The following is a 56,256-nucleotide window of genomic DNA, read 5'->3' as shown; positions in this document are numbered from 1 at the left end:
ACGATGAAATCAAGCATTAGTAAAACCAGTGGAACTTACCCTGACACGGATTTCCACTGGTTTTTACGATTTTTATCAGACTAACTTCCACTTTTATTGGCGATGGAAGTTAGTTTGGGAATTTAGCTAAAATAGAATAACACTTCATTTTATAAGATTAAAAACTTACACATTGAAAACGTTTTACAATTTCTTGATTTTAATAGTCAAAAGATATATAATTTAGCTAAAGTTAATATATTAGCGTTTACTAATAAGAACTTAAAGAGTATAACCCAAAGGAGAAATCTAAATGAGCAACAAACCTTACTCTATCGGACTTGATATCGGAACAAACAGTGTCGGATGGGCCGTCATTACGGATGACTATAAGGTGCCATCGAAAAAGATGAAAGTTCTGGGCAATACTAATAAACATTTTATCAAAAAAAATCTGATTGGAGCTTTATTATTTGATGAAGGGACTACTGCTGAAGATAGACGTCTGAAACGAACCGCGCGCCGTCGCTATACCCGTCGAAAAAATCGTCTTCGCTATCTTCAAGAAATCTTTTCTCAGGAAATAAGCAAGGTGGATAGTAGTTTCTTTCATCGATTAGATGACTCCTTTTTAGTTCCTGAGGATAAGAGAGGAAGTAAATACCCTATTTTTGCTACCTTGGAGGAAGAAAAAGAATATCACAAGAAATTTCCAACTATCTATCATTTGAGAAAATACCTTGCGGACTCAAAAGAAAAAGCTGACTTGCGCTTGATCTATCTGGCATTAGCTCATATGATTAAATATCGCGGGCATTTTTTATACGAAGATACATTCGATATTAGAAACAATGATATCCAAAAAATATTTAACGAGTTTATAAGCATTTACGACAACACTTTTGAAGGAAGTTCACTTAGCGGACAAAACGCACAAGTAGAAGCAATTTTTACAGATAAAATCAGTAAATCTGCAAAGAGAGAACGCGTTCTAAAATTCTTTTCTGATGAAAAGTCCACTGGTTTGTTTTCCGAATTTCTCAAGTTAATTGTAGGAAATCAGGCTGATTTTAAAAAACATTTTGACTTAGAAGAAAAAGCCCCACTACAATTCTCTAAAGATACCTATGATGAGGATTTGGAAAACTTACTCGGACAAATTGGAGATGACTTTGCAGACCTTTTCCTAGTTGCTAAAAAACTCTATGATGCCATTCTTTTATCAGGAATCTTAACTATTACAGATCCTTCAACCAAGGCTCCATTATCAGCATCTATGATTGACCGCTATGAAAATCACCAAAAAGACTTGACTGCTTTAAAACAATTCATCAAAACAAATCTTCCAGAAAAATATGATGAAGTTTTTTCTGACCAATCTAAAGATGGATATGCTGGATATATCGATGGTAAGACCACTCAAGAAGCATTTTACAAATACATCAAAAATCTTCTCTCTAAACTCGAAGGAGCAGACTATTTCCTTGATAAAATTGAACGTGAAGATTTCTTGAGAAAACAACGCACCTTTGATAATGGTTCTATTCCTCATCAAATTCATCTTCAAGAAATGAATGCCATTATCCGTCGACAAGGAGAACATTATCCATTTCTGCAGGAAAATAAAGAAAAGATAGAGAAAATCTTGACCTTCCGTATCCCTTACTACGTTGGCCCATTGGCTCGTAGCAATCGTGATTTTGCTTGGCTTACTCGAAATTCTGGCCAAGCAATTCGCCCCTGGAATTTTGAAGAAGTTGTTGATAAAGCAAGATCTGCAGAAGACTTCATCAATAAGATGACTAACTATGATTTGTATCTTCCAGAAGAAAAAGTTTTGCCTAAGCATAGTCTGTTATATGAAACATTTGCTGTCTATAATGAATTAACAAAAGTAAAATTTATTGCAGAAGGATTGAGAGACTATCAATTCCTTGATAGTGGACAGAAGAAGCAAATTGTCACTCAATTATTCAAAGAGAAAAGGAAAGTAACAGAAAAAGACATCATACAGTTTCTACACAATGTTGACGGCTACGATGGAATCGAACTAAAAGGAATTGAAAAACAATTTAACGCCAGTCTATCTACTTACCATGATTTGCTCAAAATTATCAAGGATAAGGAGTTTATGGATGATGCTAAAAATGAAGAGATTCTTGAAAATATCGTCCACACGCTAACTATCTTTGAAGATCGTGAGATGATCAGGCAACGTCTTGCTCAGTATAATTCTCTCTTTGATGACAAAGTAATCACGGCACTAACTCGTCGACATTATACTGGTTGGGGAAAACTCTCTTCTAAGCTGATTAAGGGAATCCGTGATAAACAAACTGGCAAAACGATTCTTGATTATCTGATTGATGACGGTAAGAACAATCGCAACTTTATGCAGTTAATCAATGATGATGGGCTTTCTTTTAAAGAAATTATCCAAGAATCACAAGTGGTTGGTAAAACAGACGATGTGAAGCAAGTTGTCCAAGAACTTCCAGGAAGCCCTGCCATTAAAAAGGGAATTTTACAAAGTATCAAGCTTGTCGATGAGCTTGTCAAAGTTATGGGCCACGCTCCCGAGTCCATTGTGATTGAGATGGCACGAGAAAATCAGACAACTGCCAGAGGGAAAAAGAATTCTCAACAAAGATATAAACGCATTGAGGATGCACTAAAAAATCTAGCACATGGGCTTGATTCAAATATATTAAAAGAACATCCAACAGATAATATTCAACTTCAAAATGACCGTCTCTTCCTTTACTATCTCCAAAATGGGAAGGATATGTACACTGGGGAACCTCTTGATATCAACCAACTAAGCAGCTGTGACATTGACCACATCATCCCTCAGGCCTTTATAAAGGACGATTCGCTCGATAACCGTGTCCTGACTAGTTCAAAAGATAATCGTGGTAAATCCGATAATGTTCCAAGTTTAGAGATTGTTCAAAAAAGAAAAGCTTTTTGGCAACAGTTATTGGATTCCAAATTGATTTCAGAACGTAAATTTAATAATTTGACTAAGGCTGAACGAGGTGGATTAGATGAGCGAGATAAAGTTGGCTTTATCAGACGCCAACTAGTTGAAACACGGCAAATAACAAAACACGTTGCTCAGATTTTGGATGCTCGCTTCAATACAGAAGTGACTGAGAAGTATAAGAAGGATCGTACCGTCAAAATCATCACTTTAAAATCCAATCTAGTTTCCAACTTCCGTAAAGAATTTAGACTATACAAGATACGGGAAATCAATGACTACCACCATGCACATGATGCCTATTTAAATGCAGTAGTTGCTAAGGCTATCCTTAAGAAATATCCTAAACTAGAGCCTGAATTCGTCTATGGTGACTACCAAAAGTATGACCTTAAGATATACATCTCCAGAACCAAAGATCCTAAAGAAGTTGAAAAAGCAACTGAAAAGTATTTCTTCTACTCAAACTTGTTGAACTTCTTTAAAGAAGAGGTGCATTACGCAGACGGAAGCATCGTAAAAAGAGAGAATATCGAATACTCCAAGGATACTGGAGAAATCGCTTGGAATAAGGAAAAAGATTTCGCTACAATCAAAAAAGTTCTTTCACTTCCGCAGGTAAATATTGTGAAGAAGACAGAGGTGCAAACACATGGTCTAGATAGAGGTAAACCTAAAGGATTGTTCAATTCTAATCCATCTCCTAAACCTTCAGAAGATAGTAAAGAAAATCTTGTTCCAATTAAGCAAGGGCTTGACCCACGAAAATACGGTGGTTACGCTGGTATTTCTAACTCATACGCTGTCCTAGTTAGAGCTATTATTGAAAAAGGAGCGAAAAAACAACAAAAGACAGTGCTTGAGTTTCAAGGTATCTCTATTTTAGATAAAATAAATTTTGAAAAGAACAAGGAAAACTATCTTCTTGAAAAAGGATACATAAAAATTCTATCAACTATTACTTTACCTAAATATAGTTTGTTTGAGTTTCCTGATGGCACGAGAAGAAGACTAGCAAGTATTCTATCAACAAACAATAAACGAGGAGAAATTCATAAAGGTAATGAATTGGTCCTCCCCGAAAAGTATACGACTCTTTTATATCATGCTAAGAATATTAATAAAACACTTGAACCAGAACACTTAGAGTATGTTGAGAAACATCGAAATGATTTTGCTAAACTTTTAGAATCTGTACTTGATTTTAACGATAAGTATGTAGGTGCATTAAAAAATGGAGAAAGAATCAGACAAGCATTTATTGATTGGGAAACAGTTGATATCGAAAAGTTATGTTTCAGTTTCATTGGTCCAAGAAATAGTAAAAATGCTGGTTTATTCGAGTTAACTTCACAAGGAAGTGCTTCTGATTTCGAGTTTTTGGGAGTAAAAATTCCACGCTACAGAGACTATACACCTTCATCACTCCTCAACGCCACCCTTATCCACCAATCCATCACTGGCCTCTACGAGACTCGGATTGACTTAAGCAAACTAGGAGAAGACTGATGGGATGGAGAACCGTTGTTGTCAATACGCACTCTAAACTCTCCTACAAGAACAACCACTTAATTTTTAAAGATGCCTCTCGAACAGAATTGATTCACCTGTCCGAGGTGGACATCCTGCTTTTGGAGACAACAGATATCGTTCTCTCCACTATGCTGATAAAGCGCTTGGTAGATGAAAATATTCTGGTTATCTTTTGTGATGATAAACGCTTGCCAACAGCCTACTTAATGCCTTACTATGGTCGACACGATTCCAGTTTGCAACTCTCTCGTCAAATCACATGGTGCGAGGAGGCTAAAGCACAAGTTTGGACTACCATTATTGCACAAAAAATTCTCAATCAAGCCTTTTATCTAGGAAGTTGTGGTTTTCTGGAAAAGAGCCAGTCCGTCATCGATCTCTATCATGGGTTGAATTTGTTTGATCCTAGTAACCGGGAGGGACACGCAGCTCGTATTTATTTCAACACCTTGTTTGGAAATGATTTTAGTCGTGAGCAAGATAGTGATATCAATGCTGCCTTGGACTACGGCTACACCTTGATTTTGAGTATGTTTGCGCGTGAGATTGTTTTGTCTGGCTGCATGACTCAGTTTGGCTTGAAACATGCCAACCAGTTCAATCAATTCAACCTAGCTAGTGATATTATGGAGCCTTTCCGTCCAATTATTGACAGAATTGTCTATGAAAATCGAAACAGTTCTTTTGTCAAAATCAAACGAGAACTTTTTACTATTTTCTCAGATACCTTTCACTACAATGGTAAAGATATGTACCTGTCCAATATCATCAGTGACTATACTAAGAAAGTTATCCAAGCTCTCAACCAACCCGAGAAAGGAGTTCCTGAGTTTAGGATATGAGTTATCGATATATGCGTATGATTTTAATGTTTGATATGCCAGTTGATACCGCAGAGGAACGCAAGGCCTATCGGAAATTTCGTAAGTTCCTCATAGATGAGGGATTTATCATGCACCAATTCTCCATCTATAGCAAGCTCTTGCTCAACAACTCTGCTAATAACGCCATGATTGAGCGACTCAAGACTCATAACCCTAAAAAGGGGAACATTACTCTCTTAACCGTTACAGAAAAACAGTTTTCTCGTATGATTTACTTAAATGGTGAGCGAAATACTAGTGTAGCAAACTCCGACGCACGCTTGGTCTTTCTGGGAGAGGAGCCTAGAGATGAAGATTAATTTCCCACTACTGGATGAACCATTAGCTATTGAAAATGCAACTTTTTTAGTGCTGGAAGACCAGTTTACCTTTTCAACTATCGTCAAGCAGTTCTACCAATATACTGATGATGGAGAGTTGAAGTTGTTTGATAGAAATCTAAAAGCTCTGAAAGAGTCCGAGTTACTAGTGATAACGGACGTCTTAGGATACAATCTCAACTCACCTGTCATGCTTAAATTGATACATGCTGATTTAGAAAATCAACTCAATGACAAGCCCGAAGTCAAGTCCATGATTGAAAAGTTGGTTGCTACGATTACAGAATTGCTGGCATTTGAGTGTTTGGAAAACGAGTTAGACCTAGAGTATGATGAAATCACCATTCTAGAGTTAATCGATGCACTTGGTGTCAAAGTCGAAACCCTGAGTGATACGCCTTTTGAAAAGATGCTAGAAATTGTCCAGATTTTTAAATATCTTTCGAAAAAGAAACTCCTTGTCTTCATCAATGCATCCGCCTATCTATCAAAGGATGAGTTAGTAAATCTGATAGAGTATATCCAACTAAATCAACTAAGGGTTTTATTTATCGAACCTCGAAAAGTCTATGATTTTCCGCAGTATGTGCTGGATCAAGACTATTTCTTGAACCCTGAAAATATGGTATAATAAGAGTAACAATTGGAACCTAACGAGCTGAAGTCTGGCTGGGACGAATGGCGCGATTACGAAATTTCGTGAGAAAAATTTTTCTGCGAGGTTTTAGAGCTGTGTTGTTTCGAATGGTTCCAAAACGCCGTAGTTGATAAATCAAACACTTTGCCCGTTTTAGAGCTGTGTTGTTTCGAATGGTTCCAAAACTCAAATCAGTGATGACAGTTTAGCATTATTGTTTTAGAGCTGTGTTGTTTCGAATGGTTCCAAAACCACGTTGACCCGTATCCTTATCTTGCTAAAGTTTTAGAGCTGTGTTGTTTCGAATGGTTCCAAAACTCGAAGTTTTTATCTGCCAAGGCTTCCATTGTTTTAGAGCTGTGTTGTTTCGAATGGTTCCAAAACGGTCGGCTAGTATGGTAGACAATGTATTTGGTTTTAGAGCTGTGTTGTTTCGAATGGTTCCAAAACCGCCATACGGTTGTGAGTGGTGATACCCTGTGTTTTAGAGCTGTGTTGTTTCGAATGGTTCCAAAACTATCTTTCATGATAAAGATATTGATACGAGGTTTTAGAGCTGTGTTGTTTCGAATGGTTCCAAAACTTGGTTTGTAGAACAGTATGCAGCTAACAAGTTTTAGAGCTGTGTTGTTTCGAATGGTTCCAAAACTGTAGTTGATTTTGCAGCCTTTCGCTATGAGTTTTAGAGCTGTGTTGTTTCGAATGGTTCCAAAACATGTGATTGTCGCAGATTGGAAATACATTAGTTTTAGAGCTGTGTTGTTTCGAATGGTTCCAAAACCTAAAATCAAACCGTTTGATGATTTCTTTAGTTTTAGAGCTGTGTTGTTTCGAATGGTTCCAAAACGTTAAGCATTTCTCGGACAGCTGTCGTAATGTTTTAGAGCTGTGTTGTTTCGAATGGTTCCAAAACTTATTTAAATGTTCGTCTTGAACAATTGCGTTTTAGAGCTGTGTTGTTTCGAATGGTTCCAAAACCTGCGATTGGAAAACAATGGCTCTGGTATCGTTTTAGAGCTGTGTTGTTTCGAATGGTTCCAAAACCTGAAGATGAGTTTGATAGAATAGCCATGAGTTTTAGAGCTGTGTTGTTTCGAATGGTTCCAAAACAAGTTAGAAAAGAACCAGAATTACCCTTTAGTTTTAGAGCTGTGTTGTTTCGAATGGTTCCAAAACTGAGTATGCTGATGATCTAACTGCTTGGCTGTTTTAGAGCTGTGTTGTTTCGAATGGTTCCAAAACGCTAATTATATTCCGGATAAGTTATAAGCTGTTTTAGAGCTGTGTTGTTTCGAATGGTTCCAAAACAGATTTCATAGTGGGAACCCATGCGTGTATGTTTTAGAGCTGTGTTGTTTCGAATGGTTCCAAAACTCTTTTCGATTGCTTGCCCGCATAGTTGAAAGTTTTAGAGCTGTGTTGTTTCGAATGGTTCCAAAACCTTTGAGGTGGTGGACTTTTGGCGAGAGCCGTTTTAGAGCTGTGTTGTTTCGAATGGTTCCAAAACCTTGCCGTTGCCGGGCTTATCCGTGGATGAGTTTTAGAGCTGTGTTGTTTCGAATGGTTCCAAAACATACAACGATACAAATATTAAGCGTCGTTTGTTTTAGAGCTGTGTTGTTTCGAATGGTTCCAAAACAACAGACACTACACTATATCGTAGCTATGCGTTTTAGAGCTGTGTTGTTTCGAATGGTTCCAAAACCTCTATATGAAATACATAAGTAACCTTAAAGTTTTAGAGCTGTGTTGTTTCGAATGGTTCCAAAACTTTCTGATTTGATGGTTTCTGCTTTTGGAAGTTTTAGAGCTGTGTTGTTTCGAATGGTTCCAAAACAAGAGAATAAAGGAGTTGGAAGATGAAAATGTTTTAGAGCTGTGTTGTTTCGAATGGTTCCAAAACACATTAAAAGCTACTCATTTTTTAAGTAGCTTTTTTCTTATTCACGTTTACATATTAGTTGTCACATTCCCATTCCCTTGTAGAAAAGCAAAACTGCGAGTCCTACGAATAACACCACCGCTACCAGTCTCTGACTAGCACTATACATCCGTCTTTCTCCTCGAACTGGAAAGATAACTGCTAGAAATGCTCCACCGACTGCACCTCCGATATGGCCTGCTAGACTGATTCCTGGAATCAGAACACTTCCAATAATGTTAACCACAAAAAGTGTCAGATAGGATTGACCCAACTGCTGGATATAAGGATTACGCGTTGCATAGCGAAGAACAATAATCGCAGCAAATAATCCATAGAGAGAAGTTGAGGCTCCTGCTGCTAAGGATTGGGGACTAAATACAAAAACGAAGAGATTGCCCATCATTCCTGATAAAAGATAGAGAAAGAAAAACTTCTTGGATCCGAAAATCTCCTCTACTTGCCTACCAAGATAATAGAGCGAAAGCATATTGACAATAAAATGCTCCCATCCAATATGAACAAAAATAGCCGAAATGAGACGCCAAACCTGCTCAGGAAAGAGGCGAATGGCAGGCCCATACATGGCTCCAAATCGAAATAGGGTGTCTGCCCTGTCAAAGTTTCCGCCTGTAGTCACCAGCATTAGTAGAAACACCAAGGCCGTCACTAATAGGAAAAGACTCGTCATAGGGTAACGTCTATCAAAGATTTCCTTCATCAATTAATACCTCCTCAACAGGAATATCATGGTTTTCAGGAATAAAGTCCTGAACTTGACAAGAATAAACCGTACTTAAAGTATGACCGGAAAACTGTTCCAGATAGCGATCATAATAACCTCCACCGTATCCAATCCGATAGCCATCCGTCGTAAAAGCCAAGCCAGGAACATGAATCAAATCAATCTGAGAGGCATCCACAACTTCCAGATCTCCCTTTGGCTCCAGTAATCCAAAGGAAGTTTTTATCAACTGCTGTGGATGATAGACCACAAAGTCCATACGCCCCTTGGGATAGGTTTTGGGTATCAGAACCTTCTTGCCGTCCTTCAGCGCCTGCTCAATCAATCCCTGCGTTTGAAACTCATGAGGAAAAGAGAGATAGGTTGCGATGACCTTGGCTTCTTGGTAAAAGGAGTGTTGTAAAAGTCGTTCTGTTAAAGCTTGGTCGATAGGCTGTTTTTGTTCTCGAGGTAATACCTTCATTTCTTGCAAGACTTGCTTACGTAATTCAGATTTCATAGACACCCCCCTCTACTCTGCTGCCTTCTTTTTCAGGAAACTAGAGACCGCATCAACCCCAATAGCTAAGGCTTCTTCCTTAGGACTCATCTGAGGGTGATGAAGGGCATAGGGACTATCAATCCCAAGCCAAAACATAACCCCATCAACCTTTGAAAGGAGATAACCAAAGTCCTCACCTGTCATTGCAGGCTCGATATCAATCAACTCAATTCCGTCTTTTTCTTCAAAGAAGTCCATCAGTTCACGCGCCAAGGCTGGATTATTCTCAACAGGTAAGTAACCACCTTGTTTGAGTTCCACTTCGACTTCCATATCGAAGGCAGCTGCAACGCCTTCTGCAACTGTTTTGACCCTTTTTTGCACCAAGAGACTCATGCCCTGTGTCAAGGCCCGAATAGTCCCATGCAAAAAGGCTGTGTCTGTGATGACATTGTTAGTTGTTCCAGCCTGAAAAACGCCAAAGGTCACCACCGCTCCCTCGATTGGGTTAACATTGCGGCTGACAACTGACTGCACCTGGGTTACAAAGTAACTAGCAGCCACCAAGGCATCATTAGCTTCATGCGGAAAGGCTGCGTGTCCCCCTTTTCCTTTGAAACGAATCTTCACCTCACAGGTTCCTGCAAAGAGAGTGTGTGTATTGGTCGCAATCTGGCCAACCTTCAAATCCGGCCGAACATGGAGACCATAAAATTGATCTGGTAACCAGTTTCCAAAAGCCCCGTCCTCATACATGAGCATACCACCAGCTTCATTTTCTTCAGCAGGCTGAAAAAGAAAGAGCAGATTGTTCTTTGGTTGCTCTTCAAGGGCTCGCTCAAGACAGCCTAAGGCAATGGTCATGTGGAAATCATGGCCGCAGGCGTGCATACGACCTTGGTGTTGGGAAGAAAAAGGTAGTCCTGTTTGTTCGACAATAGGCAGGCCATCAATATCTGTTCTCCAGCCAATGGTCCGCTCTGGCTGACTACCCTGTAAGTAGACCAAAATACCTGTCCGCCAAGTTCGAACTTGGACAAAAGCCTTGCCCGCAGTCAATTTCTCAATCACATCCAGCAAATAAGCCTGAGTCTTGAACTCCTCCAAGCCAATTTCAGGAATTTGGTGTAAATCTCGTCTTGTTTGAATTAAATCTAACATCTATCTGTCCTCCTATATAGCAGAAAGAGGCTGGAAAAGGGTTCCGCCTCTATTTTTCTTTTACAATTACAAGGTACGAAGAGCATCCTCTAACGCTGTTTTTTGTTGGGTTTGGGCATCAATCTCCTTGATAATACGAGCTGGAACACCTGCTACCACCACGTTTTCTGGGACATCTTGGGTAACAATAGCTCCTGCTGCAACAACTGAACCACTACCGATTTGGACTCCTTCGATGACCACTGCATTAGCGCCGATGAGAACATTGTCTCCGACACGGACTGGTTCTGCGCTAGCTGGCTCAATCACACCTGCCAAAACTGCACCTGCACCAACGTGACTATTTTTCCCAACTATAGCACGGCCACCAAGGATAGCGCCCATGTCAATCATAGTTCCTGCACCAATTTCAGCACCAATATTGATAACAGCTCCCATCATGATAACAGCATTATCACCAATTTCAACTTGGTCACGAATAATAGCGCCTGGCTCGATACGAGCGTTGATAGTACGTTTATCTAGCAAAGGAACGGCAGAATTACGAGCAACTTGCTCAACAACATAGTCTTGATTTTCTACCAAACCATCTAGAAGCGGAGCCACATCCTTCCAGTCTCCGAATAGGACATTCCCTAGTTTGACAACAGAGCTTGGTACAGCAGTTGCGAGTTGTCCCTCAAAGGTTACCTTAACACTGGTTTTCTTTTCAGCATTGGCGATAAATTGGATAATTTCTTGAGCGTTCATTTTCGTAGCAGTCATAGGCGCCTCCTAGTTCATTATAATGATACCTATTCTACCAAAAAAGGCCTCAAATTTGAAGCCTTTTTGTTTGTTTTTAGGTATGATTTTTAGGGATGTGAGATAAAACGTGCTGTCGGTAAAAGCAAGCCCCTACCGATACAACCTAAAAACACTCTTCACAACTATCTCCCCGTGTTTTATTGACTACTCTAGTATAGCACACTTTTAGAATTAAGAAAAGACTTTTTATTTACTTTCTTTCGCTTCTTCTACCGATAGGAAAATCATAGGCAAAATAATCATGACCATAGCTAAAAGAAGGGACCAATCCACTACCAAGCCTAAAAATAAAACACTCAAAAGGGCAGAAGAGAGAGGTTCACTAGCACTGATAACGGAAACCACCAAAGGAGAAACCAAGGACACAGCCTTCATGGAAATAAAAAAAGCAAAAGCCGTCCCAAAGAAAGCGATAATGAGACAAATCAAAATACTCAAAATATCAGGAGTAAAGGAAAGTTGATAAACCGGAGAAAGGACATTGCTAAACAAACCTGCCAAAATCATCCCCCACCCAACCGTGGGAACAAAACCATAACGCTTAGCAAAAGGTTGGGGCAAGATAACATTAAACATAACCCCCATGGCACTCAGCAGACCTGTTATAAGAGCTAATGGAGTCATAGATAAGCGAGAGAGATCTCCCTTTGTCGCCATCAAACAAACACCTAGCATGGCAACCAAAACATAGAAAATAGCGCTTTTTGAGGCTCGTTTTTGATAAACCAAACGATTGTAAAAGAGGATAAAGACAGGACTGATGAATTGTAAAATAGTTGCTGTCGCTGCATTTGAGTATTCTACGCAGAGATAGAAAAAATACTGAACTGAAAAAATTCCCAAAATAGCATAGGCTAAAAAGGGTAGGAAATTTTTCTTATCTCGCCAAATATCTAGCACTTGCGATTTTAATTGTATTGCAGACCAAATGAGCACAAGACTTCCTGCCAGTGTCAAACGCATAGAGGTAATCCATCCCGAAGATACCTGATAATGAGTAAAGAAATACTCTCCTAAAATTCCACAGATTCCCCAGATTAAGCCGGATAGGAGCGAATAAATAGTTCCTTTAACAATCTTTTTCTGATACTGATTCATACCTTTATTGTAACACGAAAGGAAAAAAGAAAAAAGTGGCAATCCATTGATTCACCACTTCATATAGAAAAATCTAAAGAACTTATCGTCTCGTCGTTGAAGAAGAAGGTCTAGTAGCGCTTGAATTGCTACTATTATTAGAACTACTACTTGAGCTTGGTGTAGATGAGAAACTACCAATAATACTTGACCAAGCGTTTTGGTAATCTGCTTCACTTCCTCCAATAGCAAAGTGATAGCTTGTCGTAGGGGCTCCCGTCTTGTTAGCCCAATAACTCGTTACAGTAGAACCTGAAAGATCAACTGTTTTTCCATTAGCAGATACTTTTCCCGGCTTCTGTCCTGTAGATCTGAGGACCTGAGACTGAGTCACACTAGAATCAAGATTAAAGCGTTCATTGCCCCAAACACCAGGTTCAGCCTGTTGGATAGCATTGACCAAGTAAGCCATATATTTGGCATTTCGATAATGCCCAGCCCCCTTAGCCATCGGGCGATTATCATCATGACCTAGCCAACCACCTAGAGTCAATCTTGGTGTCGAAAGCATGAGCCACATATTTTCATCTTCATTGGTTGTACCAGTCTTACCAATCCAGTCTGCACGAGCTAAGCTTGAATTGATAGAAGCCAAGTCCGTTTGAAAACTTGAAGTGATTCGAGATGAAATCACCTCACGAAGCAAACTCTGCATAATCGTTGCTGTTGCCTTCGAGTACACTTGAACTGGTTTGTCTTGGAATTCATAGATTACTCTACCGTCAGATGATTCAATCTTAGAAATTACATGTTTCTGATGATAGACACCGTTATTGGCAATTGTTTGATAACCATTGGTATGCTGGGCAACTGTGACTTCAATACCACCACCCATAGGCAGACTTTCAATACCGTATTCCGGAATTTCGTAACCCATTTTCTCCATATAACCCTTGACATCCACGCCCTTCTCACGAAGCATGCGATAGGTCCAATAAGCTGGAATATTCCACGAATAGTTCAGGGCTTCCCCCAAGGTCATCATGCCTGTACCTGGACTGTTTACATACATGATAGGATTTCCATTAGAGAATTTTGTCGGATAATTGGACAAGATACTAGCGCTACCCATCAAGCCTTGGTCAATGGCAATACCGTAGGCCAGTAAAGGTTTGGTTGTAGAGGCAGGAGAACGCTTAGTGTCAAAGGCGTGATTGTTTTGGTTTATCTGATAATTACGACCACCAACGAAACCTAGAACAGCCCCTGTTTTATTGTCCATCAAAACATTCCCTACTTCAGGCTGACCAGTCGCATCATCTACCAAACGACCGTAGTTAGCAACTGCATTTTGCATGGCTGTATGGATTTTTTTATTGATTGTTGTAGTGATTTTGTAGCCGCCATTACTTAGTTCTTGCTCAGCTCGCTCATGATAGGCCTTTTGAATCGACTCGTTTTTCAACTCTTGGCTAGAGACATTATCCTGTTGAACTAAATAATCATACATACGGTCTGTCGCTTCAGCCATAGCCGTAAAGTAGAGATAATCCCTCGAAACAACATTGACAGTACCTGATGGCAAGAAGTCTTGTTTGAGATTATAATCCTTGTACTGGTCGTATTCTTCCTGAGTCAGAGCACCCGTACGGTACATGTTATAGAGAACATCCTTGGCCCGCTTCAAGCCAAGCTCTAAGTCTTCATCACTCTTTAACTCTCCAGTATTTTCATAAGGGGAATAAGTAATCGGACTCTGGGGCAAACCTGCTAGGAAGGCAGCTTGAGGAATACTCAGCTTGTTGGCATCGATACCGAAAATCCCTTCAGCAGCTTGCTGGGCACCTGCAATATTCTGCCCTTTATGATTTCGACCAAAGGGAGCAACATTGAGATAAGTCGTCAAGATTTCATCCTTGCTCATACTCCGTTCCAAGGCAAGGGCATCGACAATTTCTGTAGCCTTACGAGCCAAAGTCGGAGCATCTCCGACCACTTGTTGCTTGATTAACTGTTGGGTTAAGGTAGATCCTCCACTAGATGAACCCAAACCTGCAAAGGTCCCCAAAGTCGCCCGAATCACAGCTTTTGGCACAACCCCTTTATGTTCAAGAAAATGTTCGTCCTCAGTTGCAACGATAGCCTTTTTGAGATTATCCGATATTTCTTCAGATGAAACGGAAGTTCTCAGTAGGTCACTCTCAATAGAAGCAATGACACTGCCATCTGCATAAACAATTTCTGAGATGGAAGAAATATGTTTAACCTGCTTGACCAAGTCCTCCGATTGGGGGACCTTGGCTTTATCAAACAAAGCAACCCCATAACCAAGAGCTACACCAGCACCAAAAAGCCCGCCGATAAAGCCTAGAATAAAGAGAGTATTCAAAATCCCCTTAATAGCAACTAAAATGCCACCCAGGATAGACAGGATTTTCCTACCTGTCACATCCGACTTCTTCTCTTCTGAGACTTTCTCTGATTTTTTATGATTTATTTTTGATTTTACTAGCTGGAAAAATTCCAGCATTTTTTGTTTTAATTCATTTAATTGATTTTGCATGGATTTCCTCACTCTATCTATTATACCATAAAAGGTAAACTTTCAATAAAATAGCCACTTTCTTCCCTATTCTACTAGGCTATTGCCAAAGTTTGTGATACAATAGGTAGAAACAATATTTTATAAAGGAGAAAAGACACATGCACATTTTTGATGAGCTAAAAGAGCGTGGTTTGATTTTTCAAACGACTGATGAAGAAGCTTTGCGTAAAGCCCTAGAAGAAGGTCAAGTTTCTTATTATACTGGCTACGATCCAACTGCTGACAGCCTTCACTTAGGTCACCTTGTCGCAATCTTGACAAGTCGTCGCTTGCAGTTAGCAGGTCACAAACCATATGCGCTCGTTGGCGGTGCTACAGGTCTCATCGGAGATCCGTCCTTCAAAGATGCTGAACGTAGTCTCCAAACAAAAGACACAGTAGATGGCTGGGTCAAGTCTATCCAAGGACAACTTTCTCGCTTTCTTGACTTTGAAAATGGTGAAAATAAAGCTGTCATGGTCAACAACTACGACTGGTTTGGCAGTATCAGCTTCATTGACTTCCTCCGTGATATCGGAAAATACTTCACTGTCAACTACATGATGAGCAAGGAGTCTGTGAAAAAACGGATTGAAACAGGGATTTCTTACACTGAGTTTGCCTACCAAATCATGCAAGGATACGACTTCTTTGTCCTTAACCAAGATCACAATGTTACCCTGCAAATCGGTGGATCTGACCAATGGGGAAACATGACAGCTGGTACCGAATTGCTTCGTCGTAAGGCTGACAAGACTGCCCACGTTATTACTGTCCCACTGATTACAGACGCAACTGGTAAGAAATTTGGTAAATCAGAAGGAAATGCTGTTTGGCTCAATCCTGAAAAGACTTCTCCATACGAAATGTACCAATTCTGGATGAACGTCATGGATGCTGATGCTGTTCGCTTCTTGAAAATCTTTACTTTCTTGTCATTAGACGAGATTGAAGACATCCGTAAACAATTCGAAGCAGCACCACACGAACGCTTGGCTCAAAAAGTCCTCGCTCGTGAAGTTGTGACTCTTGTTCACGGAGAAGAAGCTTACAAAGAAGCCCTTAACATCACTGAACAACTCTTCGCAGGAAATATCAAAAACCTTTCTGTCAAAGAACTCAAACAAGGACTTCGTGGCGTGCCAAACTACCAAGTACAGGCAGACGAAAATCACAACATCGTTGAACTTCTTGTATCTTCTGGCGTGGTTAACTCAAAACGCCAAGCCCGTGAAGACGTACAAAATGGAGCTATCTACGTCAACGGCGACCGCATCCAAGACCTTGACTATGTCTTGAGTGACGCAGATAAGTTGGAAAACGAACTGACTGTTATCCGTCGTGGGAAGAAAAAATACTTTGTATTGACTTACTAAACTGTTCAACATTGATCTATAAATAAAGGAGTTAACCTCGAGAAAGGTAACTCCTTTTTGTTGTTGATAAGCACATCTATCTAGGCTTAATAGACAGACTACGTAGGACTATGCGCAAGGTTGTTAGATTATGTAGGATAGAGAGGTTTGAAGGACTGAGCCAATTAAACAAGCCAAAGCCAATCAAACTACTATTTACGACAACGGTATCTTGAATATTCTTCTTGATGAGTGTTTGCAAAGATGATGATAGCCAATCCAACTCTTGGAAGAAATCCAAGCGATTATCTAACAATAAGATATCGCTCATCTGCTTAGAAATGTCTGCACTCTCATTCATCACCACACCGATATCTGATAGGGTTAGAGCCGCTGAGTCATTCAACCCATCCCCAACCATCAAAATAGTGTGACCTGCTTTCTGCAGTTCCTCTACTAACTCAAATTTTCCATCAGGTTTCAAGTCTGTATAGACCTGATCAAAGGGCAAATCTTTGACTAATTCCTCTGTTCTAACCAAGGTGTCCCCTGTTGCCAGAATCAATTTTTTCCCTTGTGCCTTAAGTTTCTCCAAGGCTGCTTTTGCTTCTTTTCTCAAAGGAGTATGAATACAGAACATTCCAATCAATTCATTCTGATAAGCCAAGAATAAGAGATTATAGTGACTCTTGTACTCTTCAATTAAAGCATTTTGTTCTGAACTGATATGAATTTGCTCATCCTGCATCAAAACATAATTCCCAATAAGAACTGGTTGCCCATCTATATGAGATTTGATCCCCTTGCTTGCGATATATTGGAGTTTCCCATGCATTTCCTCATGTTCAATTCCCTCTATCTCAGCTTGCTTGACGATAGCATTAGCAATAGGATGATAAATGTGTTCCTCAAGACAGGCACTGATTCTGAGAATATCTTCCTCACTATAGTCCCCAAAAGGTAACACCTTTTCAACTATAGGATAACTAGTTGTGATTGTTCCCGTCTTATCAAACAAGAAAGTATCAACTTCCAGATATTTCTCCAGAACATCCCCATCCTTAATCACCATTTCACGATTCAACCCTTCCTTGATAGCTGTCAAATAAGCTACAGGAGTAGAGATTTTCAAAGCGCAGGAGAAATCGACCAATAGGAAAGAAATAGCCTTAGAAAAAGAACCTGTTAATAGGTAAGTCAGACCAGCCCCCAAGAAATTATATTTGACGACCTTATCCGCCATCTTGATGAAATAGCGTTGTTTCGTTTTCTTGTTTTCTTCAGATTTCTTCATCAACTCAATCAGTTGTAAAATCCGGCTGTTCATCTGATTATCGGTTACACGAATGCGTAATTCTCCAGTTTCTAATACTGTATTTGCACAAACCAAATCAGACTCTCTTTTTTCAACTGGAAAACTCTCTCCTGTCAAGGAACTTTCGTTGACCATACCTAAACCTGAAACTACTTGTCCATCAAACAGAATTTCATTTCCTTGAGATAGGACCAAGACATCTCCTATTTGAACATCGGAACTCTTGATACTAACAACCGTATCGCCCTGTACTAGGAATACATCGCTCTCTTTTGCAAGAAGGCTTTGTTCTAAATCTGTTGCCGTTTTTTTCAAGGACCACTGATCTAAATGATTCCCCAAATCAAGCATAAACATGATATTGCTAGCTGTCTTGGATTGGTTCATAAACAAGGACAAGAAAATCGCCGAACAGTCCAAGACCTCCATCGTTAGTTCCTTACGCGCTAGTGTTTGATAGGCTTCTCTAATATAGCCAAAAGCCTGATAACAAGTCCATATATAGCGAATAGGATACGGCACAAAACTACGAAAAAGTATACGCTTAATCGCTGCACCTGAAACAATAGAATAAGCACTCTCTTCTCTACGAATGGGAAGAGTCATCAACTCAGAAACTTTCCCTTTATCAATTCTTTTTAAAAAGGCTTCTGCATTGTCTAATACAGAGAAGCCTTCTTTTATACGTAGAGTAAAGTGCTGTTGATCCATGTAAAACTGGATGGACTCAATCCCCTTTTCATCTCTCGCCAAGGAACGAAGATAGTCTTGAATATCCAAGGTGAGTGAAAAAGAAGATGATAGTCGGATATGTTGGTATCCTCTATGTAGCACTTTAAAAGACATATTATTCCCCTATAAGGCTATCTAATTGCTCTTCTTTTTTCTCTTGCTCGTACAAATATTTGGCATCTTGCAAGACATCGTCTCCATGTTGTTTCACAACAGAAACAGATGCATCTAGCCCGTCTTTCAACTTGTAAGCCTTAGCCAAAGCTTTAGAATAACCTTTTTTAGCTTCCTTACTTGCTAAGATTTTCAAGCCAAGGGTACCAAATGCGACACCACCCAAAAAGAGTGATGATTTTTTCGCAACTTTTGCGACGGTTAGTACTTCTTTTAACATACTTATTTCCTCCTTATCATTATTATATAGCAATTTAGATATAAAAGCAATGTCATTTCATAAATTGGAGAATTATACTCAATGAAAATCAAAGAGCAAACTAGGAAACTAGCCGCAGGCTGTACTTGAGTACGGCAAGGCGACGTTGACGTGGTTTGAATTTGATTTTCGAAGAGTATTAGTTTTATTTCTACTGAATCTCCCATCTACTTATTCCTAAAGTTGCTTTCATTTGCCTCTTTTGATACACTTAAACTATGAATACAAACCTCAAACCTAAACTTCAGCGTTTTGCTTCTGCAACTGCCTTTGCCTGCCCCATCTGTCAAGAAAATCTGGCTCTTCTAGAGACTAGTCTCAAGTGCTGCAATCGTCATTCTTTTGACTTGGCGAAATTTGGCTATGTCAATCTGGCACCTCAAATCAAGCAATCTGCTAACTACGACAAGGAAAACTTTCAAAACCGACAACAAATTCTAGAAGCTGGATTTTACCAAGCTATCTTAGAGGCCATCTCTGATTTACTTTCAAATTCAAAAAATGCCAAAACAATCTTGGATATCGGTTGTGGTGAAGGTTTTTACTCTCGCAAACTTCAAGAGGTTCATCCTGACAAGACCTTTTACGCCTTTGATATTTCCAAAGATTCGGTCCAAATCGCTGCCAAGAGCGAACCCAACTGGGCAGTCAATTGGTTCGTTGGTGACTTGGCTCGCCTTCCTATAAAAGATGCTAGCATGGATATCCTGCTTGATATCTTCTCACCTGCCAACTATGGAGAATTTCGTCGCGTTTTATCCAAAGACGGTATCTTGATAAAGGTTATCCCAACTGAAAATCACCTCAAGGAAATTCGTCAGAGGATACAAGACCAGCTGACAAAGAAGGACTATTCCAACCAAGATATCAAAAATCATTTCCAAGAACACTTTACCATCCTATCTAGCAAAACTGTCTCTCTGACTAAGACTATCACATCAGAGCAGCTCCAAGCCCTACTCAGCATGACACCCCTTCTCTTTCACGTTGACAAAAGCAAGATTGACTGGAGCGATTTGACAGAGATTACCATTGAGGCTGAGATTTTGGTTGGGAGAGCACTGTAATTGACATATACAAAAACCGCATTTCAAGAAGATCTGCGGTTTTAAATTTCAATTTTTAAACTATCTATCCGAAAATTTAAGAAATTTAACATTTCTAAGCTCTAATCTTTATTTTCGATTCGAGATGAAAAATTTATCAATGAACAGTAAGTGATATAAGGCCAGTACCAAACCCCATAAACTACCACGAAAAGAGATTTCTTGATGATTGAGAGGAAACAAATCGTGGTTACCTATATAGAGGCAGGTCAAAATTATAAATGAAATCCAAAATAAATCAGTCCATTTGTATTTTGAAAAATATTTTTTCCACATAAGAACACCTTCTTCCCTATAATCATATTATAATACTTTATATAAGCGGATGCAAGGAATATGAGGTGATCACCTACAACGAAACATAAGGATGAAAGACAGCAAAAACCAGCATTTTTAGTGCTGGTTTATTTTTTAAAACTAGGTTCCTTACAAAACTTACTAACACTAAGCTTTAAAAAAAGTTAGTTTATGAAGTTTAGCGATTGTTAATTTCCCAAACTGTACTCTATTTTTATTTTTTAAACCCCAATAACTAAGGGCAAGTAATGCTACAACCCAAGCAAAAGTGATCCCTAAACTGTCAAAATTCAACTTGAAATCTGGTTTATTAAAGAAATCTACATAAACTCCTAAGAAGGTTGTATCCATAAATTTCTTGACCTCTGAGCTAACTTGAGAAAACATCGGCAAGAATGAAAGACCAAGCATTGGAATCAAACCATAAACCTGAGCCTGAGTTTGTGTCTCTGAAATAGCTCCAATCACTAGATTTAAGAGGATTGTACATAATGCTACCAGAGAAGCTACTACAAGGTATACAGGATAATCTTTTGCGAAATCCACTTCAACCATAATAGGGAAGGAAATAACTGAAGCTAAGGCAAAGATTACAGGATAAAACAACACGGAAACAAGATATTCTCCACGGCGAACTCCGCTTAAAATGAGTGTTTTAAAAATTCTTTTTTCTTTTTCCTCTGCAATAGAGTTTGAAATCATTGACCCAGAAGAAAATGAGAATGCCATTGTTAAAGAACTAAACAATAGTGTTTTCCCTTGAGTGCCATCTGTATTCATAAAATTTTGGAAGAGTAGAACCATAAAGAATGGGAATACTACCTGAACCAAAGTGTTTTTGTTTGTTAATAATACTTGTGTCCTCAACCAGATAAGGGCTAAAATTCTCTTAAACATCTAATTTTTCTCCTGTCAATTTAATAAAAATATCTTCTAAAGTTGGTTCACATGAGTGAATCGTCATTATTTTTTTATAATCTTCTTGCTGTAAGTCTTCGAATCGCACTACTTTTTTAGTCGAATCACTATAGGTTACTGCAACATTCTTTTCCGTGTTGTATTTTTGGATAATTTCGATTGGGCTTCCTTGTTCAATAAGATCACCTTTATTCAAAAGAGCTAGGTTATCACATAATAAAGTCGCCTCATTCATATCATGAGTAGTTAAGAAAATGGTTGTTCCTCTTTCCTTTAACTCCTGTAGTAATTTGTGAATCTTCTTTGAGGTGGTGGGATCTAACCCACTTGTAGGTTCATCTAAAAATAGAACTTTAGGATAATTGATTAAAGCACGAGCTAAAAGCATTCGTTGACGCATTCCTGTAGAAAGCTTCTCAGCTGGAGTGTCTTTACTATCATACAGACCAACTTGTTTTAGAATTTCTTCAATTCGGGATTTTGAAACTCCGTATAGTCTTGCAAATAGCAACAAGTTATTGTACAAACTTAATTTTTCGTAATAACCACTTGTGTCACCTACTAAACCTAACTCTTCAAAATCTGACGGAAGTAATTTTTGAGAATCTTTCCCTAATAATTCTGTCTTTCCGCTGTTAGCCTGTAGCTGTCCTGTCAGAATATTGATCATTGTTGTTTTCCCTGAACCAGATGGACCTAGGAATCCAAAAATTTCTCCTTCGTTTATTGAAAAACTAATTTGATTTAAAGCAATATTATCTCCAAATCGCTTTGTAACTCTTTCTACCTTAATCATTGTATTACCTCTTTCTAATGATAAATTGTATTTTAGAAAACTTTACTCACTCTCATCGGTTATGTCAACAACTCTAATTCTAGGCTTTAAGTTGGAGTCCATTTTGATTTCTCTCATTTCATTTGGAAGTAAGAGAACTAATTTTAGTAACTTCTCATCAAGTGTTACTTTACATAGGCGTCTGCTATCGAAACTATTTTTGATAATCAGATAATCCTTCTTGACAAACTTTTCATCCATATAATAGTCAATTGTTTTTACCATATTTTCCTCCCGCCTGCGAATCTACATCCCATTTAAATGGGAACAATTTCTAGCATTGCGCTCCTCTTAACTTATTTACAATAACAGTATATACCTGATGAGAGTAAAAAAACAGGACATTTATGTCCACTGACATTTATGTCCTGTTTTTAAATTGAAATTATGGAAAATCCTTATGTTTTTCCTCTATCACTCTATCCCTAAATGATTTATCATTTAATAATTCCGATCCGCTTATTGCTTTATTATAGTAGTCCAAAGCAAGATCTTTATTCTGATTGGTATGAATATAATATTTGGCTTCAAAAAAATCTACTGTAGGTAGTAAAGCAAAATCTTGTATTTCATCTATTATTTCTCGTACAGCATTTAGCGTTTGGGGCATTAAATCATAATATTCAATATTAAAGTGATATAAAACAATTGATACAATAACCCTTTGAATCAAATGAATATTGTTGGCATCAGAGAAATTAGTTTGCTCCAAGATGTTAGAATAGATATTTTCAAATACATTATCAATTGGCTTAGTATTCAAAGTACACTTTAAGAAATACAAGTGTAAAATTAATAAATCATTAGTATCATAATTTGTTTTTAAAAGTAACTGCTCAAAATACTCCTCAATCAATCCTTCCCCAAATTCAGCGTTTTCAGAAACATACACATCATCAATAGCTTGTAGAACCTCAACTGCTACTTGCTCATCTTCAGGGAGTTGATCATAAAAACGTTCTTGAATGTCTTCAAAGATAGCTTCACGTTGGTGGATTTTTTCTTCATCTCCATGAATAGATTGACGAATTAACTTCGTTTTTAGCTTTAAATACTCTTTGGGAACAATTATCATGCCTTCATCAATTAACTGAGACATCGGAATTCCTAGCACTCCAGCTATATAGTCTAGTTTTGCTAAGCTGGGCAAGTTATTTCCTGTTTCAATTCGACCCAACTGACGAACAGTAAGTTCTTTTTCATCTCCACAAAAGGTTTCCCTACTCAAGCCTTTTTCAGTCCGTAAGGTACGAATTCGTTTTCCTATTTCTAAATTTTTCATCTCATTCCTCTATAAATAGACTTTTGCACATAAAAATAAAAGTACTTATGCTATTTGTTAATATCCATTATTTCAAATATATTATCTTCTTACTAAAAAGCTACTCATATTGCTTATCAGCCCTCTCTTCATAATGAATAAAGAGTTTGTTACATCTCTGGAAACTCTTCTTTCATCTCCTCTATCACTCGATTTTTAAAATTCATGTCATTCAAAAATTCTGCTCCACTGATAGCTTTTTCATAGTATTGCAGGGCTTTTTCTTTATTTTTTTCTCCATATAAGTAATATTTAGCCTCAAAGTAGTCTACCGTTGGTTTTAAGGTTGAATCTTGAATTTCCATCATAATTTCTCTTAGAAAACTAAAAATGACAGAGATATTTTCGTAGTATTCGTTCCTCATTTGATACAACAGTATTGCAATTAATACTCTTTGTAACAGATGCATGTAAGTATTATCTGAACAGTCAATTATGGTCACGATGTTATTTCTTACTTTTTTTAAAACGTCATCATTTCGTTTAAAACTAATAGCATTTGATAAAAAATATAAATATAAGATCAATAAATCATTTACAGAATACTCCGTTTGTAGCAAAGTTTGATTGAAATATTCCTCAATCAAGCCCTCTCCAAATTCAACATTTTCGGAAACATATACATCATCAATAGCTTGTAGAACCTCAACTGCTACTTGCTCATCCTCAGGAAGCTGGTCATAAAAAAGTTCCTGAATTTCTTCAAAGATAGCCTCACGTTGGTGGATTTTTTCTTCATCTCCATGAATAGATTGACGTATCAATTTTGTTTTTAGTTTTAGATACTCTTTGGGAACGATTAGCAATCGTTCATCAATTAACTGAGACATCGGAACCCCTAACACTTCTGCTATATAGTCTAGTTTAGCTAAGCTGGGCAAGTTATTTCCCGTTTCAATTCGCCCCAACTGACGAATAGTAAGTTCTTTTTCATCTCCACAAAATGCTTCTCTACTCAATCCTTTTTCAGTCCGTAAGGTGCGAATCCGTTTCCCTATTTCCAAATTACTCATAATGCACCTCTTTAAATCTAATTTGATATCCAAATAATCACTTGTATACGTTCCTATTTTAACATACTTTCCTACAATTTTCAGATAAAAATAATGATAACTAATAGTTTTAAGCAACCACTCTATATAAGTGACCCATTTTAATATAGTATCTGAGGTCTATTTCTACTCAAGTATTCAAAAAAAGCGAGTTTCAATTGAAATTCGCTTTTTTGCTAGATAGTGTATTAACTATTAAATTGTATATCTTAGTTCAAGTGCCAGATATCTTCGTTGTACTGAGCGATTGTACGGTCAGATGAGAAGAATCCTGCTTTAGCAATGTTGACGATGACTTTATCCAACCATGCGTCACGGTCTTCGTAGTCAGCAAGCATTTGCTCTTTGACTTTGATGTAGTCTTCTAAGTCAAGAAGAGTCATGAACCAGTCTTTGTTGATCAATTCATTGTAAAGACGTTCCAAACGCTCTTTGTTTCCAGCTGCAAGAACTGCATCGCTAACGATGAAGTCAACCAATGGTTTGATAGCTTCACGAGCGTAGAATTCGCTTGATTTGTATGCTGCTTTATCGTAAAGGTCGATAACTGTTTCTGAATCTTCACCAAAGATGTAGATGTTTTCGTCTCCAACCAACTCAGCGATTTCCACGTTAGCACCGTCCATAGTACCAAGAGTCAAAGCTCCGTTCAACATGAATTTCATGTTACCAGTACCTGAAGCTTCTTTAGAAGCAAGTGAGATTTGTTCTGAGATGTCACATGCTGGGATCAAGAAACTTGCTGCAGTAACGTTGTAGTTTTCAACCATAACCACTTGCAAGTGTGGCGCTACTGCTGGGTCATTGGCAATGATTTCTGACAAGCAAAGGATCAAGTGGATGATGTCTTGAGCGATTGTGTAGGCAGGAGCTGCTTTACCACCAAAGAATACTGTGATTGGACGAGCAGGGATGTTACCAGCCTTGATGTCAAGATATTTGTGGATCACATACAAAGCGTTCATTTGTTGACGTTTGTACTCGTGAAGACGTTTGATTTGGATATCAAAGATAGAGTTTGTATTGATTTCCACACCTTGGTGTTCTTTCAAGTGACGAGCCAATTTACGTTTGTTGTGAGCTTTGATGCTTTCCAATTTTTCTTTGACAGCAGCCTTGTCTTCGTATGAAAGAAGGTCTTCCAATTTAGAAGCTTCATGGTGCCAACCTTCTCCAAGAATCTCATCCAAGTAGTGAGACAAGCTTGGGTTAGCATGCATGAGCCAACGACGGAAAGTAATACCGTTTGTTTTGTTGTTGAATTTTTCTGGGTAGATGTCGTAGAAAGCTTTCAACTCTGAGTTCTTCAAGATTTCAGTGTGAAGAGCTGCAACCCCGTTTACGCTGTATCCGTAGTGGATATCCATGTGAGCCATGTGAATACGTCCGCTCTCATCGATGATTTGAACAGCTGGGTCTTTGTATTCTGCTTTAACACGGCGGTCCAATTCTTTGATGATTGGTACCAAGTGAGGCACCACTTCTTCCAAGAATTCAAGAGGCCATTTTTCAAGGGCTTCAGCAAGGATTGTGTGGTTTGTGTAGGCAGTCATGCTACGAACGATAGAGATTGCTTCATCAAGTTCGATACCACGTTCAGTCAAAAGACGGATCAATTCAGGAATAACCATTGATGGGTGAGTATCGTTGATTTGTACAACTGCGTAGTCAGCAAGGTCGTGCAAGTTGCTTCCTTTTTCGATTGCTTCATCGATGATCAATTGCGCACCGTTTGAAACCATGAAGTATTGTTGGAAGATACGGAGCAATTCACCTTGTTTATCGCTATCGTCTGGGTAAAGGAAAAGAGTCAAGTTGCGAGCGATGTCTGTCTTGTCAAATTCGATTCCCTCTTCGATAATAGAAGAATCAACTGAATCCAAGTCAAACAAACGCAAACGGTTTTTAGTAGCTGTCTTGTAACCAGGTACATCGATATCGTAAAGAGTAGATGTCAATGTAAAGTGTGCAAATGGTACTTGGTAGCTACGGCTTGAACGAACCAACCAGTTTTGGTCAGTCAACCAAGCGTTAGGAATAGTTTCTTGTTGGTTGTTTTTAAGAACTTGTTGGAAAAGACCGAAGTGGTAGTTCAAACCAACACCATCACCATTCAAACCAAGTGTAGCGATTGAGTCGATAAAGCAGGCTGCCAAACGTCCCAAACCACCGTTACCAAGTGATGGTTCCAATTCTACTTCTTCAATTTCGATCAACTCTTTACCTGCGTCAGCAAGTTCTTTTTTAACTTCGTCATAAAGACCAAGGTTAATCAAGTTGTTTGACAAAAGTTTACCAATCAAGAACTCAGCTGAGATGTAGTAAACTTTTTTCTTACCAGTGTTAACTGGTTTTTTGCTGCTTGCAAGCTTGCTGTAGTTAAGAAGAGCAAGGTAAAGCTCTTCATTGCTACATTCTGCAATGGTTTTATTGTAACGATTTTGTACAAATTCTTGTAGTGATAACATGTTTAGGGTGTCTCCTGATATTGTATTATTTCTTTAATTCTACCAAATTTTCGTTGATTCGGCGATAAATTGTCGTCAAGTCAAGCAAAGTTTCTTCAACAGCTGGTGTCAATTGATCTTCAGTCATACGCCAAGACCAGTTTCCACCAAGGGTAGATGGGAAGTTCATACGAGCTGCCTCATCCAATTCTAGCAAATCTTGCATAGTTGCAATTGCCATGAAGCTAACTGATGAAAAGACTGTACGAAGCATAGCATGTGGCACTGTTTCGTATTCTTTACGGTTAGTGTAGCGAGCCATGTATTCACGAGTCGCATCATCGATCTCGTTACGGTACCAACCAAGGACCGTATTGTTATCGTGTGTTCCTGTGTACATAACTGAGTTAGCAGGTGCCAAGTGTGGGCTATCAATGCTTTCGTCTTCTGGGTTGAAGGCAAATTGAAGAATCTTCATTCCTGGGAAGCCAGTACGTTCACGCAATTCGATAACTTCGTCTGTCATGAAACCAAGGTCTTCGGCGATGATGTTTAGCTCACCAAGTTCTTCCTTAACGGCTGCAAAAAGCTTGTAGCCAGGACCTTTCACCCACTCACCAGGTGCTGCTGTATCGGAACCAGCAGGGATTTCCCAATAAGACTCAAATCCACGGAAGTGGTCGATACGAACGATGTCGTAGATCTTAAAGCTTTCACGCAAGCGTTCAATCCACCATTTGTAGCCGTCTTTGTCCATTGCTTCCCAGTCATAGATTGGGTTACCCCAAAGCTGACCAGTTGCAGAAAATTCATCTGGTGGGCATCCTGCGATGCAAGTCGCCTTACCGTTGACATCTGTCTTGAAGAGATGTGGATTTGCCCACATATCGCTTGAATCTTCCGCTACATAGATTGGCATGTCCCCAACGATTTCGATGTGGTTGTCGTTAGCGTAAGCTTTCAATTTCAACCATTGTTGGAAGAAGAAGAACTGAGTCACACGGTGGTAAACCAACTTGTCTGCCAATTGCTCACGGTAGCTTTCAAGTGCTGAAGCTTTACGAGCACGAGCATCTGCATCTGGCCATTCAGTCCAAGCAAGATTGTCAAAATGCTCTTTAATAGCCATATACTCTGCAAAGAGTTCAAGCCATGATTGGTTGTCTTGAGCAAATTTCTCAAAACCTTTAACATCTCCTACTTCCAAGAAACGTTTGACCGCTTTTTCTAAAAGAGGACGACGTGCATAGTAGATTTTCGCATAGTCAACTTCAGACGCATCGCTACCAAAGTCAACTCCTTCAAGGTCACTTGCTTGCAACAAGCCTTGCTCTACCAAGATATCCAAATCGATGAAATGAGTGTTTCCTGCGAAGGCTGAGAAAGATTGGTAGGGAGAATCTCCATAACTAGTTGTTCCTAGTGGAAGGATTTGCCAGTAACGTTGTTTTGTGCGAACCAAGAAATCAACGAAGTCGTATGCACTTTTACCAAATGAACCGATTCCGTATGCTCCTGGAAGAGAAGAAATGTGCATCAACACACCACTTTGACGTTTTTTCATAATAAGCACCTCATGTGTTTATAGTTAGATATTATATTTTTACGAACGCAAACGTTTGCGTTAAGATAAGTATAGCGTATTTTTTCGATAAATGCAAGCGGTTTTAAAAAACTTTTTTGATTATTTTTTAAAATTTTTTTCTTCCTACTCGTATATATATTCTTTCAGAAAACAAACAAAATAAGAATCAGGGTTTCACTTATCTTATTAAGTGAAAATAAGGAGACAAACTCCTCTCATTTCCATTTGTAAATTAGGCAATCGTTTTCTCAACTTTTTTTAAATTTAAAATAAAATCGATTTTTGGGGTTTTCTACTATTATATAACGTTAAAGCGTTTGCTTTTTTTTACAATTTTTTTAAAAATTTTTACAAAAATTACTTGCAACCGCTTTCTGATTGTGCTATACTAGTCCCATAAAGGAAAACGTTTGCGTTTCCTCATTATAAAATTTGTTATTCTTTAGGAGGAATACACTATGTCATCTAAATTCATGAAGAGCGCTGCTGTGCTTGGAACTGCTACACTTGCTAGCTTGCTTTTGGTAGCTTGCGGAAGCAAACCTGCTGAAAAAGCTGCTGATGCTGGTTCATCTGAAGGTAAAGAAATCACTCTTTACGTTGAAGACCAATACAAAGCTTATGCTGAAACAGTTGCTAAAGCTTATAAAGAACAATCAGGAACAACAGTTAACATCAAATCTGGTGACCAAATGGGTGGTCTTGACAAACTTTCTCTTGACAACCAATCAGGTCAAGCTCCTGACGTTATGATGGCTCCATACGACCGTGTAGGTAGCCTTGGTACTGACGGACAACTTTCAGAAGTGAAATTGAGCGACGGCGCTAAAACAGATGATAAAACTAAATCTCTTGTAACAGCTGCTGACGGTAAAGTCTATGGTGCTCCAGCTGTTATCGAATCACTCGTTTTGTACTATAACAAAGACTTGGTGAAAGAAGCTCCTAAAACATTTGCTGATTTGGAAAACCTTGCTAAAGACAGCAAATACGCTTTCGCTGGTGAAGATGGCAAAACTACTGCCTTCCTAGCTGACTGGACAAACTTCTACTACGCATACGGACTCCTTGCTGGTAACGGTGGTTACGTATTCGGACAAAACGGTAAAGATCCTAAAGACATCGGTCTTGCAAACGACGGTGCTATTGCAGGTATCAACTACGCTAAATCTTGGTACGAAAAATGGCCTAAAGGTATGCAAGATACTGAAGGTGCTGGAAACTTGATCCAAACTCAATTCCAAGAAGGTAAAACAGCTGCTATTATCGATGGACCTTGGAAAGCTCAAGCATTCAAAGATGCTAAAGTAAACTACGGTGTTGCTACTATCCCAACTCTTCCAAACGGAAAAGATTACGCTGCATTCGGTGGTGGTAAAGCTTGGATCATCCCATCAAGCACTAAGAACCTTGAAGGCGCACAAAAATTTGTAGACTTCCTAGTTTCAACTGAACAACAAAAAGCATTCTACGATAAAACTAACGAAATCCCAGCTAACACTGAAGCTCGTTCATACGCTGAAGGTAAAAATGATGAGTTGACAACAGCTGTTATCAAACAGTTCAAGAACGCTCAACCAATGCCAAACATCTCTCAAATGTCTGCAGTTTGGGATCCAGCGAAAACTATGCTCTTTGATGCTGTAAGTGGTAAGAAAGATGCGAAAACAGCTGCTAACGACGCTGTTACATTGATCAAAGAAACAATCAAACAAAAATTTGGTGAATAAAAAATTTGTTCAAGGGGGGTGGAATTCAAATCCCCCTTTGAATTTATCAATAAGAAACATATATAGTTTAGGTTTTGATTAAAAACCAGTATCCTATGAAAGGAGTTATTATGGAAAAGCAACAACCTAGTAAAGCAGCCCTGCTGTCTATCATTCCTGGGTTAGGACAGATTTACAACAAACAAAAAGCCAAAGGTTTTATCTTCCTTGGTGTAACCATTGTATTTGTCCTTTATTTCCTAGCACTTGCAGCCCCTGAATTAAGCAATCTCATCACTCTTGGTGACAAACCAGGTCGTGATAATTCCCTCTTCATGCTGATTCGTGGTGCCTTCCATTTAATCTTTGTAGTCGTTTATGTACTCTTCTATTTCTCAAATATTAAAGATGCACATACAATCGCAAAACGTATTAACAATGGAATTCCAGTTCCACGTACCCTCAAAGACATGATCAAAGGGATTTATGAAAATGGCTTCCCTTACCTCTTGATTATTCCATCTTATGTCGCCATGACCTTCGCGATTATCTTCCCAGTTATCGTAACCTTGATGATCGCCTTTACCAACTACGACTTCCAGCACTTGCCACCAAACAAATTGTTGGACTGGGTTGGTTTGACCAACTTTACAAACATCTGGAGCTTGAGTACCTTCCGTTCTGCCTTTGGTGCCGTTCTTTCTTGGACTATCATCTGGGCTTTGGCTGCCTCAACTTTACAAATCGTCATCGGTATCTTCACAGCTATCATTGCTAACCAACCATTTATCAAAGGAAAACGTATCTTTGGTGTTATTTTCCTTCTTCCTTGGGCTGTCCCAGCCTTCATCACTATCTTGACATTCTCAAACATGTTTAACGATAGTGTTGGTGCCATCAACACTCAAGTATTGCCAATCTTGGCTAAATTCCTTCCTTTCCTTGATGGTGCTCTTATCCCTTGGAAAACAGACCCAACTTGGACTAAGATTGCCTTGATTATGATGCAAGGTTGGCTTGGATTCCCATACATCTACGTTTTGACTTTGGGTATCTTGCAATCTATTCCTAACGACCTTTACGAAGCAGCTTATATTGACGGTGCCAATGCTTGGCAAAAATTCCGCAACATCACTTTCCCAATGATCTTGGCTGTTGCGGCACCTACTTTGATTAGCCAATACACCTTTAACTTTAACAACTTCTCTATCATGTACCTCTTCAATGGTGGAGGTCCTGGTAGTGTCGGAGGTGGAGCTGGTTCAACTGATATCTTAATTTCATGGATCTACCGTTTGACAACAGGTACATCTCCTCAATACTCGATGGCGGCAGCTGTTACCTTGATCATCTCTATCATTGTCATCTCAATTTCTATGATCGCATTCAAGAAACTACACGCATTTGATATGGAGGACGTCTAAGATGAATAACTCAATTAAACTCAAACGTAGACTGACTCAAACCCTCACTTACCTCTACTTGATTGGCCTCTCAGTCGTGATTATCTATCCATTGTTAATTACTATTATGTCAGCCTTCAAGGCAGGTAACGTCGCAGCCTTTAAACTAGATACTAACATCGACTTCAATTTTGATAACTTTAAAGGACTCTTCACTGAAACCTTATACGGTACTTGGTATCTCAATACCTTGATTATCGCCTTGATTACCATGGTTGTTCAAACAAGTATCATCGTACTTGCTGGTTATGCTTACAGCCGTTATAATTTCTTGGCTCGTAAACAAAGTTTGGTCTTCTTCTTGATTATCCAAATGGTGCCAACCATGGCCGCTTTGACAGCCTTCTTCGTTATGGCACTTATGTTGAACGCCCTCAACCACAGCTGGTTCCTCATCTTCCTTTATGTTGGTGGAGGTATCCCGATGAATGCTTGGTTGATGAAAGGTTACTTCGATACAGTGCCAATGTCTCTAGACGAATCTGCAAAACTAGACGGTGCAGGACACTTCCGCCGCTTCTGGCAAATTGTTCTTCCACTTGTTCGCCCAATGGTTGCCGTACAAGCTCTCTGGGCCTTCATGGGACCTTTCGGAGACTACATTCTCTCTAGTTTCTTGCTTCGTGAGAAAGAATACTTTACTGTTGCCGTAGGTCTCCAAACCTTCGTTAACAATGCGAAAAACTTGAAGATTGCCTACTTCTCAGCAGGTGCTATCCTCATCGCCCTTCCAATCTGTATTCTCTTCTTCTTCCTACAAAAGAACTTTGTTTCAGGACTTACAAGTGGTGGCGACAAGGGATAATTTATCCCCGCCACCCTTTTTCTTATTGTTACAAAATATATACTAACAACAAGCAATTTGCCTCCTAGACTTGAAATAAAGCACATTTCTCTATATAATAATACTCATATAGAAAACACCTTTTAGAAAGATACAAATGCTTCCATATCCATTTTCATATTTTTCAAGTATTTGGGGATTTCGTAAGCCCCTGTCCAAACGTTTCGGACTCAACTGGTTTCAGCTTCTCTTTACCAGTATCTTCCTTATCAGCTTGTCTATGGTACCCATTGCCATCCAAAACAGCTCCCAGGAGACTTATCCGCTAGAAACCTTTATCGATAATGTCTATGAACCATTGACAGATGAGGTTGTCCAGGATCTCTCTGAACATGCTGCAATTGTTGATGGCAAATTAACTTATACAGGAACAGCTAGTCAAGCGACTTCTATTGTGATTGGTCCAAATCAAAGCAAGGAATTACCTAAGGACTTGCAACTGCATTTCGATACGAATGAGCTGGTCATCAGCAAGGAGAGTAAAGAACTGACCCGCATCTCTTACCGAGCGATTGAGACTGAGAGTTTCAAAAGCAAGGACAGCTTGACCCAAGCAATTTCCAAAGACTGGTACCAGCAGAATCGTGTCTATATCAGTCTCTTCCTAGTTCTCGGTGCCAGCTTCCTCTTTGGTTTGAATTTCTTTATCGTCTCTCTAGGGGCTAGTCTTCTCCTTTATATCACTAAGAAATCACGCCTCTTTTCATTTAGAACCTTTAAAGAGTGCTACCATTTTATCTTGAACTGTTTAGGATTGCCAACTCTGATTACGCTTATTTTGGGATTATTTGGCCAAAATATGACAACCCTCATTACTGTACAAAATATTCTTTTTGTTCTATATCTGGTCACTATCTTTTATAAAACACATTTCCGTGATCCAGATTACCATAAATAGGAGATTTTTATGCCCGTTACGATTAAAGATGTGGCCAAGGCTGCTGGTGTTTCACCTTCAACCGTAACCCGTGTTATTCAAAATAAATCAACCATTAGCGACGAAACAAAAAAACGTGTTCGCAAGGCTATGAAGGAGCTCAATTACCACCCCAACCTCAACGCTCGTAGTTTGGTAAGCAGTTATACCCAAGTTATCGGCTTGGTCCTTCCTGACGACTCAGATGCCTTCTATCAAAATCCTTTCTTCCCATCTGTCCTCCGTGGCATTGCCCAAGTCGCTTCTGAAAATCACTACGCCATTCAGATCGCGACAGGTAAAGATGCCAAAGAGCGTCTTAAAGCTATTTCTCAGATGGTCTATGGTAAGCGTGTAGATGGTTTGATTTTCCTCTATGCCCAAGAAGAGGACCCTTTGGTTAAGTTAGTAGCAGACGAGCAATTTCCTTTCCTTATCTTAGGTAAATCTCTATCTCCCTTCATTCCACTTGTCGATAATGACAATGTCCAAGCTGGTTTTGATGCGACAGAGTATTTCATCAAAAAAGGATGCAAGCGAATTGCCTTTATCGGAGGTACTAAGCGACTCTTCGTAACACAAGACCGTCTGACAGGTTACGAGCTAGCTCTAAAACAATACCAACTTCCTCTCGATACTAATCTGACTTACTTTGCTACTGAATTTCTTGAAGATAATGGTTATCGCTTTAGTAGACTTCTCTTCAAACACGATCCAAATATTGACGCTATTATTACCATTGATAGTCTCCTTGCTGCAGGGGTCTGTGATTACATCGCAAAACACCAACTGGATGTCCCTGTCCTCAGCTTCGACTCAGTCAATCCCAAGCTCAACTTGGCAGCCTATGTCGATATCAATAGTTTGGAGCTTGGTCGTGTTTCCTTTGAAACTATTCTCCAGATCATCAATGATGCTAAAAGCAATAAACAAATTTGTTATCGCCAGTTGATTGCCCACAAAATTATCGAAAAATAAAAACCAGCTCGCGCTGGTTTTTTTGGTCATTATACTCAATGAAAATCAAAGATCAAACTAGGAAGCTAGCCGCAGGTTACTCAAAGCACAGCTTTGAGGTTAGATAAAGCTAACGTGGTTTAAAGAGATTTTCGAAGATTATTAATTATCAGTTTCTACAAATCGTCCCAGAATATGAACATTCTCCGATACAGAGACAAAGGCGCTTGGATCCACCTGTTTCATAATGAATTTAAATTCATTAAACTCTGCACGTGTAATGACAGTGATTAAAACTGCCTTTCTCTCGTGATTATAGGTTCCTTCTGCATCGTGGATCATGGTTGCTCCGCGGTGCAACTTTTTATGGATTTTTTCAATTACCTTCTCTGGATAATTGGTCACAATCATGGCCTGCATCCGTTTTTGCTTGGTAAAGACAGCGTCTGTTACACGGCTAGAGACAAAGATGGTAATCATAGAGTAGAGAGCGTATTTCCAACCAAAAGTCAAACCAGCTATCAGCATGATAGTCCCATTTACCAAGAAAGAAATACTACCGACATTCTTCCCAGTTTTTTTGCGAATGGTCAGACTGACGATATCCGTCCCACCACTGGAGATATTGTTTCGAAGAGCAAAACCAATCCCCAAGCCCATGACAACACCCCCAAAAAGGGCATTGATAATGGGATCCTCCGTTAAGGTCGCCACAGGGACAAACTGGATAAAGAAGGAACTCATGGACACCGTGATAAAGGTAAAGACGGTGAACTTATGGCCAATCTGATACCAAGCTAAAACCATCAAAGGAAAATTAATAGCGTAGAAAGCCAATGAAATTGGAATATGAAAACCAAACCAGTGATTACTCAAGGCAGAGATAATCTGTGCCAGACCTGTCGCACCACTCGAATACACATGTCCTGGTTGGAAAAAGAAATTGACCGCTACTGCTGATAAAAAACCATAGACTAGAGAGGCCGAAATCTTCTCATCGTATTTTTCCCGAGAGATGCTTTGTAAGACACGTAAAATTTTTATCTGATGAGCAAAGCGGCGCAGATAATAGCGCCACCGCTTAATTCGTTTTGCTTGTTTCATCTTCTTCTACTTGTAAGCTGAGTTCCTCTAGTTGTTTGAGAGCGACTGTTGAAGGAGCTTGTGTCATTGGGTCACTTGCCTTGTTGTTCTTAGGAAAGGCAATGACTTCACGGATATTTTCTTCTCCTGCTAAGAGCATGACAAATCGGTCAAGCCCGATAGCCAAGCCACCATGTGGTGGGAAACCATAGTCCATGGCTTCAAGAAGGAAACCAAACTGGTCATTTGCTTCTTCAGCTGAGAAACCAAGAGCCTTGAACATACGTTCTTGAAGGTCTTTTTGGTTGATACGAAGGCTACCACCACCAAGCTCATAACCGTTCAAGACGATATCGTAAGCAATGGCACGAACCTTAGCCAAATCACCTTCTAATTCGTGAGCAGTTTCTTCCTGTGGAAGCGTGAATGGATGGTGGGCACTCATGTAGCGACCTTCTTCTTCAGACCATTCAAACATTGGCCAGTCAACCACCCAAAGGAAGTTGAATTTATCGCTATCAATCAAACCAAGCTCTTTGGCAATACGTCCACGAAGGGCACCGAGAGTTGCATTGGCTACCTCAAGCGTATCTGCCACAAAGAGAACCAAGTCCTTATCCTCAAGCGCAAGTGCTGCTGTCAATTCTGCTTGGATACTAGTCAAGAACTTAGCAACTGGTCCGTTTAATTCTCCATCAACAACCTTGACCCAAGCAAGACCTTTGGCACCGTACTGTTTGGCTACTTCAGTCATCTTGTCGATGTCTTTACGTGAGTAGTTGTCCGCAGCTCCTTTGACCACAATGGCTTTTACAGCAGGTGCTTCTGAAAAGACTTTAAAGTCTACACCTTTGACCACTGCTGTCAAGTCCTGAAGCAACATGTCAAAACGAGTATCTGGCTTGTCAGAACCGTAAAGAGCCATAGCGTCATCATACTTCATACGAGGGAATGGAAGCGTCACTTCGATACCTTTGGTTTCCTTCATCACGCGCGCAATCAAGCCTTCTGTGATATCTTGGATTTCTTGCTCAGTAAGGAAAGACGTTTCCAAGTCGACCTGAGTAAATTCAGGCTGGCGGTCTCCACGCAAGTCCTCGTCACGGAAACATTTGACGATTTGGTAGTAGCGGTCAAAACCAGCATTCATCAACAATTGCTTAGTAATTTGTGGACTTTGAGGAAGAGCATAAAAATGCCCTTTATTAACACGAGACGGTACCAAATAGTCACGCGCCCCTTCAGGTGTTGACTTAGAAAGGAATGGTGTCTCCACGTCGATAAACTCCAACTCATCCAAGTAATTACGGATAGAGTGGGTCACCTTAGCACGAAGTTTAAGATTTTCCAACATTTCTGGACGGCGAAGGTCAAGGTAACGGTAACGCAAACGCGTATCGTCATTGGCCTCAATCCCATCCTTAATCTCAAATGGTGTTGTTTTAGCTATATTAAGCACTGTCAGAGCTGTCACGTTTAACTCAACTACACCAGTTGGCAACTTATCATTGGCTTGTTCACGCGCAGCGACCTGGCCAGTCACCTCGATAACAAATTCACTACGAAGGCTTTCAGCTGTTGCCATAACCTCTGCAGATACTTTTTCAGGGTTGATAACCAACTGCATGATTCCTTCACGGTCACGAAGATCGATAAAGATCAAACCACCAAGGTCACGACGACGGCCTACCCATCCTTTCAAGGTTATTTCTTGTCCGATGTGTTCCTCACGAACACGACCAACATACATACTACGTTTCATTGTTTCTCTCCTCTTTTATTCTGTTACTATTTTACCATAAAAGCGCAGGCTCTTCATGAAAATCAGCAGAAAAGTTTGCCAGTCTTTAAAAATCAAGTGAAGGCTCTAAAAATTATACTCAATGAAAATCAAAGAGCAAACTAGGAAGCTAGCCGCAGGTTGCTCAAAGCACTGCTTTGAGGTTGCAGATAGAACTGACGAAGTCAGCTCAAAACACTGTTTTGAGGTTGCAGATAGAACTGACGAAGTCAGCTCAAAATACTGTTTTGAGGTTGCAGATAGAACTGACGAAGTCAATAACATCTATACAGCAAGGCGACATTGACGTGGTTTGAAGAGATTTTCGAAGAGTACTAGCGCCAATACAAAAATCCGATGAAAATTTCACCGGACTCTTTTATTTTGAATTTTTGCCTGCTTTACGCTTTTCAGCGATTTCAGCTGCCTTCCGAGGCAAGACAATTTCCGTTGTATAAGCTGTCCCAAAACGCCAGATACCTGCAATAGGGGCAAAGACTACTGCGAGATGGCTGTAGAAGAAATCACCTTTAAAGGCATAAGCTAGCGCCCCAATGATGAAAAATAGAACGACTGCTTGAATCACTGCTAATAAAATTACTCGTTTCATGTGACCTCCTGACTCTATTATAGCATGAGTATCATCAAAAAGCCGATTAAATTATTCAAAGCGTGGAGAGAAATACTGTAGATGAGACCTTTTCTGCTAATATAGGCCAATCCCAAACTAAAACCGAGGCTAAAATAGACAAAAAATTGTTGCACATCACCTGGAAAATGAATCAAGGCAAACAAAACACTAGATAGCAGAAGAAAAATCAGAGTTTGTTTACTATTGTCCTGCTTAGGAAAGAGATAGCGTGCCAGCATCCCTCTAAAGATAAGTTCTTCCGTCAAAGGAGCAAAAATAACGATCGCAAAGAATGAGAAAAGTGGTTGAGACAAGGTCAAGTCTGTCGCTATTTGTTGATTTACCGAAGGATCATTTGGTAGGAAGAATTGAACAACAAGAGATAAGAACCAAACCAAGATAGGGAGCCAAATAAATCGGTTGAAGCCACTCTTCTCAATATGGACAGGAACTTTCTGATACCACTTGTAAATGCCGTACACATAAACTCCAGCCAAGGCCACATAAAGTAAGGTAACAGCATAAGGTGAAGCGCCTAAGGCAAGCGACGTAGTCGCGAGCCCCTGAATAAAGCCATAGATAAAGAAAAAGGATAGAAAAGCTAGAGAAAACCAGCCAAGGTTTTTAAGTAGTTTCATAAAAATCTCCTATCTTGCTTTATAGCTATTTTTCAATACAAAGAGGTTTGCTATTCCTAACACAAGTACCCAGGCAAGTAACATACCAATATTAGAAAAAGATATTTCCCCACCTTTTTTATTTAAAAGATTTACAATTGGACCAATAAAAGAGTAATCCAACACTTTCTGAACCGTATCATTTTGAGAAGCAATCGTGGGTAAAAAAGAGACAATTAACATAGGAAAGATACTATAGACTTGCGCTTTAGACTGAGTATCTGATACTGCACCGATTAGAAGGTTGAGAAAAATAATACATATAGTTGCTAGAAGCAAATAGATAGCATAGGCAAATAAATAACCAGATACGTTTACTTTAAGATAGATGGGAAGCACAATCATAGCAAGCAACATTATCAAAATCGGGAGAACGAGCATACTGAAAGTATATTCTGTTGCTGTCACACCACTTAGAATGAGTGATTTGAGATTTCGTTTTTCCTTATCTTCTGCCATCATAATCGATACCATATAACCACTTCCCATGCTCAAGACCATCGTCAAACTCATAGAAAGGAAATACGTACTCAATTCTCCACTCTTGTTTAAGAACTCATTATATAGAACAGCCAGTCCAAAAGGCAACAATAGAGTCGCCAACAAAGTTGAATTGCTGATAAGAACTTGTAATCTTAACCATAGTAGGGCATTTAATTTTCTAAACATCTAACTTTTCTCCTGTCAATCTGATAAAGATTTCTTCTAAAGTTGGCTCACAAGAGTGAACCACCATCAAATCTGTCGTGTCTAAATGTGGTAATTCATCAAATGGAACTATCTGTTCTCGTCCGTCGTTATAAACCACACGTACTTTCTTATCCACATGGTACTTCTGGATAATATCTTGCGGACTTCCATACTCTATTAAATTTCCCTTATTCAAAAGAGATAAGCGATCACAAAGCAGAGTTGCTTCATTCATATCATGCGTGGTCAGAAAGATAGTTGTCCCCGCCTGCTTTAATTCTTGAAGTAGGGTATGAATCATCTTAGATGTTGTAGGATCTAAGCCACTGGTTGGCTCATCTAGAAAGAGAATCTTAGGAGCATTAAGAAGGGCACGAGCCAAGAACATTCGTTGTTTCATTCCAGTAGATAGTTTTTCTGCGATAATATCTTTAGCATCTGCCAATCCAACCTGTTGGAGCACCTGATTTACTCTATCTGCCTTGAGGCCATATAACTTAGCATAGATGAGAAGATTTTTATAAAGACTCATCTTTTCATAAAAACCACTGCCATCACTAACAATACCAATTTGTTCCAAATCATTTGAGGTTAAATCTTGAGAATTCTTGCCTAACAAAACTGTTTTACCTTGATCTGCAGCCAACTGTCCTGTTAAGACATTGATCATGGTTGTTTTACCTGAGCCAGAAGGGCCAAGAAAACCAAAGATTTCACCCTCCTTAATCTCAAAAGAAATCTGATGAAGAGCTTTTTTGCTCCCAAAACTTTTGCTTACATTTTCAACACGAATCATAGAAACTCCTTTATTTAAAATAACGTTTCACCATAGGTAACTGCATCACATTGATATAAACATGGATAGCTCCTACAAGCAAGAAGGCTAGTAACTGAATCTCTCCTGTCAGTAAGGAAAAGAGAGCAATCAGAAAGTACAAAGCTGGCAAGACATAGTTATTTAATTGGAATAAAATCCGAAAACTCTGTTCCAAATTAGCCTTGCGCTCCCCTTCATCATAAGAATCGAAATGGTCCAAGATATCCTTTGGTGTAGAGAAAAATACTAAATCAAACTGACGAACAATCGCAATGGTCTTAAAAAGATATTTTTGAGCATTTAAAACTAACACTAATCCCAAAAAGGAAAGGGATAAGGTTATATGGCTTATATCGAGTACAATTACTTCACTTCCTGAAATGAAGAGAGCCAATAAAATCGCTACGCTTGCACTATTAAAAGCAATAGTTCCAAACTCGAGATTCCGATACATCTGCACATAATAGGTTTCATTCAGATCATCCTCCATTTCCTCTTGATACAAGGAGTGAAATTTTCTGCTTTTCTTTAGGAAATTGAAAGTCAAAAGAATGCTAATGAAACCTAATACTAAACAAATAGCTGATATCCATGGTATCAAAATTTTTACATCTAACATAATTGCGTGGGATTCAGCACGTGCCTTAAACATCCCTACAAACATGCCCAAGAAACCTCCCAAGACAATAGACATTAAAAATAACAATCCACGTTTCTTTTTCATATTCAACCTCTTTCTAAACCAATCCAACTAACCACTGACCAAAGGCTTTACCTGATTCATAAATTGCTGCCAAACCCTCTGTCCCAAGTGATACTAAAATCAAACAAACAGCAAACAAGAGAATAGCTTGATTTCTTGCTTTTTTCGCCCCTTCTCCTAAAGGATCTCTCCCAAGCCAGCCTGCTAGATAAGCATAGAGAACAACTGTTATAATCCCAATCTCCGTCGAAGAGAGGAATAAGAAGAGCGTCACCAAACGAACGATATTGGTCTGGATGTTAAAATAATTTCCTATACCTGCACAGACACCTGCAAGTTCTTTGTTCTCAGTATCTACTTGAAAACCTGCTAAAAACTCTTTCATAATTATTCCCCTCTTACAACTTCTACATTTTTTGATTTCTTTTCAATCCATTCAACTACTGGGATGAGGCCAAAGTAAATCCAAAAGGATTGCTCACTTTGATACAGATTAAACCAGCCTAAGTCTGTCCCAATCAGTAGAAATACGCTGACTAATAGAGCTATGGCAACTACATAATAGATCACTTTATACTTGTTCATCACTCGTCCTCCTCCAAGCGAAATACCGATTCGACTGTTTCCTTGAAAATCTGAGATATTTTCAGGGCAATGATAATGGACGGGGTGTATTCGTCCCGTTCTAGTAAGCTAATGGTCTGCCTGGACACGCCAGCTAGTTTGGCCAGCTCGGTTTGATTGAGGCCATCGCGAGCCCGAAGCTCTTTTAGACGATTTTTTAGTTGCATGTCACACACCTACTTTCCGTCAAATTCAACGGTTTGGATATCCTCAATGCGTTGTAGTTTGAATTTTTCTTTTCCTTTTTTATTTACACGGCGTAGCTTGACCCACTCCTCATCAACATCTACAACTTCCCAATTGTCTGTCCCAAAAACTTGTCCAAAGATTGTTGGTTTTTTCCCAATCAATTCTTTTAATAATCTTGACATTTCTTTATTTCCTTTCTGTTTTTGCTCAATTCTTTTGATTTTATTCTCTAGTTTCTTGACCCTTTGGGTATGATAGAGATAAAACATAAACACAAGAGGTACAAATCCTAATGCCCACATAATCGTTCCTTGCTCCTTTTCTCTTAACTTGCTTATATTGTAACACATCTTTTTCTTTTTGACAAGCATATTTGTCAAAAAGTTTATGATTTTTGTCATTTTGCAAAAGAAAAAGGTCAGGAGTAAGATCCTGACCATGTTCTTAGCTAAGTTTGAAGAAACTCGTTCTTCCTCATTTTTTTAATCTTGAGTGGTAAGCTTAGCTTTTTTATGATAATATTTTCTATCTATGTATAAGATTGTTACACTTACCAAGCTTAAGATGAATCCAAGCAAAGTACCTTTTTGTGAGAATACAAATTCAACTTTATGTTGTCCAGAAGTGATTGGGAAGGATAAAAAACTATTCCAAGCTTTCGACGTCGGTACATCTTTACCATCTACTTTCACTTTCCAACCCTCACTGAATGGAATCGAGGTCATCATAAACTTGCTATCATCAGTAATATCAATAGAACCTACGATATGGGTATTTGAAAACTTCTCGACTTGCATCCCTTGGGCTTTACGGTTTTCCAATACTTTTTGAATTTGACTAGTTTCTGCTCGATAGACACCAACATTTGACATATCTACCTTATCCGTTTTAAATCGAAACTCTAAGACAATTTCTTGACCACTTGCATTGTCTGCAATCTGCCAAAGTTGTCGCTGGGTATTTCTCTTGGAATGAGTCAACCATTTACCATTTAATAGGACAGAGTATTCTTTATCTGAATTGAGTGAAGCCGGTACAAAGAAGTAATAGGTCAAATCAGTCTGAGGAGTAATTCGATAACGAATGATAGCTTCTTTACTCGAATCCTCGCGGTTATAAATAGCTGTTCCAGTTTCTATATTCACTTCTTCTTCCACTAGATTTTCTGTCTCGACTTCTCCAAAGGCAAGTGGTTTAAAGTACTCTAAATAATTCTCTTGATTCTTTTGGACACCTTCCATAGAGTTAAGTATGATATCTTGATTCCTCACAGCATTATTGGTACCAAAGTTGATATTTCTCGTTAAATCATTTATTGCAAATGCTAGTGGGAATGAATTAGGATTTTTATAGACAATATAGCGTTCGTCTTCATAGACTTTCTCTGTGAAGTAACGATTCATGTCATATCGACTTGCAAAGCGATTGAAGTAGATCTTTTCAGGATGAGCATCTTTTTCTTTTTGGTCAATATCCTTAATATCCATGTAGTAGCGGATACCATACAGAGCATCGGTTAGAGGAGTCCCATTTTCGTATTCAGTCGCAGCATTGATCCCCAAATCACCCATATAAGCGAATTGGTCCATCGTCGTACGCTCCAAGCTCGAACTGAAGGTACTTAAGCCTGGATAACCCACAAGTGATGGGAAAGTCCGTGAATATGCAAAAGTGGTTGCTATTCGATAGAAAGGTCGATCAGCATTTTCTTGAATGTTATCAGTTACACGTTTTACAGATACCGTTGCATCTACAAATTTATCTACATCTGCGTAACTCAAGGTCACCTGTGATAAGTAGGCATTGTATCCTAGTTCAAATATCGTCAGCGTTGATAGTAAGACAACTGCTAATCGAGTCATTCTCGGACGTAATAAAGCAAGAATGACTAGATAGACAATTAGGGTTAGGACTACCTGAGAGAAAAGATAGCCCATTTGCAATAATACAACTAAAGTACAAATGACTACTGTCGCAATCAGCAAGCGTATTTTTTTCTCTTTTAGAGTTTTGGAGGATCTATCCCAATAAAGGTAGAAACCTGCACCTGTTCCAATCACAAGAAGAAGTAAAAAGATGACATAGTTGCTGGAAATAAACTGGGTCAAATTTTCCGGTTGTTTTTTTGGAAGGTAGGTGAATTCCTTGGTATAAAGATAGATTGCTGAAAGTACTAGAAGGGCAATTGAAATCAGTTTCCCCTGTCGGGAAGTCTCAATCTTCTCTTTCAGAACCTGATAAGCTAAAATTAGCATAAAGAAAGAGAAAAGCCATGAAAAGCGGAAGAAGAAACCTGCAGGATTTTGCCCCATGTGCCAAATCTTACTAACAAATTCGTTAACAAAAGAAATTAGGAAGACGAGGGTAACGATTCCAGCTGACCATCTTCTTTCCTTCAAGATTTTAGTTGATGAAAAGAATAAGATAAAACCGATAAAGCCGAGTGCTCCGATATAAATGTTCGGTAAATTAGGACCAGCTGACCAGCCTGATGTTGTGTCAAATCCTCCGATAGATAATTTCGACAATATATCTAAAGGATTAATCTGAAAGGCAAAAGAAAATCGCATTCCATCTCCTACTTGCCCCTTGCTTTCAAGCAAGTTGAAAAATACAGGAACTAGCAAGATTGAAGCTGTTGCTACTCCGAGCACAGAGTAGATGAAGGTCTTAAACAATGGGTGAATAAAGGTCTTTAATTTTTGTTTCAAATCACCTTCAATTGAGAAACGAGGAGACACATAATAACAGGCATACAACACGACAAAAATTGAAATCATGTAGCCCATATAGAATTGGAGGAGAACTGTTAAACCTAATACAAAGGCATATGGATAAGGTGCTTCTCCATCTAACAATTTTTCAAGATAGACAATAACCAGAGGAAGCATGATCATCGCGTCATAGAAAATAACGTTCATCTGATAGGAAACGAGCATCCCCGAAAGAGCATAGGCTGTTGAAAATAAGGGCACTAACCACAAACGTGAATCTGCTCCCTTATAACGCTTAATAAGGAAGTAAGAGAAAGAAAGGCCGATTGATCCATATCTGAGCCAAATGGTCAGAAATACTGCTAAACCATAGTGTTTGAAGGGGATAAGAATATAAAAAATATTAAAAGGGCTCATCAAGTAATAGCCTAAAACTCCTATCATGTCTCCACCTAGAGACTTGGTAAAGGAATAGCTTAGGTTACTTAAATCACCTGATAAAACGGCATTCTTTAATAAACCAAAAAAGCTAATGTACTGTTGACCAAAGTCAACTGCCATCAGACTTTTGTTCCCAAATGGATAGCTACCCATGAAAAACCAAACAATTAACATGGTCATCATCGGTAACAAAGCACTCATCATATATAGTAGTGCTTTAGAATGTTTTTTTCTAAATTCTTGCCAGTACATTAACCAATTGTGCATTATTGATTTCTCCCATGTAATTTTAACCAATCTTATCTTCTTTAGCTCTAGCAATATTGGTTTTATCAATAATAAAATGAGGACGCTGCTTCACTTCATAGTATATTTTCCCAATATATTCTCCAAGTACACCTATAAAGATAAGTTGAACACTACTAAACAAAATGATTGCTGCTATTGTAGTGAAATAACCACTCGTATAATCTGAAGAAACGATGAATTTACAAAACTCATAAACAATGTAGAGTAAGGACAGAGCCATACTAATAAAACCAAACTGGATACAAATCCTAAGTGGACGATCATTAAAAGAAATGAGACCATGCACTGCATAGTTCAAAGACTTTTTAAAACCAAATTTGCTTTTTCCTGCCTTACGAACTTCATTCTTATAAGGAATGACCTTCTCTTTAAAACCAATCCATTCATATAGCCCCTTATTAAATCGATTGTACTCTGGCAGAGAAATAAATACATCGACAGCTCTTTTACTTAATAAACGTAACTCGGATTTCCCGTCGGTAAGCTTAACATCCATTGAATGATTTGAAAATGCGTAAAAACAACGAGCAAAGAAACTACCTACTGCAGATTCACCTTCTCTACTCCTTTGGCCGCTAACAATATCGTACCCCTCCTTATATGCTTCTACAAAGAGAGGGATTAGGTAGGGTGGATGTTGCAAATCTCCATCCATTACCATAACAGCATCCCCAGTTGCATATTTAAAGCCAGCAAGAATACCACTCTCACGTCCAAAATTTCTACTAAAGCTGATATACTTCACGTTTGGATTTTCGCTTGCAATGCTATCAATTAGCTCCAGAGTCTTATCGCTACTCCCGTCATCGATATAAAGAATTTCATACTCAGATAGTTGTTCTGAAGAGAGCATACTATTGAGTTGTTCCGAAATAGCTTTATGTGTTTGGGCTAGAACTAATTCTTCATTTAAAAGTGTGATAAGAATTGAAAGTTTCATCTAAATGCTCCATTATATTTACTTTTTCAAAAAGGAGAGAGCCACGCTCTCTCCTCTCTAAAAATACTTATCTATTATTTATTAGAATGTTTACGTTTCAATACAACTGTACCAGATAGGATTACGATACCCGCAATGACTAAACCTGCTCCAACTGTTTCACCAGTTTGAGGGAGAAGTTTACGTCCCTTTTCTGTATTTTTTAATCCTTTCTGAGTTGTAGGTTGATTAGTATTTTCTGTTGTTGAATTGCTTGTTCCCTTTGTAGAAGTCTCTTCTGACGGAATTATTACTTGTGATCCGTCTTGATTCGTAGGATGTTTAGTATCTGTTCCTGACTCCTTCGTTGTGGTTGTCGAAGTTGTCGTTGGCTCCTTCGTTGTAGTTGTTGAAGTTGTCGTTGACTCCTTCGTCGTAGTGGTCGAAGTTGTCGTTGGCTCCTTCGTTGTAGTGGTCGAAGTTGTCGTTGGCTCCTTCGTTGTAGTGGTCGAAGTTGTCGTTGGCTCCTTCGTTGTAGTTGTTGAAGTTGTCGTTGGTTCCTTCGTTGTAGTTGTTGAAGTTGTCGTTGGCTCCTTCGTTGTAGTTGTTGAAGTTGTCGTTGGCTCCTTCGTTGTAGTGGTCGAAGTTGTCGTTGGTTCCTTCGTTGTAGTGGTCGAAGTTGTCGTTGGCTCCTTCGTTGTAGTTGTTGAAGTTGTCGTTGGCTCCTTCGTTGTAGTTGTTGAAGTTGTCGTTGGCTCCTTCGTTGTGGTTGTTGTAGTTGACGTAGTCGTAGTTGTGGTTGTTGTAGTCTTACCACCACTACCAGTACCTGAACCACTTTCCAATCTTGTCAAAGCAGTGATTGAGCGAGGGTTAGTGAAGTTTGTTGCTGACCAGTCTAATAAATTGCTAACATTAGTTCCCGCAGGAAGTTCTGAAGCTAATTCCGTTGTATACTCAATATACATAGCCCAATTCCAGTTATCACCGAAGTTAATTGTAAAGCCTGTGATTTTACCATCAGAATTTCGTGTAAATTCAGCTTTTTTAGTAAAGTTATCAATTGGTTCCAATTTAAGAAGCGCAGCTTCATTAGGAATTTTCTGTGGTTGAGTTGCATAACGAACAGCACGAAGAGAACCTTCTACAAGAACTTGTCCGTTATCGCTAAAGTCATCTTTGATAACCATGTTATCTAGCTTATCTTGAACAGCATTTAATAGAATACGCCATTTGATTCGTTTAGGATTTTCAGAATCTTGGTAACCATATTTCATTTCATAGTCACCTATCTCACCCGTATCAGTTTGGTAATTGAGAGTATATTGTTCAGTTCCAAACGTAAATGTATATTTCCCTGGCTTTGTCAAAGTAACTGTATTAGGACGTACAGAGTACTTTAAAGCCATAACCTTGTCTTGATAGTTCTTAGAAAAGTAGTCCGTAAATGTAATGGTTACTTTTTGTGTACTTGGATCAGTAACGGCATTAGCAACTACCTGACCGTCACTATGCAGAATTGGAAATTCTAACTTAGTTACTAAACCTAATTCCTTAGGAAGGTCAAGAACAAGGGTATCCCCTTCATTAATTTTCTGAGAATCTGGGAAAGAAATTGTATTTGTAGCTTCCATGGTCTTTCCAGTAACAACCTCAGTGTCAGCTGTCAATGGTTTCCCATCCACTGTAATAGCCGTCTTGTTAGTATAATTTGTAATATCAGACGAAAATACTGTTGTAAGTATTGTCAAAGATAATACAAGCATACCAACAAATGCAAACATACGCATAGAATTCTTTGTTAGATTATGCATTACCATCTCCTTTAATTTTATCAAGCATATAATAGCATTTTTTTACAAGAAATTCAAGAAATTAATATGTATTGAAAATATCATTAACAAAATAACAATTTAGCATTATTTATAATCAAATTATTTCTAATACACTGAAATTACATATCTTTCTTTTTATTACTTATTCCCAACATTGTTAAGAATAGGATTAAGAAACCATATAGTGATCATAGCAAACTTGACTGTTCCCCTATCTCTGACAAGAGCTGTCCTTGAACTACTGGAACTTCAACTTTTTGAGATTCTTGATTTGAAACTCCCAATGAGTTCATCTGCCTATCCTGTTTAGGAGATGAAGCCATTGGGATGCTAGCAAACCTGTACTGATGGTTCTTGAATCTGTTCTTCTACCAATATTCCGATTTCAATGATATCGGTTTGGACTTGCTCAGGCTCTTCTGAGCGAATCAATTCTTTCTTGAACTCCACTCCATCCTTAAGGAACCAGCGACACGCATCTTGTCGTCTACCTTATTTACTTTTTTGCAGAAAAACTTGTGTACCTTTAGCAAGTTCAGGCTTTTTAATCGTTTGCTTTTCACAATCGAGTTCTTCTACTTGGATGTTTTCTTCTATTTTTAAATATTATTTAAATCATTTTAACTGCTAAGTTCTTCCAACTAGTAATTGCTTCAAAAAAGCCAGGACTGATATCCTGACTCATTATTCTACTATTAAAATACTAGTTTTTCAAAGATTTCTGAGAAATTTTTGCTAATAGTTTCAAGTGAAACTTCTAGTTCTTCTCGAGTTTGATTGTTCTTGACCGTTACTTGTCCGCTTTCGACTTCGCTCTCTCCTAGGGTAATGAGGGTCTTAGTTGCAAAGACATCGGCCGACTTGAACTGAGCTTTGAGTTTACGGTTGAGGTAATCACGCTCTGCTTTGAAACCTTGTTGGCGAAGAGCTTGTACTAGTTCTAGAGCTTTGACATTTGCCCCGTCTCCCAAGACTGCGATATAAACATCTAGGGCGTTTTCGATAGGGAGAGCCACACCTTGCTTTTCAAGAATGAGAAGCAGGCGCTCTACACCAAGTCCAAAACCAAATCCAGCAGTTTCAGGGCCACCAAAGTAAGAAACCAAACCATCGTAACGACCACCCGCACAGACTGTCAGGTCATTGCCCTCGATCTCAGTGATAAACTCGAAAATGGTGTGGTTGTAGTAATCCAGACCACGCACCATATTGGTGTCAATGATATAGTCTACTCCAAGATTTTCCAACATTTGACGCACAGCATCAAAATGAGCTTGACTTTCTTCATCAAGGAAGTCCAAGATAGACGGTGCATTCTCTACTGCTACCTTATCTTCTTTTTCCTTAGAGTCCAAGACACGAAGAGGATTTTCCTCCAAGCGACGCTGGCTGTCCTTAGACAAGGTCTCCTTGAGAGGTGTCAAATAGTCAATCAAGGCTTGGCGGTAGGCTGCACGACTCTCAGGATTTCCAAGAGTGTTGAGGTGCAATTTGACACCTTGGATGCCGATTTCTTTCAAGAAATGGGCTGCCATAGCGATGGTTTCCACATCGGTAGCTGGATTGCTAGAGCCAAAGCACTCAACCCCAATCTGGTGGAACTGGCGCAAACGCCCTGCCTGTGGACGCTCATAACGGAACATAGGGCCCATGTAATAGAACTTGCTTGGCTTTTGCACTTCGGGGGCGAAGAGTTTATTTTCCACATAAGAACGGACAACGGGTGCAGTTCCTTCTGGACGGAGAGTAATATGGCGGTCACCCTTGTCATAAAAGTCATACATTTCCTTAGTTACGATATCCGTTGTATCTCCGACAGAGCGACTGATGACCTCGTAATGCTCAAAAATAGGCGTGCGCACTTCTGCATAGTTATAGCGCTTGAAAATCTCACGGGCAAAGCCCTCAACGTACTGCCACTTGGCAGACTCAGCAGGTAAAATATCCTGTGTTCCTTTTGGTTTTTGTAATTTCATAGGGAATCCTCTTTAAACTTAATAGTCTTATTTTACCATAAATAAAGAGATTAAAACAGTAAGAAAAAAATTAGGATTTAGATATCATTTTTGAGATTAAGAACTGTCAAAAAAATAGCTAGCAAGGAAAGACCAACAAATAGCATCCAAGTCAACTGTATATTCCATACGGCTACAAGTGAAAAACAAGCTGTTCCCACAGGTACGGATAAGGTAAACAATAAGCCTAAAAAATTACTGGTACGAGCTAAAACCTCTGGAGCTAGATTTTTCATGAGCATGGCACTAATCTTTGGTGTAACTTTACCACACACATACAGAGTTAAAAAGAGAAATAGCAAACCAAGCACGACTTGATTGAATACGTTAGCTAAACCAACTAGACTGAGTCCTACAGTCGCCCACATCATCAATCTAGGCAAGGACTGTTTCCCAACATAATCATTGCCCGTAAGGCTACTGATGATGATTGCTAACAAAGCACAGAATTGACTGATAAATAACGCCTCTGTGTAAGAAAAATCCAAAAGTGAATGGCTCAAAAAGAATATATTATAAATTCCACCCAAAGCGCCACCCAAGGCATTGATAAGCAAAACAGCAAAGAGCATAAAACCAAAGTTTTTCTGTCCACTTTTAAGAAAAACAAGACGTAAATTTCGATAAATCGTTAGGAACTGGTCTTTGATAGGAAGATTCTCATTTTTTAGTGATTCGCCATCAGCAGATGAAATTGACAGGCTCAATTTGCTTTTTCCTAAAAAGAGAACAGAGGCTGATACGAGGAAAAAACAGGCATTGATTCCTGCAACGAGCGAAAAGTTCTGTGTCGACAGCCCTAATAGCCAAACTCCGAAAGCCTGCCCACCAATCGCAGAGATGTAGGTAATAAACTGCGAAAAGGAATAGGCCTCCATCAGATCTGGCTCTGCTACTTTTTCTTTAACAAGAGGCATTCGCAAGCCACCAGCAAAATCACTGATGACATCACTAATGACATTGATTAAACACAGGCTAGAAAAGGCAAAGAGACTAGCTTGCTGAACAACTAGGGCTGCTAGAAAAAATAAAACTGCCTGAAACAAACCGCTATAGACCATCCATTTGACCTTGTCCCTCGTGTAATCTGCACGAATCCCTACAAAAACTGTAAAGAGAGTCGGAAGCATCATCACAACATTTGCCATAGCAACAGCAAAAGATGCTTGTGGCAGGGTCGATGCATAGACGATAAAAACCAGGTTGAAAATCGAAGCACCAAAAGCATTGAAGAAGCGTGACAAAGTCAAGAGTCGATAAGCTTGATTTCTAAACAATAGTTTCATAGGTAATCTCCCTTCTTGTTCTAATACCTATATTAAATATGACTATAGTATAGCACTAAGAAATTTTAGAGGAAAAACTTTTGAATATATGCAACACACAAAATAATACTCAATGAAAATCAAAGAGCAAACTAGGAAGCTAGCCGCAGGTTGCTCAAAACAGTATTTTGAGGTTGTGGATAGAACTGACGAAGTCAGCTCAAAGCACTGCTTTGAGGTTGCAGATGGAAGCTGACGTAGTTTGAAGAGATTTTCGAAGAGTATAAGCAAAAAAAACGATAGAACTTCTTTGATGGCCCGAGAGAGCTCAACAGTTCTATCACTTCAAATTTTAAATTATTTTCTTAGTTTGCAGATATTCAACAATCGGAAGTTTTTCTATAGTATTCGGCAGATTTGTTACAGCCTAGCATCTCAAAAATACGGACAGCATCTTCCATCTTTTTCTGGCCTTCCTTGACTCTACCTTGCTTGCTATCAAGAAGACCTTCTGCCCACAAATAGACAATTCGGAAATAGGTTTCATTTTCCTTGTAGAAATGCTCTTCTATGACACGTTTAAAATAATAGGCATTGGTAAATTCTTCACACTCAATGCTAGCTAAAAAGCCATTCAATAGTATAGTGTGAAAAAGGTTTCGATTACCAGACATTTCCATTAGAAAATCAGATTTTACCATTTCTCGTACATATCTAATAAAAAGAGAAACAGATAAAAAGGGAGAACTGACTGAGAACAAATTGAGTTCATAGATTCCCCAAATCTCGGTAGAAAACAGGTAATCATGAAGGACTTTCCCTTCCTCTGCCGTTAACTCTACGCTTTCATCCATGCTCTTCATATAAGACTTGATCATAATGGCATTTAGAATATGTTTCTGTTTGTTTTGAGAATGGGCATGCTTTTGATACTCCTTGCGATACAAGTCTTCGAGAGGTGCTATATTCTTTAGATCCAAGACATCTGTAATTTCTTTTCTCAACTCAGAATCAGTATCATACTGAAAACCTCTTGCCAGAAAGAGTATTTCCTCTACACTGGCAGATATATTTTCTAGGGCAAACAAAAACTTTTCCACCGAAAGCTCACTCTGACCAGTTTCAAATCGGGACAACATGGACGGAGAAAATTGTCCCCCAGTCGCCTGTCTCAGCGAGATATTTCTTGACTCTCGTAATTGTCTAAAGACTTTTCCAATCTGCTCCATAGACTTCCCCTTGATTCCGTATTTTCTTCATTTTATCATATTTTTCAGAAAATTCATCAAAAACTTGCCAAATTGTCAGAATTATGAGAAAATAGAGGATATTTATCAGGTGGAGGGACTGCTATGAGAGACGATATCAAAATCAATGACCGTGCTTTGGCCTTGCAAGACCAAATTATCGAAAAACTAGAGAAGGTTTTTGATACAGATGTGGAATTAGATGTTTACAATCTAGGATTGATTTATGAAATCAATCTGGACGAAACAGGTCTCTGTAAGATTGTCATGACCTTCACCGATACTGCCTGCGATTGTGCCGAAAGTTTGCCTATCGAAATTGTGGCAGGTCTGAAACAAATCGAGGGTATCGAAGATGTCAAGGTTGAAGTTACCTGGTCGCCTGCTTGGAAGATTACACGAATCAGTCGCTACGGCCGTATTGCCCTTGGATTGCCACCACGTTAATACTCTTCGAAAATCTCTTCAAACCACGTCAGCGTTGCCTTGCCGTAGATATGGTTACTGACTTCGTCAGCTCTATCCACAACCTCAAAACACTGTTTTGAGCAACCTGCGGCTAGCTTGCTAGTTTGCTCTTTGATTTTCATTGAGTATAAGCAGGTAAATTACTTTTGAAGATGAAAAGAAGCAAGCCGAAGTTGGCTTGCTTTTTAAGTTTATTTTTTACCTGACTTGTCCATATTCCAGAAATCTGTCACGGCACCACGAGAAGCAGATGATACGATATGGGCATATTTACCAAGGACACCACGGCTGTAAAGTGGTGGCAAGGTTGTTTCTGCCTTACGTTTTTCAAGTTCTTCTTCAGATACGGCCATGGAAATTTCTTTGGTATCTTGGTCAACCGTAACGATATCGCCAGTACGAAGGTAGGCAATTGGTCCACCATCCTGAGCTTCAGGAGCGATATGTCCAACAACCAGACCATAGGTACCACCAGAGAAACGTCCGTCTGTCAAGAGGGCAACCTTATCTCCTTGGCCTTTACCGACAATCATTGATGAAAGTGACAGCATCTCAGGCATACCAGGACCACCCTTAGGTCCAACGAAACGAACAACGACTACATCGCCATCAACGATTTCATCTGTCAGAACGGCCTGAATAGCATCTTCTTCTGAGTCAAAGACCTTAGCTGGACCAACGTGACGACGCACTTTAACACCTGATACTTTAGCAACCGCACCGTCAGGAGCAAGGTTCCCGTTCAAGATGATAAGCGGACCGTCTGCACGTTTTGGATTTTCAAGTGGCATGATGACTTTTTGACCTGGAGTCAGATCTGCAAAGTCAGCCAAGTTCTCAGCAACAGTCTTACCAGTACATGTGATGCGATCTCCGTGAAGGAATCCATTTGCCAGCAAGTACTTCATAACCGCAGGGACACCACCGACTTCGTAGAGGTCTTGGAAGACATACTGACCAGAAGGTTTCAAGTCGGCCAAGTGAGGCACACGTTCTTGGATCGTATTGAAGTCCTCAAGTGACAAGTCAACATTAGCTGCGTGGGCAATAGCAAGCAAGTGAAGAGTGGCGTTAGTAGAACCACCTAGAGCCATTGTCACTGTAATGGCATCTTCAAAGGCTTCACGAGTCAAGATATCTGAAGGTTTGATACCAAGTTCAAGCATTTTGACAACTGCACGACCGGCTGCTTCGATATCTGCTTTTTTATCAGCAGATTCAGCTGGGTGAGAAGAAGAACCTGGCAAACTCATACCCAAAACTTCGATAGCAGTAGCCATAGTATTGGCAGTATACATACCACCACAACCACCAGGGCCAGGGCAGGCATTACATTCCAGACGTTTCACGTCCTCTGCTGTCATATCGCCGTGATTCCACTTACCGATTCCTTCAAATACAGAAACCAAGTCGATGTCTTTGCCATCCAGTTTTCCAGGGGCGATAGTACCACCGTAAGCGAAAATAGCTGGGATATTCATATTGGCAATGGCAATCATGGAACCAGGCATGTTCTTGTCACAACCACCGATAGCTACAAATGCATCGACGTTATGACCACCCATAGCTGCTTCGATAGAGTCCGCAATGATATCACGAGACGTTAGGGAGAAACGCATACCAGGCGTTCCCATAGCGATCCCGTCTGCTACGGTAATGGTTCCAAACTGTACCGGCCAAGCTCCCGCAGATTTGACACCTTCTTTAGCCAGTTTCCCAAAATCATGCAAGTGAATGTTACATGGTGTATTTTCAGCCCAAGTGGAAATGACTCCCACAATCGGTGTTTCAAAGTCCTTATCTGTCATACCAGTCGCACGAAGCATGGCACGGTTAGGTGATTTTACCATGCTGTCATAGATGCTGCTGCGGTGACGTTTATCTAATTCTGTCATTATGTTCCCTCTCATATCAGTTTTTACCATTATAGCACATTTTTCGCATGAATAACAGAAGAAAATTCTTGAATTTTCAGAAAATTCAATACATTGAATTCCTCTTAAAAAAGATTGCATTTTTTTATTGACATTTAAAATTAAAGTGATATCATTTAGATATCAAAAACAGGAGGTCATTCTGATGATTGAAAAACTAATCAATTCAAAACCAAATGGTGTAGTAGCGTTGATACTTATCGAGTTGGCACTCGTACTTGGTTTCTTTATATTTATCATGGGTGTTGGTTCGGAAAACGTTTTTGGAATTATTATCGGGCTTTTATTAATCTTAATTGCAGCTCTAGCTCATGCTGGTTTAAAAGTTGTCAAACCTCAGGAAGCATTGGTTTTGACCCTCTTTGGTAACTATACAGGTACCATCAAAGAACCTGGCTTTTACTTTGTCAATCCCTTCAGTATAGCGGTCAATCCTGCAATCCACACTCGACTTGGTCAAAGTGGTGATGTTAGCACAAAAACTCCTTTTTCAGGGATGAAATCATCAAATGGCAATGATGTAAACATTGAAATTGGCAAGAAACAGATTTCTCTCAAAGTTATGACCTTGAGCAATTCTCGTCAAAAGATTAACGATTGCTTAGGTAACCCTGTTGAAATCGGAATTGCGGTAACTTGGAGAGTTGTCGATACAGCCAAAGCAGTCTTCAACGTAGATAACTACAAAGAATATCTCTCATTGCAGTGTGATAGCGCCCTTCGTAATATTGTCCGCATTTATCCTTACGATGTGTCTCCGAATGTGGATACTACAGGTGATGGGCAAGCGGATGAAGGAAGCCTCCGTGGTTCTAGTGAGATTGTAGCTAAACGTATTCGTGAAGAAATTCAAAGTCGTGTAGAGGATGCTGGCTTGGAAATCCTTGAAGCACGTATTACTTACCTAGCTTATGCACCGGAAATTGCTGCCGTTATGCTTCAACGTCAACAAGCATCAGCCATTATTGATGCACGTAAGATGATTGTAGACGGCGCTGTAGGAATGGTTGAAATGGCACTGGAACGTCTCAATGAAGGAGAGTTGGTTGAACTTGACGAAGAACGAAAAGCTGCCATGGTTTCAAATCTCCTTGTCGTTCTCTGTGGCAATCATGATGCACAACCAATTGTCAACACAGGAAGTCTTTACTAAAGATGGCTGAAGCTAAAAAAAAGCAGATTCCCCTTCGACTCTCAACAAAGTTATACGCTGCACTCGCATCATGGGCAGAAGACGACTTTCGTTCAGTCAATGGGCAAATCGAATATCTCCTCACAGAATGTGTCAAGCAACGGAAGAAAGACGGAAAATACGTATCAGAAACTATTGACGAACCATTTGAGATTGATATTTAACACCTTCTCCTGTCTGCCGTGTCGGATAGGAGAATTTTGCTAAATTCCCAAACTAACTTCCATCGCCAATAAAAGTGGAAGTTAGTCTGATAAAAATCGTAAAAACCAGTGGAAATCCGTGTCAGGGTAAGTTCCACTGGTTTTACTAATGCTTGATTTCAT

51 protein-coding genes and 1 CRISPR repeat array are annotated in these 56,256 nt (G+C 39.2%); of the genes, 16 read left to right on the top strand and 35 right to left on the bottom strand.

Annotated features, from left to right (window positions below; translation table 11 throughout):
- The first annotated feature begins 292 nt into the window (after positions 1–292).
- Genes cas9 through csn2 form a run of 4 tightly spaced genes read left to right on the top strand, consistent with a single transcriptional unit; the run spans position 293 to position 6,330 of the window.
- A complete protein-coding gene (cas9, locus tag QM959_RS07385; protein WP_414372423.1) occupies positions 293–4,471 on the top strand; it encodes a type II CRISPR RNA-guided endonuclease Cas9 in 4,179 nt (1,392 codons plus the stop codon).
- Positions 4,471–5,337: a type II CRISPR-associated endonuclease Cas1 gene (gene cas1 / locus QM959_RS07380; protein ID WP_414372421.1), complete on the top strand. Its 867-nt coding sequence runs from the start codon at positions 4,471–4,473 to the stop codon at positions 5,335–5,337. The genes cas9 and cas1 overlap by 1 nt, the downstream gene beginning before the upstream one ends.
- Positions 5,334–5,678, top strand: a complete 345-nt coding sequence (cas2, locus tag QM959_RS07375) for a CRISPR-associated endonuclease Cas2 (protein WP_002895389.1) — start codon at positions 5,334–5,336, stop codon at positions 5,676–5,678. Before cas1 ends, cas2 begins: the two co-directional genes overlap by 4 nt.
- Complete coding sequence (gene csn2 / locus QM959_RS07370) at positions 5,668–6,330, top strand: type II-A CRISPR-associated protein Csn2 (RefSeq protein ID WP_414372419.1); 663 nt, start codon at positions 5,668–5,670, stop codon at positions 6,328–6,330. Before cas2 ends, csn2 begins: the two co-directional genes overlap by 11 nt.
- A gap of 90 nt (positions 6,331–6,420) precedes the next feature.
- Positions 6,421–8,239: a CRISPR direct-repeat array (repeat unit 36 nt; unit sequence GTTTTAGAGCTGTGTTGTTTCGAATGGTTCCAAAAC).
- 61 nt (positions 8,240–8,300) lie between these two features.
- Here csn2 and QM959_RS07365 read toward each other — a convergent pair.
- From QM959_RS07365 to pbp1b, 6 genes are all read right to left on the bottom strand, one after another.
- A complete protein-coding gene (locus QM959_RS07365; RefSeq protein ID WP_414372418.1) occupies positions 8,301–8,978 on the bottom strand; it encodes a rhomboid family intramembrane serine protease in 678 nt (225 codons plus the stop codon).
- Positions 8,962–9,501 (bottom strand): 5-formyltetrahydrofolate cyclo-ligase, encoded by a 540-nt coding sequence (locus QM959_RS07360; protein WP_414372416.1) that lies wholly within the window; start codon positions 9,499–9,501, stop codon positions 8,962–8,964. Before QM959_RS07360 ends, QM959_RS07365 begins: the two co-directional genes overlap by 17 nt.
- Before the next feature lie 12 nt (positions 9,502–9,513).
- Complete coding sequence (locus QM959_RS07355) at positions 9,514–10,644, bottom strand: N-acetyldiaminopimelate deacetylase (protein ID WP_414372415.1); 1,131 nt, start codon at positions 10,642–10,644, stop codon at positions 9,514–9,516.
- A gap of 66 nt (positions 10,645–10,710) precedes the next feature.
- Positions 10,711–11,409, bottom strand: coding sequence for a 2,3,4,5-tetrahydropyridine-2,6-dicarboxylate N-acetyltransferase (gene dapD / locus QM959_RS07350; protein ID WP_414372413.1), 699 nt, complete (start codon positions 11,407–11,409; stop codon positions 10,711–10,713).
- 228 nt (positions 11,410–11,637) lie between these two features.
- Positions 11,638–12,549, bottom strand: coding sequence for a DMT family transporter (locus tag QM959_RS07345; protein WP_414372411.1), 912 nt, complete (start codon positions 12,547–12,549; stop codon positions 11,638–11,640).
- A gap of 82 nt (positions 12,550–12,631) precedes the next feature.
- Positions 12,632–15,091 (bottom strand): penicillin-binding protein PBP1B, encoded by a 2,460-nt coding sequence (pbp1b, locus tag QM959_RS07340; protein ID WP_414372409.1) that lies wholly within the window; start codon positions 15,089–15,091, stop codon positions 12,632–12,634.
- Positions 15,092–15,231: 140 nt separating this feature from the next.
- Here pbp1b and tyrS point away from each other — a divergent pair, with 140 nt between their 5' ends.
- Positions 15,232–16,488, top strand: coding sequence for a tyrosine--tRNA ligase (tyrS, locus tag QM959_RS07335; protein WP_247935465.1), 1,257 nt, complete (start codon positions 15,232–15,234; stop codon positions 16,486–16,488).
- Between the two features lie 76 nt (positions 16,489–16,564).
- Here the strand turns inward: tyrS and QM959_RS07330 are convergent, their stop codons facing one another.
- Together QM959_RS07330 and QM959_RS07325 are read right to left on the bottom strand one after the other, a co-directional pair.
- The gene (locus tag QM959_RS07330; protein WP_414372407.1) at positions 16,565–18,628 is read right to left on the bottom strand and encodes a heavy metal translocating P-type ATPase; all 2,064 of its coding nucleotides are present in this window, start codon (positions 18,626–18,628) and stop codon (positions 16,565–16,567) included.
- A gap of 1 nt (position 18,629) precedes the next feature.
- On the bottom strand, positions 18,630–18,908 hold the full coding sequence (locus tag QM959_RS07325; RefSeq protein WP_000910910.1) for a DUF6110 family protein: 279 nt from the start codon (positions 18,906–18,908) through the stop codon (positions 18,630–18,632).
- 257 nt (positions 18,909–19,165) lie between these two features.
- On the opposite strand from QM959_RS07325, the gene QM959_RS07320 reads away from it, so the two are divergent.
- Positions 19,166–20,014, top strand: coding sequence for a putative RNA methyltransferase (locus tag QM959_RS07320; protein WP_414372405.1), 849 nt, complete (start codon positions 19,166–19,168; stop codon positions 20,012–20,014).
- Between the two features lie 108 nt (positions 20,015–20,122).
- Here QM959_RS07320 and QM959_RS07315 read toward each other — a convergent pair whose 3' ends face one another.
- From QM959_RS07315 to malQ, 8 genes are all read right to left on the bottom strand, one after another.
- On the bottom strand, positions 20,123–20,329 hold the full coding sequence (locus QM959_RS07315) for a hypothetical protein (protein ID WP_414372403.1): 207 nt from the start codon (positions 20,327–20,329) through the stop codon (positions 20,123–20,125).
- A gap of 168 nt (positions 20,330–20,497) precedes the next feature.
- Positions 20,498–21,247, bottom strand: coding sequence for an ABC transporter permease (locus QM959_RS07310; protein ID WP_414372401.1), 750 nt, complete (start codon positions 21,245–21,247; stop codon positions 20,498–20,500).
- Positions 21,240–22,064 (bottom strand): ABC transporter ATP-binding protein, encoded by an 825-nt coding sequence (locus QM959_RS07305; RefSeq protein WP_414339087.1) that lies wholly within the window; start codon positions 22,062–22,064, stop codon positions 21,240–21,242. Before QM959_RS07305 ends, QM959_RS07310 begins: the two co-directional genes overlap by 8 nt.
- Positions 22,065–22,106: 42 nt before the next feature.
- Positions 22,107–22,328, bottom strand: coding sequence for a hypothetical protein (locus QM959_RS07300; RefSeq protein ID WP_414372399.1), 222 nt, complete (start codon positions 22,326–22,328; stop codon positions 22,107–22,109).
- A 160-nt stretch (positions 22,329–22,488) separates the two neighbouring features.
- The gene (locus QM959_RS07295; RefSeq protein WP_414372397.1) at positions 22,489–23,385 is read right to left on the bottom strand and encodes an XRE family transcriptional regulator; all 897 of its coding nucleotides are present in this window, start codon (positions 23,383–23,385) and stop codon (positions 22,489–22,491) included.
- A 149-nt stretch (positions 23,386–23,534) separates the two neighbouring features.
- On the bottom strand, positions 23,535–24,437 hold the full coding sequence (locus tag QM959_RS07290; RefSeq protein ID WP_414372395.1) for a helix-turn-helix domain-containing protein: 903 nt from the start codon (positions 24,435–24,437) through the stop codon (positions 23,535–23,537).
- A gap of 248 nt (positions 24,438–24,685) precedes the next feature.
- Positions 24,686–26,944, bottom strand: coding sequence for a glycogen/starch/alpha-glucan family phosphorylase (glgP, locus tag QM959_RS07285; RefSeq protein ID WP_414372393.1), 2,259 nt, complete (start codon positions 26,942–26,944; stop codon positions 24,686–24,688).
- Between the two features lie 25 nt (positions 26,945–26,969).
- On the bottom strand, positions 26,970–28,487 hold the full coding sequence (malQ, locus tag QM959_RS07280) for a 4-alpha-glucanotransferase (RefSeq protein WP_414372391.1): 1,518 nt from the start codon (positions 28,485–28,487) through the stop codon (positions 26,970–26,972).
- A 479-nt stretch (positions 28,488–28,966) separates the two neighbouring features.
- On the opposite strand from malQ, the gene QM959_RS07275 reads away from it, so the two are divergent.
- From QM959_RS07275 to QM959_RS07255, 5 genes are all read left to right on the top strand, one after another.
- A complete protein-coding gene (locus QM959_RS07275) occupies positions 28,967–30,238 on the top strand; it encodes an extracellular solute-binding protein (RefSeq protein WP_414372389.1) in 1,272 nt (423 codons plus the stop codon).
- 110 nt (positions 30,239–30,348) lie between these two features.
- Positions 30,349–31,641, top strand: a complete 1,293-nt coding sequence (locus tag QM959_RS07270; protein WP_247935460.1) for a carbohydrate ABC transporter permease — start codon at positions 30,349–30,351, stop codon at positions 31,639–31,641.
- A gap of 1 nt (position 31,642) precedes the next feature.
- Positions 31,643–32,485: a sugar ABC transporter permease gene (locus tag QM959_RS07265; RefSeq protein WP_004249658.1), complete on the top strand. Its 843-nt coding sequence runs from the start codon at positions 31,643–31,645 to the stop codon at positions 32,483–32,485.
- A gap of 136 nt (positions 32,486–32,621) precedes the next feature.
- Positions 32,622–33,422, top strand: a complete 801-nt coding sequence (locus tag QM959_RS07260; protein ID WP_414372387.1) for a DUF1189 domain-containing protein — start codon at positions 32,622–32,624, stop codon at positions 33,420–33,422.
- Between the two features lie 9 nt (positions 33,423–33,431).
- The gene (locus tag QM959_RS07255) at positions 33,432–34,418 is read left to right on the top strand and encodes a LacI family DNA-binding transcriptional regulator (protein WP_001145419.1); all 987 of its coding nucleotides are present in this window, start codon (positions 33,432–33,434) and stop codon (positions 34,416–34,418) included.
- 141 nt (positions 34,419–34,559) lie between these two features.
- On the opposite strand, the gene QM959_RS07250 is transcribed toward QM959_RS07255, so the two are convergent.
- Both QM959_RS07250 and aspS read right to left on the bottom strand, forming a co-directional pair.
- Positions 34,560–35,501, bottom strand: coding sequence for a YitT family protein (locus tag QM959_RS07250; protein WP_227326118.1), 942 nt, complete (start codon positions 35,499–35,501; stop codon positions 34,560–34,562).
- The gene (gene aspS, locus QM959_RS07245; RefSeq protein ID WP_414372386.1) at positions 35,479–37,242 is read right to left on the bottom strand and encodes an aspartate--tRNA ligase; all 1,764 of its coding nucleotides are present in this window, start codon (positions 37,240–37,242) and stop codon (positions 35,479–35,481) included. The genes QM959_RS07250 and aspS overlap by 23 nt, the downstream gene beginning before the upstream one ends.
- A gap of 121 nt (positions 37,243–37,363) precedes the next feature.
- On the opposite strand from aspS, the gene QM959_RS07240 reads away from it, so the two are divergent.
- The gene (locus QM959_RS07240; protein ID WP_414372384.1) at positions 37,364–37,567 is read left to right on the top strand and encodes a hypothetical protein; all 204 of its coding nucleotides are present in this window, start codon (positions 37,364–37,366) and stop codon (positions 37,565–37,567) included.
- 72 nt (positions 37,568–37,639) lie between these two features.
- Here the strand turns inward: QM959_RS07240 and QM959_RS07235 are convergent, their stop codons facing one another.
- From QM959_RS07235 to QM959_RS07170, 14 genes are all read right to left on the bottom strand, one after another.
- Positions 37,640–37,870 carry a hypothetical protein gene (locus QM959_RS07235; RefSeq protein WP_033682917.1) on the bottom strand — a complete coding sequence of 77 codons (231 nt, stop codon included), beginning with the start codon at positions 37,868–37,870 and terminating at the stop codon, positions 37,640–37,642.
- 17 nt (positions 37,871–37,887) lie between these two features.
- Positions 37,888–38,529: a lysostaphin resistance A-like protein gene (locus QM959_RS07230; RefSeq protein ID WP_414372382.1), complete on the bottom strand. Its 642-nt coding sequence runs from the start codon at positions 38,527–38,529 to the stop codon at positions 37,888–37,890.
- Positions 38,530–38,538: 9 nt separating this feature from the next.
- On the bottom strand, positions 38,539–39,237 hold the full coding sequence (locus QM959_RS07225) for an ABC transporter permease (protein WP_414372380.1): 699 nt from the start codon (positions 39,235–39,237) through the stop codon (positions 38,539–38,541).
- The gene (locus QM959_RS07220; RefSeq protein ID WP_414372378.1) at positions 39,230–40,054 is read right to left on the bottom strand and encodes an ABC transporter ATP-binding protein; all 825 of its coding nucleotides are present in this window, start codon (positions 40,052–40,054) and stop codon (positions 39,230–39,232) included. Before QM959_RS07220 ends, QM959_RS07225 begins: the two co-directional genes overlap by 8 nt.
- Positions 40,055–40,064: 10 nt before the next feature.
- The gene (locus QM959_RS07215; protein WP_084887291.1) at positions 40,065–40,799 is read right to left on the bottom strand and encodes a DUF3169 family protein; all 735 of its coding nucleotides are present in this window, start codon (positions 40,797–40,799) and stop codon (positions 40,065–40,067) included.
- 13 nt (positions 40,800–40,812) lie between these two features.
- Positions 40,813–41,163, bottom strand: coding sequence for a PspC domain-containing protein (locus QM959_RS07210; RefSeq protein ID WP_414372376.1), 351 nt, complete (start codon positions 41,161–41,163; stop codon positions 40,813–40,815).
- Between the two features lie 2 nt (positions 41,164–41,165).
- Positions 41,166–41,363, bottom strand: coding sequence for a hypothetical protein (locus QM959_RS07205; RefSeq protein WP_414372374.1), 198 nt, complete (start codon positions 41,361–41,363; stop codon positions 41,166–41,168).
- Positions 41,363–41,569: a helix-turn-helix transcriptional regulator gene (locus QM959_RS07200; protein WP_414372372.1), complete on the bottom strand. Its 207-nt coding sequence runs from the start codon at positions 41,567–41,569 to the stop codon at positions 41,363–41,365. The genes QM959_RS07205 and QM959_RS07200 overlap by 1 nt, the downstream gene beginning before the upstream one ends.
- Positions 41,570–41,578: 9 nt before the next feature.
- Positions 41,579–41,992 (bottom strand): hypothetical protein, encoded by a 414-nt coding sequence (locus QM959_RS07195; RefSeq protein ID WP_414372370.1) that lies wholly within the window; start codon positions 41,990–41,992, stop codon positions 41,579–41,581.
- Positions 41,993–42,073: 81 nt separating this feature from the next.
- Positions 42,074–45,013, bottom strand: coding sequence for a glycosyltransferase PgfM1 (gene pgfM1 / locus QM959_RS07190; RefSeq protein WP_414372368.1), 2,940 nt, complete (start codon positions 45,011–45,013; stop codon positions 42,074–42,076).
- A gap of 22 nt (positions 45,014–45,035) precedes the next feature.
- Positions 45,036–45,995 (bottom strand): glycosyltransferase PgfS, encoded by a 960-nt coding sequence (gene pgfS / locus QM959_RS07185; RefSeq protein ID WP_247935451.1) that lies wholly within the window; start codon positions 45,993–45,995, stop codon positions 45,036–45,038.
- A 74-nt stretch (positions 45,996–46,069) separates the two neighbouring features.
- Positions 46,070–47,788, bottom strand: coding sequence for an Ig-like domain-containing protein (locus QM959_RS07180; protein WP_414372367.1), 1,719 nt, complete (start codon positions 47,786–47,788; stop codon positions 46,070–46,072).
- A 716-nt stretch (positions 47,789–48,504) separates the two neighbouring features.
- The gene (gene hisS / locus QM959_RS07175) at positions 48,505–49,785 is read right to left on the bottom strand and encodes a histidine--tRNA ligase (RefSeq protein WP_414372365.1); all 1,281 of its coding nucleotides are present in this window, start codon (positions 49,783–49,785) and stop codon (positions 48,505–48,507) included.
- Between the two features lie 77 nt (positions 49,786–49,862).
- Entirely contained in the window at positions 49,863–51,110 is a 1,248-nt protein-coding gene (locus tag QM959_RS07170; protein WP_414372363.1) for a transporter, read from the bottom strand.
- A 112-nt stretch (positions 51,111–51,222) separates the two neighbouring features.
- Between QM959_RS07170 and QM959_RS07165 the strand changes: the two genes are divergently transcribed.
- Positions 51,223–51,345 carry a hypothetical protein gene (locus QM959_RS07165; RefSeq protein ID WP_414372425.1) on the top strand — a complete coding sequence of 41 codons (123 nt, stop codon included), beginning with the start codon at positions 51,223–51,225 and terminating at the stop codon, positions 51,343–51,345.
- Positions 51,346–51,469: 124 nt separating this feature from the next.
- Here QM959_RS07165 and rgg read toward each other — a convergent pair whose 3' ends face one another.
- Positions 51,470–52,318, bottom strand: a complete 849-nt coding sequence (gene rgg, locus QM959_RS07160) for a quorum-sensing system transcriptional regulator Rgg (RefSeq protein WP_414372361.1) — start codon at positions 52,316–52,318, stop codon at positions 51,470–51,472.
- A gap of 123 nt (positions 52,319–52,441) precedes the next feature.
- Here rgg and QM959_RS07155 point away from each other — a divergent pair, with 123 nt between their 5' ends.
- Complete coding sequence (locus QM959_RS07155) at positions 52,442–52,783, top strand: metal-sulfur cluster assembly factor (RefSeq protein WP_001204052.1); 342 nt, start codon at positions 52,442–52,444, stop codon at positions 52,781–52,783.
- On the opposite strand, the gene QM959_RS07150 is transcribed toward QM959_RS07155, so the two are convergent.
- Positions 52,780–52,926 (bottom strand): hypothetical protein, encoded by a 147-nt coding sequence (locus tag QM959_RS07150; protein ID WP_247935446.1) that lies wholly within the window; start codon positions 52,924–52,926, stop codon positions 52,780–52,782. The two genes, QM959_RS07155 and QM959_RS07150, sit on opposite strands and share 4 nt — an antisense overlap.
- Positions 52,927–52,995: 69 nt before the next feature.
- Positions 52,996–54,699 carry a dihydroxy-acid dehydratase gene (gene ilvD, locus QM959_RS07145; protein ID WP_414372359.1) on the bottom strand — a complete coding sequence of 568 codons (1,704 nt, stop codon included), beginning with the start codon at positions 54,697–54,699 and terminating at the stop codon, positions 52,996–52,998.
- 184 nt (positions 54,700–54,883) lie between these two features.
- Between ilvD and QM959_RS07140 the strand changes: the two genes are divergently transcribed.
- A complete protein-coding gene (locus tag QM959_RS07140; RefSeq protein ID WP_414372357.1) occupies positions 54,884–55,891 on the top strand; it encodes an SPFH domain-containing protein in 1,008 nt (335 codons plus the stop codon).
- Between the two features lie 2 nt (positions 55,892–55,893).
- On the top strand, positions 55,894–56,094 hold the full coding sequence (locus QM959_RS07135; protein ID WP_000796544.1) for a PTS ascorbate transporter subunit IIC: 201 nt from the start codon (positions 55,894–55,896) through the stop codon (positions 56,092–56,094).
- The last annotated feature ends 162 nt before the right edge of the window (positions 56,095–56,256 follow it).

It is taken from the genome of Streptococcus mitis, from assembly GCF_047459985.1.
Classification (GTDB): Bacteria; Bacillota; Bacilli; order Lactobacillales; family Streptococcaceae; genus Streptococcus; species Streptococcus mitis_DZ.
Note: the sequence above shows the minus strand (reverse complement) of the source record. Positions and strands in the feature narration are given on the sequence as shown.

What these genes read in the sequence shown, in the direction of transcription:
- cas9 (WP_414372423.1), top strand. Translation starts at nt 293, where the DNA reads ATGAGCAACAAACCTTACTCTATCGGACTTGATATCGGAACAAACAGT.
- cas1 (WP_414372421.1), top strand. Translation starts at nt 4,471, where the DNA reads ATGGGATGGAGAACCGTTGTTGTCAATACGCACTCTAAACTCTCCTAC.
- cas2 (WP_002895389.1), top strand. Translation starts at nt 5,334, where the DNA reads ATGAGTTATCGATATATGCGTATGATTTTAATGTTTGATATGCCAGTT.
- csn2 (WP_414372419.1), top strand. Translation starts at nt 5,668, where the DNA reads ATGAAGATTAATTTCCCACTACTGGATGAACCATTAGCTATTGAAAAT.
- QM959_RS07365 (WP_414372418.1), bottom strand. Translation starts at nt 8,978, where the DNA reads ATGAAGGAAATCTTTGATAGACGTTACCCTATGACGAGTCTTTTCCTA.
- QM959_RS07360 (WP_414372416.1), bottom strand. Translation starts at nt 9,501, where the DNA reads ATGAAATCTGAATTACGTAAGCAAGTCTTGCAAGAAATGAAGGTATTA.
- QM959_RS07355 (WP_414372415.1), bottom strand. Translation starts at nt 10,644, where the DNA reads ATGTTAGATTTAATTCAAACAAGACGAGATTTACACCAAATTCCTGAA.
- dapD (WP_414372413.1), bottom strand. Translation starts at nt 11,409, where the DNA reads ATGACTGCTACGAAAATGAACGCTCAAGAAATTATCCAATTTATCGCC.
- QM959_RS07345 (WP_414372411.1), bottom strand. Translation starts at nt 12,549, where the DNA reads ATGAATCAGTATCAGAAAAAGATTGTTAAAGGAACTATTTATTCGCTC.
- pbp1b (WP_414372409.1), bottom strand. Translation starts at nt 15,091, where the DNA reads ATGCAAAATCAATTAAATGAATTAAAACAAAAAATGCTGGAATTTTTC.
- tyrS (WP_247935465.1), top strand. Translation starts at nt 15,232, where the DNA reads ATGCACATTTTTGATGAGCTAAAAGAGCGTGGTTTGATTTTTCAAACG.
- QM959_RS07330 (WP_414372407.1), bottom strand. Translation starts at nt 18,628, where the DNA reads ATGTCTTTTAAAGTGCTACATAGAGGATACCAACATATCCGACTATCA.
- QM959_RS07325 (WP_000910910.1), bottom strand. Translation starts at nt 18,908, where the DNA reads ATGTTAAAAGAAGTACTAACCGTCGCAAAAGTTGCGAAAAAATCATCA.
- QM959_RS07320 (WP_414372405.1), top strand. Translation starts at nt 19,166, where the DNA reads ATGAATACAAACCTCAAACCTAAACTTCAGCGTTTTGCTTCTGCAACT.
- QM959_RS07315 (WP_414372403.1), bottom strand. Translation starts at nt 20,329, where the DNA reads ATGTGGAAAAAATATTTTTCAAAATACAAATGGACTGATTTATTTTGG.
- QM959_RS07310 (WP_414372401.1), bottom strand. Translation starts at nt 21,247, where the DNA reads ATGTTTAAGAGAATTTTAGCCCTTATCTGGTTGAGGACACAAGTATTA.
- QM959_RS07305 (WP_414339087.1), bottom strand. Translation starts at nt 22,064, where the DNA reads ATGATTAAGGTAGAAAGAGTTACAAAGCGATTTGGAGATAATATTGCT.
- QM959_RS07300 (WP_414372399.1), bottom strand. Translation starts at nt 22,328, where the DNA reads ATGGTAAAAACAATTGACTATTATATGGATGAAAAGTTTGTCAAGAAG.
- QM959_RS07295 (WP_414372397.1), bottom strand. Translation starts at nt 23,385, where the DNA reads ATGAAAAATTTAGAAATAGGAAAACGAATTCGTACCTTACGGACTGAA.
- QM959_RS07290 (WP_414372395.1), bottom strand. Translation starts at nt 24,437, where the DNA reads ATGAGTAATTTGGAAATAGGGAAACGGATTCGCACCTTACGGACTGAA.
- glgP (WP_414372393.1), bottom strand. Translation starts at nt 26,944, where the DNA reads ATGTTATCACTACAAGAATTTGTACAAAATCGTTACAATAAAACCATT.
- malQ (WP_414372391.1), bottom strand. Translation starts at nt 28,487, where the DNA reads ATGAAAAAACGTCAAAGTGGTGTGTTGATGCACATTTCTTCTCTTCCA.
- QM959_RS07275 (WP_414372389.1), top strand. Translation starts at nt 28,967, where the DNA reads ATGTCATCTAAATTCATGAAGAGCGCTGCTGTGCTTGGAACTGCTACA.
- QM959_RS07270 (WP_247935460.1), top strand. Translation starts at nt 30,349, where the DNA reads ATGGAAAAGCAACAACCTAGTAAAGCAGCCCTGCTGTCTATCATTCCT.
- QM959_RS07265 (WP_004249658.1), top strand. Translation starts at nt 31,643, where the DNA reads ATGAATAACTCAATTAAACTCAAACGTAGACTGACTCAAACCCTCACT.
- QM959_RS07260 (WP_414372387.1), top strand. Translation starts at nt 32,622, where the DNA reads ATGCTTCCATATCCATTTTCATATTTTTCAAGTATTTGGGGATTTCGT.
- QM959_RS07255 (WP_001145419.1), top strand. Translation starts at nt 33,432, where the DNA reads ATGCCCGTTACGATTAAAGATGTGGCCAAGGCTGCTGGTGTTTCACCT.
- QM959_RS07250 (WP_227326118.1), bottom strand. Translation starts at nt 35,501, where the DNA reads ATGAAACAAGCAAAACGAATTAAGCGGTGGCGCTATTATCTGCGCCGC.
- aspS (WP_414372386.1), bottom strand. Translation starts at nt 37,242, where the DNA reads ATGAAACGTAGTATGTATGTTGGTCGTGTTCGTGAGGAACACATCGGA.
- QM959_RS07240 (WP_414372384.1), top strand. Translation starts at nt 37,364, where the DNA reads ATGAAAATCAAAGAGCAAACTAGGAAGCTAGCCGCAGGTTGCTCAAAG.
- QM959_RS07235 (WP_033682917.1), bottom strand. Translation starts at nt 37,870, where the DNA reads ATGAAACGAGTAATTTTATTAGCAGTGATTCAAGCAGTCGTTCTATTT.
- QM959_RS07230 (WP_414372382.1), bottom strand. Translation starts at nt 38,529, where the DNA reads ATGAAACTACTTAAAAACCTTGGCTGGTTTTCTCTAGCTTTTCTATCC.
- QM959_RS07225 (WP_414372380.1), bottom strand. Translation starts at nt 39,237, where the DNA reads ATGTTTAGAAAATTAAATGCCCTACTATGGTTAAGATTACAAGTTCTT.
- QM959_RS07220 (WP_414372378.1), bottom strand. Translation starts at nt 40,054, where the DNA reads ATGATTCGTGTTGAAAATGTAAGCAAAAGTTTTGGGAGCAAAAAAGCT.
- QM959_RS07215 (WP_084887291.1), bottom strand. Translation starts at nt 40,799, where the DNA reads ATGAAAAAGAAACGTGGATTGTTATTTTTAATGTCTATTGTCTTGGGA.
- QM959_RS07210 (WP_414372376.1), bottom strand. Translation starts at nt 41,163, where the DNA reads ATGAAAGAGTTTTTAGCAGGTTTTCAAGTAGATACTGAGAACAAAGAA.
- QM959_RS07205 (WP_414372374.1), bottom strand. Translation starts at nt 41,363, where the DNA reads ATGAACAAGTATAAAGTGATCTATTATGTAGTTGCCATAGCTCTATTA.
- QM959_RS07200 (WP_414372372.1), bottom strand. Translation starts at nt 41,569, where the DNA reads ATGCAACTAAAAAATCGTCTAAAAGAGCTTCGGGCTCGCGATGGCCTC.
- QM959_RS07195 (WP_414372370.1), bottom strand. Translation starts at nt 41,992, where the DNA reads ATGACAAAAATCATAAACTTTTTGACAAATATGCTTGTCAAAAAGAAA.
- pgfM1 (WP_414372368.1), bottom strand. Translation starts at nt 45,013, where the DNA reads ATGCACAATTGGTTAATGTACTGGCAAGAATTTAGAAAAAAACATTCT.
- pgfS (WP_247935451.1), bottom strand. Translation starts at nt 45,995, where the DNA reads ATGAAACTTTCAATTCTTATCACACTTTTAAATGAAGAATTAGTTCTA.
- QM959_RS07180 (WP_414372367.1), bottom strand. Translation starts at nt 47,788, where the DNA reads ATGCATAATCTAACAAAGAATTCTATGCGTATGTTTGCATTTGTTGGT.
- hisS (WP_414372365.1), bottom strand. Translation starts at nt 49,785, where the DNA reads ATGAAATTACAAAAACCAAAAGGAACACAGGATATTTTACCTGCTGAG.
- QM959_RS07170 (WP_414372363.1), bottom strand. Translation starts at nt 51,110, where the DNA reads ATGAAACTATTGTTTAGAAATCAAGCTTATCGACTCTTGACTTTGTCA.
- QM959_RS07165 (WP_414372425.1), top strand. Translation starts at nt 51,223, where the DNA reads ATGAAAATCAAAGAGCAAACTAGGAAGCTAGCCGCAGGTTGCTCAAAA.
- rgg (WP_414372361.1), bottom strand. Translation starts at nt 52,318, where the DNA reads ATGGAGCAGATTGGAAAAGTCTTTAGACAATTACGAGAGTCAAGAAAT.
- QM959_RS07155 (WP_001204052.1), top strand. Translation starts at nt 52,442, where the DNA reads ATGAGAGACGATATCAAAATCAATGACCGTGCTTTGGCCTTGCAAGAC.
- QM959_RS07150 (WP_247935446.1), bottom strand. Translation starts at nt 52,926, where the DNA reads ATGAAAATCAAAGAGCAAACTAGCAAGCTAGCCGCAGGTTGCTCAAAA.
- ilvD (WP_414372359.1), bottom strand. Translation starts at nt 54,699, where the DNA reads ATGACAGAATTAGATAAACGTCACCGCAGCAGCATCTATGACAGCATG.
- QM959_RS07140 (WP_414372357.1), top strand. Translation starts at nt 54,884, where the DNA reads ATGATTGAAAAACTAATCAATTCAAAACCAAATGGTGTAGTAGCGTTG.
- QM959_RS07135 (WP_000796544.1), top strand. Translation starts at nt 55,894, where the DNA reads ATGGCTGAAGCTAAAAAAAAGCAGATTCCCCTTCGACTCTCAACAAAG.